The following is a 53,143-nucleotide window of genomic DNA, read 5'->3' on the forward strand; positions in this document are numbered from 1 at the left end:
CGAGCTTGTCCGCGAGCGTCCGGAGCGCGTCGCTGTCGTTCATCGTCTTCCACGCCTTCGCCAGCGGCCCCGACAGGAACTCGCCGGGCATGACCTCGAAGAAGTTGTCCTGCTCGGCGAAGCCGTCAGTCAGGTGCGTGTACGGCGTTATCCACGCGTTCGAGGAGTAACAGGCGGTGTCGTAGCCGGCCGCCGAGAGCGTCTCGGCGAGGGTCGTCGCGCCTTCGAGATAGGGGTTCTCCTGGTCGGCCCCGTGCTGGCTGGGGTACATGCCGGTGAAAAGCGAGGCGTGGACCGGCAGGGTCCACGGCGCGGGCGCGACGGCCTGCTCGAAGACGGTCGCCTCGTCGGCGAATCGGTCGAGGCCCGGCGTCGTCGGGCGGTCGTAGCCGTACGGCGTGAGGTGGTCCTTTCGGACCGTGTCCATGACGACGAAGAGGACGTTCTCGGGCGACTCGGCAGTCATACCCGAGGGTGGGGAGTAGTCGCCGATAAAACTCCTGTTCTCGGCCGCCGCCGGGACGAAAACGTCCGAACCGTCGAGTTAGAACGGGGCCTGCGGGCCCTGGTCGTCCTCGATATCGGTCGTGTCGTCGCTGGTGTCGCCGGGGAACGACGGACTGCCGCCGCGGCTGTCGCCGCCCATCCCGCCGTCGCCGCCCATGCCGGTGTCGGCGTGGACTTCGTTGATCTCGGGAATCTCCTTGACCATGCGGGTCTTGATAGCCTGGATGGTCATCGGGGAGATACCGCACCCAGAGCAAGCGCCGCCGAGGAGAACGGTGACCTCACCGGTCTCGCGGTCGAGGTCGCGGATGGCCGCGCTACCGCCGTGCATCTGGATCTGCGGGAAGTTCCGACGGAGGAAGTTCACGACACGCTCTTTGAGGTCGTCCTCGCCGTCCTGCGTCTCCGTGCTCATGCACGCGGCTTCGAGGTGAACGTGCTTAGGCCTTTGGTTCGGGGTTACGCCTCGACGCCGAAGACCCGCCGGAGCTCGCCTTCTATCTCGTCGACGTAGCGGTCGAGGACGGCTTCCAGCTCGTCGTCGTCTATTTCGACCGCCGTCAGTCGCTCGGCGGGGTTCTCGGGGAGCCGTACGGAGAAGTCGCCGTCCTCGTAGAACGGCTCCGACTCGTTGAGAATCTGCTGGTCGACCCCGTGGATGAGCGACGAGTCGAACTCGTCGTTCATCGTCTCGAAGGCGTTCTTGTACGCGCGCTGGAGCTCGGGGAAGTAGTTGGCGTACTTGTCCTCGAACTTCTCGGGGTCGAAGTCGGTCATACCCGGGGCTTTCGCGCTCCCGGCAAAAAATCGGACGGTTGGTTCGTCGGGATTGGAGATTCTGTATAGCAACGTAGCGTTTATCGACTGCTCGCCCCCGAACGGCGATTCAACTCTCAGGACGTCTCAAATACGGAAAATCGAGCGACGCGGGGCGTCACTCGATGAGCGGGCTGTCCACGCGCGCGGCGAAGAGTTCGCTCGCCGCGAAGATGGACGCGAGCTCGGTTATCAGTTCGTCGTACGACTCGTCGTCCTCGCGCAGTGCGTCGAGTCGCTCGACGGTTCGACGGTCCAGTTCGACCGTCTCTGTTTGTACCTCCGGTTCGTAGCCGACCGGGTAGTCGTATTCGGCCTCGTTCGAGTTGGCAGTCGCCATCGTTCACCCCACTCCGGCATGCGTGCCGGTGCCATGACATACACAACCATCCGATATGAGGATTTCGCGGATTTCGAGCCGCAGACGGAACGCGAGCGCAGTCGCCACTCGGTCGGACCCTCTCCCATCACCGGCCATGATAAATCACATTCCGCTATATCGAATTGTACCCGAATCCGAATCGGGGAGTCATAGCCAGAATATTGGGTTGTTTAAGGGTAAACGATTTTATGCTCGGTAGGTTGTCGAATACTGACTACATGAGCGAATATACACTCGAACACGAGTCAAATTCCTGTGGTGCTGGACATATACGCATTTCTTTGCCGTCAAACGCCCCGGTTTCCCGCGATTGCGGGCCGCACGAACCCGACCGGTCGCGCTCTCCCGAGGTGTCCGCGCCCCCGTGATGTACGACCGCCGCATCCTCATCGACGCGCTGGCGCACCGGCCGTTGCTCCGGCGGATGGTCAGACCGCTCGTCGCCGTCGCGGCGTTCGTCGTCGCCGGCGTCGGCGGATTCAGCGTCCTCGGCGGTGCGAGCCTCGTCGACGCGGCGTTCTGGCTACTCGACCCGACCAGCATCGAACTCCACTACCAGACCCACGAGGGGCCGGCGACGCTCGTCAAGGCGTACGCCATCGTGATTCTCACCGGCCTCATCGGAACCGGGCTGTGGGCCGGCGAGACGTTCGTCTCCGCGGCCTTCGGCGGGCAGATACGCGAGGAACTCGACCAGATGAAACTCCACCGAGAGATTGCGGAACTCGAATCGCACGTAGTCGTCTGCGGCTACGGGACCTTCGGCAAGACGGTCGCGGCGCGGCTCCGCGAGACGGGCCGCGACGTGGTCGTCGTCGAGAGCAAGGAGGCGGGGTACCAGCGCGCGCTCGACGCGGACCTGCTCGCGGTCGAAGGCGACGCCCGACGCGAGGACCGACTCGCCGACGCGGGCGTCGAGCGCGCCGCGACGGTCGTCGGCGCGATAGACGACTCCAAGGTGAACATCCAAATCGCCATCGCGGCGAGTCGGCTGTCCCCCGACGCCAAACTCGTCGTCCGCGCGGGCGACCAGATGGACGAGGCGCTCGCGCGCCGCGCCGGAGCCGACGAGGTCGTCGTCCCGGAAATCGTGAGCGGCGAGCAGATCTGTTCGGAGCTCTGAGCCGCCCCGCCGACCCGTCTCCCCGACTGCTATTTGTTCACAGCGAACGCAGTTCTCGTATGTCGACCGACGAGCCCCGCTACGACGACGAGGGCGTCCTCAAGAAGAAACACTACAAACGCGAGTTGAACCGTCTGCAAGAGGAGTTGGTGAAACTCCAGTACTGGATAAAGGAACACGACCTCCGGGTCTGCGTCGTCTTCGAGGGCCGCGACGCCGCGGGGAAAGGCGGCGTCATCAAGCGCATCACCCGCCGGCTCAATCCGCGGGTGGCGCGGGTCGTCGCGCTCGGCACGCCCACGGAGCGCGAACAGGGGCAGTGGTACTTCCAGCGGTACGTCGAACAGCTCCCGACCGAGGGCGAGATGGTGCTTTTCGACCGGAGTTGGTACAACCGCGCGGGCGTCGAGCGGGTGATGGGCTTCTGCACCGACGAGGAGTACGAGGAGTTCCTGCGGACCTGCCCCGAGTTCGAGCGGATGCTCGTGCGGTCCGGCATCGTCCTCGTCAAGTACTGGTTCTCCATCAGCGACGAGGAACAGGAACGGCGGTTCCAGAGGCGAAACGAGGACCCGAAGCGCCGCTGGAAGCTCAGCCCGATGGACCTCGAAGCGCGCTCTCGGTGGGCCGACTACTCGGAGGCCAAAGACCGGATGTTCGAACACACCGACGTCGAGGAAGCGCCGTGGCACGTCGTCAACGCCGACGTGAAGCGCCACGCGCGGCTCAACTGCATCTCGCACCTGTTGGACCAAATCGACTACGAGGACCTCACGCCCGACCCAATCGAACTCCCGCCGAGACAGGACGACACCGGATACGAACGGCCGCCAATCGACAGCCAAAACTGGGTGCCCGCGCGGTTCGGGTCGAACCCGGTCGACGACTAATCCGAGTCCTTCGCCAACTGCTCGCCGACGATGCGGTCCGCCTCGGCGATGAACGCCTCGACTTCGCCCTTCGGAATCGTCGCGCCCGCGGCCACGTCGTGGCCGCCGCCGTCGCCGCCGACCGACCGCGACGCCTCGCGCATGACCGCCGAGAGGTCCAAGCCGTCTCGGACCATCACGTACGAGCCGCGCGAGGAGACTTTCACCTCGCCCTCCTCGGTGTCGGCGAACGCGAGGACCGGAATCCCGCTTCGGGTCGCGTCGGTGCCGACGGCCATCCCGGCGACGATGCCGACGATGGTCTCGCGTATCTCGTCGCCCGCGTCGAACCACTGGAGGTTGTCCTCGACGCGGACGCCGTGTTCTTTCACCCACTGGAGGCCGTTCGAGAGGTTCTTGCGGTGGTTTCGCAGGAGCCGACGCGCTCTGTCGAGCGCCGCGTCGCGCTCGCCGAGACAGACCGCGAGGCCCACGTCGGCGCGGTCGTAGCGGGCGGTCGCGTTCAGGAGCGTCGAGAACTCGCTCACGTCGCGGAGTTCGGTCCCCTCTCGCTCCCGAGAGAGCACGTAGGTCGTCCCCACGAGGTCGTCGATGCGGGAGGCGGGCACGCCGCTGGCGATGGCGCGGCGAATCAGGGCGCTGGCGAGCGTCTGGCGCTCGTCGCCGGTGAGGTCGACCCAGCGCTTCCACTCGCCGTCGTCGTCGCGGCAGGGGACGTCGAGTTCGGTCAGGAACTCGATGGCTCCGGCCTCGTTGTTCGAGATGCCGGGGATGCGAACGTCGGTCGCGTACTGGAGCAGTTTCGGGAGCGCGCGGGTCTGGCGGCCGTAGATGCGGAGGTCGGTGCCCTCCTCGACGACGCCGGCTTCGACGCCCTCGTCGACGATGCCCGCGTTGGCCCCGCGGAGTTCGCCGTTCGTGTCCTGCATGTCGCCGACCGCGCCGACGACCGCGAGGGCGGCGAGGTCGCGGTTGTCGCCCCCTTCGGGCTCGAGCGCCCGCGCGAGAACGTAGCTCGCGCCCGCGCCGGAGAGTTCGCTCGCGCCGTTGAGGCCGAACCGAAGCGGGTTGAGGTGGTGGTCGGTCTCGACGCCCTCTGCGGGCTGGTGGTGGTCGGCGATGACGGGGTGGAAGTCGCCCGCCGCCTCGTGGTCGGCGATGATGTCGAGTTGGCCGCTCCCGAAGTCCGTGAACAGCACGGTGTCGTAGTCGGTCGCCGCGATGTCGGCCACGGCGGCCGCGTCGAGTTGGCGGCAGAACACCGTCTCGAAGGGGATGTCGGCGCGTTCGAGCGCGGTCGAGGCGATGCCGGCGCTCGTCAACCCGTCGGCGTCGATGTGCGAGGCGAGGAGCACCCGGTCGGCGTCGCGGAGGCGGGCCGCGCAGGCCGCCGCGTGCTCTGTGAGTTCGGGGACGGGTCCGTCCATTGGTGTGGTACTCACGCCCTCTCCGGCATAAACGCTGGCAGTTCGGGCACGGAACCCCTTCGTTTCCACTCCAGTTCGACGGCGGACATGTGTCGTCGTTGCCGCGGTTCGGTATAAGAAGACTCGCCCGCGGCCGCGGACCTGACCGAGCGCGACCGCCGGTCAGATTCGCCGCCGGACGACGAACAGGAGAACGGTCGCGAGCACCGTCGAGCCGGCGACGAGCGCCCAGCCGGCCCCGTAGCCCGTCGACTCCACGACGAAGCCGAAAAGCGGCGGGGCGACGAGGCCGCCGACGTTGAGCGCGGTCTGGCCGCCGGCGGTCGCCGCGCCGATGTCGCCGTCGTCGACGACGCCGCTCAGACAGGAGTAGAAGACGCCGGTCGAGCCGTGGATGGTGAGCCCGAGCGCGACGAAGACGGCGATGGTGAGCGCGAACGAGCCGCCGGTCCCGACGAGGAGGGAAAAGAGCGCGACCGACCCGGCCAGTTGGACGAGCGCGACGGTGGCCGCGCCGCGGGGGCCGCCGAGGCGGTCGGCGAGGCTTCCCGCGCCGATGCGGCCGACGCTTCCGGTCACCTGCGTCGCCGCGAGGACGCCGCCGGCGAGGGCGGGACCGGTCCCGACCACGTCCTGCACGTAGAGGACGGTGTAGCCGAGCATCGAGAAGATGGACGCGCCGATGAACAGCGCGGCGGCGACGAGCGCGACGTAGGCGCGGTTGCCGCCGAGGCCGGCGAGCCGGGGGCGTTCGAGCCGGCCGGTCCCCGGGTTCCCGCGGTAGCGCGTCGCGAAGAGGAGCGCGTAGCCGGCGGCGAAGACGCCGATGGCCCAGAAGCCGACCTGCCACGCCGCGACGACCGCGACGCCGGTGACGACGAGCGACGACGCCCCGCTCCCGACGGTGACGCCGACCTGCTTCAGCCCCATGGCGAGGTTCTTGCTCCCGGCGGGCGCGGCCGCGACGATGCCGCGGTTCGACGCCGGCATCGCGGTCGAGTAGGCCGCCCCGAGGAGCGCCACCGTCACCAGCAGCAGCGCGTACGACGGCGGCGCGAACGTGACGCCGACGAGCGCGACCGACAGCGCCAGCAGGCCGACGACCATCACGGGCTTTTCGCCGTAGCCGTCGACGGCCGCGCCGCTCGGGAAGAGAAACACCGTGTAGCCGAGCAGACCGGCGGTCAGGAACAGCCCGACCAGCGACTCGGAGACCGAAAACGCGTCGCGGACGAAGCCGGTCGCCGCGAAGATGGCGTAGTAACAGAGGCTCGCGGCGGTCTGCCAGCCGGCGACCGAGCCGACCGCGCGCCACGAGCCGTCCCCCGAGTCATCTCTCGTCTCGACTCTCGCCCCCTCTCCCGCTTCGTTTCCCGTCACGTCACTCGTGATACGTCGGCGCGGCGGTCTCGACCGCGGCGACCGCGAGCGCTTCGAACGTCGCCTCGTCGGGGACGACGGTCACGTCGATGCCGTGGGATTCCGCGGTGTCGCGGGTCGGCGGCCCGATTGCGCCGACGACCGCGTCGTTCAGGCCGGCGATTGCCTCCTCGCGGACGCCCCGCTCAGCGGCGGCGTCGAGGAAGTGCTCGACCGTGAGCGACGAGGTGAAGAGGGCGGCTTCGAGGTCCCCGGCGGCGGCCAGCTCGGCCGACTCTCCGGCTCCCTCGGGGCGGACGAGTCGGTAGAGCACCGTCTCGTGAACGTCCGCGCCCGCGTCGCGCAGGCCCTCGGTGAGGACGGCACTGCCGTGGTCGCTCCGGGCGACTTCGACCGTCGCGCCGTCGACGTCGGGCGCGAGGTGGTCGACCAGCCCGGCCGAGGTGTACTCGTCGGGGACGCGGTCGACCGTCCAGCCGGCCTCGCGGGCGGCGTCGGCGGTCGCGGGGCCGATACAGCACAGCACCGCGTCGCCGGGGTTCCAGCCGGCCTCGTCGAGGAGTTCGACGCCGGTCTTGCTCGTCAGGACGACGAACGCGCCGGGTTCGGGCGTCGCGCCGGTCGGCTCGATTGCGAGCATCGGGTCGGGGACCGGGGTCGCGCCGAGCGAGTCGAGGAGTTCGACGGCGCGCTCGATGCGGTCGTCGTCGGGGCGGAAGACGGCCGCGCGGACCTGCTGGCTCATTCGTCGCCTCCCGCACCTCCGGCGGTCGCGTCGGCCTCGGAGATGGCGTCCGCGCCGCCGCCCTGCAGGAACCGCTTCACGCGGTCGCGGGTCGCCGCGACCTCGCCGATGACGGTGATTGCGGGCGGCTCGATGTCGGCCTCGTCGCGCACGTCGACGATGGTGTCGAGCGTGCCGGTGGCGACGCGCATGTCGGGCCACGTCGCCCGCTCGATGAGGGCGACGGGCGTGTCGCCGTCCAGCCCCGCCTCGCGGAGTTCGGCGGTGTACAGCGGCAGTTTGCCGACGCCCATGAGGACGACGAGCGTCCCGCCGGTCGCGGCGAGCGCGTCCCAGTCGACCGCGGACTCGTCTTTCGTCGGGTCCTCGTGGCCGGTGACGAACGACACCGACGAGACGTGGTCGCGGTGGGTGACGGGGATGCCCGCCGAACCGGGGCCGGCGACCGCCGAGGTGATGCCCGGCACGACCTCGAAGGGAATCCCGTTGTCGGCGAGGTGTTCCATCTCCTCGCCGCCGCGGCCGAAGACGAACGGGTCGCCGCCCTTCAGGCGCACCACGTCGTTGCCCTCGCGGGCGAGTTCGACCAGTCGGTTGTTCGTGTACTCCTGTGGGGTCCACTCGCCGCCGGCGCGCTTGCCCACGTCCTCGCGCTTCTCGGCCGGAATCATCCCGAGAATCTCCGGGCCGGGGAGCTTGTCGTGGAGCACCACGTCCGCCTCGTCGATGAGGCGGGCGGCCTTCATCGTCAGCAGTTCCGGGTCGCCCGGGCCGCTCCCGACGAGGTGGACCGTGCCGACGCCGTTTCCGTCGGTCGCGTCGTCGGCCGTCATCTCACTCCTCGGCCTCCTCGCGGGCGGCCTCGACTAACTGACCCGCGCCGCGGTCGCGGAGCGCCGCCGCGAACTCGCGGGCGGCGTTGGCGTGGTTGCCGACGGGGAGGTCCCGCGAGGTCTTGATGGACTCCGAGCCGTCGGTCGCGAGCACCTGCACGTCGACGTGGACGTGTTCGCCCTGCAGGAGGGCGTGAACGCCGACCGGGGCGATACAGCCGCCGCCGAGTTCGGCGAGGATGGTCCGCTCGACGGTCGTCTCGACGCGGGTCCGCGGGTGGTCGAGCTTGTCGTGCAGGAGGTCGATGACCTCCGAGTCCGCGGCGGTCACGGCGATGGCTCCCTGTCCGGGCGCGGGGACGAACGTCGCCCGCGGCAGGCGCTCGTAGTTCACCTTCTCGGTGAGACCACTGCGCTTGAGGCCCGCCTCGGCGAGGACGATGGCGTCGTACTCGGTTTCGACCTTCCGGCCGAGCGCCTGCCGTTCGAGTTCCGTGAGGCCCTCGAACCACTCGTCGGCGGTCTCGTCGAACGCCTCGTCGTGGTCGGTCTTGCCCTTCTTTTCCTGCCGCTCTTTGTCGTTTTCGACGCGGGCCTCGTGTTCGCGCTGGAGGTGCGTCGCCAGCAGTTTCTCGATGCGGGTGTCGACGTTGCCGCGGAGCGGCTCGACTTGGAGGTCCTCGCGGTAGTTCAGCAGTTGGGCCTGCCGGCGGAGCGACGACGTGCCGACGACGGCTCCCTCCGGGAGGTCGTCGATGTCGTGGCCCTCGGCCGTGACGAGCACGTCGCCGGCCGGCGCGCGCTCGGGCACGCCCGCGACGACGAGGTCGGCGGGCTTCTCGGTCGGCATGTCCTTCATCGAGTGGACCGCGGCGTCGACCTCGCCGTCGAGGACGCGCTCGTCGAGCGCGCGGACGAACGCGCCGGTCTTGCCCAGTCGGTGGATGAGTTCGTCCTGAATCCGGTCGCCCGTGGTCTCGACTTCGACGAGTTCGACGTCGAGTCGGCGGCCCGCGAGCGCCCCCTGCACGCTCGCGGCCTGCGCGCGAGCGAGCGCCGACCCTCGCGTCGCCAAGCGAAGTGTTGTAGTCATACGCGTCAGTCCGGCCCCCGCGTTGAAAAGCCCACCAGTTCGCTCCCGCGCGCCGGGTCGAACCCGAACGGAAGACCGATACGGTCCCCGCGCGACGACCCGGACGATGCCCGCCTTCGATTCGGCCGTCCGGCAGGTCGGCGACCTCGTCGTCGTCGCGCTCCTCCTGTTCGGCCTGACCTCGGTCGTCGCGCCCCTCGACGTGTTCCTCTCGTCGGTCGGCGTTGACGCCCCGTGGTTCGCCGGCCTCGTCGCGGCCGCGCTCATCGCGCTCGCGCTCCTCCTCGCGCGCCCCCTCCGCCTCCGACTCGTCGCTCGCGTCTGGGGCGTCGGCCTCGTCGTGACCGCTCTCTGGATTCCGCTTTTTGGTCCTCCTCGAACTTCGGGGAAACCCGGTCGGTATTCTCGTCTCGTGGGCGGTCTGTCTCGGCGTCGGCGTCGCCCTGACCTACCCGCCGCTGTGGCGGGCGGCCGAGGCGCGACTGCGGGTCGAGTGAGCCGGGCGCGTCGGGGCCGCAGTCGCGCGAGCGAACGCCGGTCGCGCGGGCCGGCTCGCCCCGTCGCTCGGCGTGCCGAACGGTTTTCGGTCTCCGCGGCGACGATTCGAACGTGAACAGGTCCCTCCAACTCGCGCTCGTCTTCGGCGTCGCGTTCGTCGTCGCGCTCCCGCTGGGATTCATCTTCGCCCCGGACCCGACCGGCGTCGCCCCGCTTTTCCTCACCGCCGGACTGACCGTCGTCATCGGCCTCCCGGCGTACCTCGGGCTCTCCCGGGCGAGCGGGTCGGGGTCGTGAAAAAAGCGTGCGGTCGGTGAATCGCCGACTCGGGTTTACAGCGCCGCTTTGTACGCTTCCAGCGTCTCCTCGATGTCTTCGTCCGTGTGCGCGTAGGAGACGAACTGCGACTCGAACTGGTTCGCCGTGAGGAACACGCCGTGGTCTTTCATCTCCTGCCAGAAGACGCGCTCCCAGCGGTCGGTCTCGGCGTTCGACACGTCCGCGCCGGTCTTCGGACAGGCGTCGTAGTTGGGACACGACTCGACCTGCGCACAGCCGTCGGCGCAGGCGTCGGCGCGCTCGGCCGCGCCGTGGCGCGTGAACACCGTCTTGAACATCGAGTCCGTGCCGACGACGGTGTACTCGGGGGCCTGGTCTTCGAGGATGTCGGTGATGCCCGCCCGAAGCTTCTCGCCGAGGCGGTCGACGTGCCCGTACACGTCGTTTTCGGCGGCGTACTTCAGGTACTCGTGGCCCGCGGCCATCGTCACCGGGTGGCCCGAGAAGGTGCCCGACTGGAACACGTCGCCGCCGGGGGTGAACTGCTCGACGAGCTCGGCCTTCCCGCCGACCGCGCCGACGGGGAACCCGCCGCCGATAATCTTCCCGAACGTCGTGAGGTCGGGCGTGACGCCGAACTTGCCCTGCGCGCACTGGAGGCCGCCGACGCGGAAGCCGGTGATGACCTCGTCGAAGATGAGGAGCGCGCCGTGTTCCTCGGTCACGTCGCGGAGGGCTTCGAGGTAGCCGTCGACGGGGTGGACGATGCCCGTGTTCGCCAGAACCGGCTCGGTCAGCACCGCCGCGATGTCCTCGCCGTGTTCCTCGAACACCTCGCGGACCGTCTCCTCGTCGTTGAAGGGGACGGGGATGGTGTGCTCGGCGAACGACGAGGGGATGCCGGGCGTCGAGGGCTTCGCGCCGCCGGGGCCGCCCTCGACGAGGGTGGACTCCTGCGCGCCGTGGTAGCCGCCCTGCATGACGACGATTTTGTCGCGGCCGGTGACGCCGCGGGCGAGGCGGACCGCCGAGACGGTCGCCTCGGTGCCGGAGTTGACGAACCGGAGCATCTCGACCGAGGGGACGTGCCGCGCGACGAACTCGGCGTGTTCGACCTCGATTTCGGTCGGCGCGCCGTACATCGGCCCGGCGGCGGCGTGCTTCTGGACCGCCGACTGGACGGGCTCGGGCGCGTCGTGGCCGTAGAGCAGCGGCCCGTAGCCCATCACGTAGTCGACGTAGCGGTTCCCGTCGGCGTCGATGACGTGCGCGCCGTCGCCGCGCTCGACGAAGAACGGGTACGGTTGCGTCGCCCGGACCGAGGAGTTCACGCCGCCGGCGAGCACGGACAGCGCGCGGTCGTACAGCGCCCTTGACTCGTCGTGGTTCATGCGCGGCGGTTCGGCCGCTCGCGGGAAAGACCTTACTGGGCCGGCCGCACCTGCCACCGGTGAACCACCCGACGGGGCGACGCCCGCCCGACTGGAGTCTCGGACTGCGGCGACCTACCGTGCCGTTCCGTCGGCGGCGGCGTCAGCGCCGTCGGCGTCGCCGGCGTCCTCGACCGACCCGGCCAACAGCAGTCCGACCGCGTCGTTGAGCGCGTGGATGCAGACGAGCGCGACCACGTCGCGCACGAGGAGGTACATGACCGTCGTCAGGAGCGCGGGGACGGCGATTCTGGCGACCGCGCCGCGCTCCCAGCCGACGGCGTGGCTCGCGGTGAACGCGGCGAACGAGACGCCGCCCGCGAGGAGCGGACTGCCGGTGAGTTCGAGCAGTCGCTCGATAGCGTAGCCGTGGAACAGCACCTCCTCCGTAATCCCGGCGGTTCCGGCCACGAACAGCCGGTGTCTGACCGACAGCGAGGCCAGCCCCGACAGCCCATCGTCGAGGCCGCCCACGCCGAGTCGGTCGAAGACGGGCGTCGTCACCGCGTTCGCGACGAAGAGGACGAAGACGCCGCCGCCGACAACGGCGACGAACGCGAGGGGGGCAAGCGAGCGACCGGTCATCGAGGACAGCGGCCGCCCCTCGACGACGAGGACGTAGCCGCACAGGAGGGCGAAGACGGCCCACTTGTTCGCGTCGCTGACGAGGAGGTCGGCGCGGAGGTCGTCGGGTTCGGCGAGGTATCGGTCGGCGAGCAGGCCGACGGCGGCCATTCCGAACAGCGCGACGGCGAGTCCGCCGAGGACCGCGACAGTCACCACGTGGAGCCACCGCTCATCGTCACGACGCTCGGTGCGGAGGGGAAAAACGGTTTCGCGTGGGGTCGGCGCTCGGCCCGCGAGGGGCCGTGACCGACGACGGGAGAACAGCCGCGAGATTCAGACCGCGTCGCGTCCGGTCTTGCCGGTGCGGACCTGAACCGCGCTCTCGACGGGGAGGGTGAACACCTTCCCGTCGCCTTTCTCGCCCGTCTGGGCGGCGTCGGCGATGGCGTCGACCACGTCGTCGGCGGGGATGTCGGCGACGACGCACTCGATTTTGACCTTCTGGTGGAGGTCGACGGTGTACTCCTCGCCGCGCCACTGGCTCTTTTTCGCGGGCTGGGAGCCGCGACCGGAGACGTTGGTGACGGTGAGCGACGGCGCGCCGATTTCGGCGAGCGCGGTCTTCACGTCGGAGAGCTTGTCGGGGCGGATGACGGCCATCACCATCTTGATTTCGCCGTCGTTCGGAACGTCTGAATCACTCATGGGTTAGTCCTCCCGTCCCGTCGTCATGAATCCATCCCCGCTCGGGACGCCGGAGCCGTCGGTGCGGATGCCGGTGTCGGCGTCGGGCGAGCCGAACTCGGGGTAGGTGTCGACGCCGTGTTCGGCGGTGTCGAGGCCCTCGCGCTCGTGGTCGGAGGAGACGCGGACCTGTCCGACGGCGCGGAAGCCGCCGAAGACGGCCGCGGTGGCGACGAACGTCCAGATGGCGATGACGGCCACGCCGATGACCTGCGGGACGGCCAGCGAGACGAACGACGCGCCGTCGTGCCACAGCGGGACGGCGAACACCGGGTAGAGGAGCGTCCCGAGGACGCCCGCGGAGCCGTGGACGGGGAAGACCGCACACACGTCGTCGATTTGGAGGCGCTTTTCGACGAACTCGAAGACGACCGGGAGCTGTGCGCCGGCGAGGAGGCCGACGACCAGCGCGCCCGGCCAGACGATGTCGTTCGCGATGGCGGTGATGCCGACGAGGCCGGCGAGGACGCCGTTGGCGACGTAGAGCGTGTCGACCTTGCCGGTCTTGTACATGGCGACGCCGCCCGCGCCGATTGCGCCGGCGGCCATGCCGAGGGTCGTCACGAGGGCGACGCGGCCGACGTAGGCGAAGGAGCCGAGCGTGACCCCGCCGTCAGCGTACGCCAGCGGCGCGGCGGCGGTGCCGACGTTGAAGCCGTACCAGCCGAACGCGAGGATGAGCGTGCCGAGGACGGCGAACGTGATGGAGTGGCCGGGGATGACGTTCGCGGTGCCGTCGGGCTTGAAGCGGTCCATGCGCGGGCCGATAATCCACGCCGCGGTGAGGCCGGCGATGCCGCCCATGCCGTGGACGATCATGCCGCCGGCGAAGTCGTGGAAGCCGAGGGCGTCGAGGAAGCCGCCGCCCCACGTGAAGCCGACGACGACGGGGTAGATGACGCCCGCGATGAGGATGGTGTACGTGAGGTACGCGCGGAGCCGGGCGCGGCCCGCCACGGCACCGGAGACGATGGTGGCGGCGGTCATGGCGAAGACGGCGCCGAACAGCCAGTCGACCCACGCCGTCGTCGCCGACGCCTCGGGCGCGTAGAGGCTCATGAACGCCCCGGAAATCGTCGTCGCGGGGCCGCCGGTGAAGGCGGCGACGATGGACGACACCGCCGCGCCGAGCAGGAAGAACACGATGACGCCGATACTCCACGTCAGCAGGTTCTTGGTCAGTTGGTTGGCGACGTTCTTCGCGCGGACCTGCCCGGCTTCGAGCATGGCGAAGCCGGCGTGCATGAAGAAGATGAGGAACGTGACCGTGAGGACCCACACGAGGTTCACGCCCTCGACGACCGAGGCGAGGTCTGCCTGCAGGGGTGTCAACATACGATGCCTCCGGCGAGCGGTTCGAGCTGGGAAGTTGGACAGTCGTTCATATTGGTGCTCGATTCGCGACCGAATGTCTCGCGAACCATGAGAGATGCTATCTACAGACGTTCATATAACGGTTCGCGTTGACAAACGTCTACAAAAAGTCCCTCTGGGAGACGTATGTCCGATATAAGATGGAGTATGTCTTGTATAAGGACGTAAGGTTGGCACTCAGTGGACAAATGTTGCCACGCAATCCTACGAACGTAGTGTCGGAAAAGTAATCAAAACGACGCGGGGCGTTCGTCGAACCCCGGTCGGGTGCGCACTCGCGCGGACCGCGGCGAGAGCGGCGAAAGGAGACGTCGAGTCGGTTTCGGCCGCGGGTGCGCGCTCAGACCGCCGGCTTGCCCTCCTTGCCGGTGCGGACTTGGACCGCGCTCTCGACGGGGAGGACGAATATCTTCCCGTCGCCTTTCTCGCCCGTGTGGGCGGCGTCGGCGATGGCCTCGACCACGTCGTCGGCCGGGATGTCGGCGACGACGCACTCGACTTTGACCTTCTGGTGGAGGTCGACTGTGTACTCTTCGCCGCGCCACTGGCCCTTCTTGGCGGGCTGGGAGCCGCGGCCGGAGACGTTAGTGACGGTGAGCGACGGCGCGCCCGCCTCGGCGAGCGAGGTCTTCACGTCGGAGAGCTTGTCGGGGCGGATGATGGCCATCACCATCTTGATGCCCTGTTCGTCGGCTTCGTCGCTCATTGGCTGTCACCTCCGTTGGCTTCGACGGTCTCGTCTTTCACGACGCCACCGTCGGTGCGCACGTCGCTCCCGCCGTCGGTCGCCGTGGGCGAGCCGAGCGCGCCGTCGGGACCGGCGTCGCCGACGAATTCGGGGTAGACCGAGACGCCGTGTTCGCCGGCGTCGAGGCCCTCTTCTTCCTCTTCTTCCGAGACGCGGAGGCCGAAAACGGCGTCCGCGATGGCGAAGACGATGGCCGAGGCGATGATGGTCCACGCGGCGATGACGACCACGCCGACGACCTGCATCACGAGCTGGGTGCCGGAGAAGCCGCTAACCGCGAAGACCGGGATGAGCGCCGTGCCGACCGCGCCCGCGACACCGTGGACGGCGAAGACGCCACACACGTCGTCGATTTTGAGCGAGTCGACGGTCCAGCGGTACGCCGGCAGGACGATTGCGCCGCCGAGCGCGCCGAGGATGAGGCCGCCCCACCACGTGACGTGGGGGACCGCGCCGGTGACTGCGACGAGGCCGGCGAGCAGGCCGTTCGCCATCCAGAGGGGGTCGGGCTTGCCCTGGTAGCTCGTCGAGACGATCATCGCGGCGACCGCGCCGGCACCCATGCCGAGGGTCGTCACGAGGGCGACGCGACCGAGCGCGGCACCCATGAACTCCAGACCGCCGCTTTCGGTGGTCGCGAGGACGGTCGCCTGCGTGCCGACGTTGAAGCCGTACCAGCCGAACGCGAGGATGAGCGTGCCGAGGACGGCGAGCAACATCGAGTGGCCCGGGATGGGCTGGCTGTTGCCGTTCGCGTCGAAGCGGCCCTTACGCGGGCCGACCATCTTCGCGCCGACGAGGCCGGCGACGCCGCCGCACATGTGGACGACGGTCGCACCGGCGAAGTCGAGGTAGCCGACGCCGAGGGCGGCACCGATGTAGCCGCCACTCGAGAGGAGGCCACCGGACCACGTCATGCCCTGCACGACGGGGTAGATGATTCCCGTGATGGTCGCCGCGAAGACGATGTACGCGCGGAAGTCCATGCGTTCTGCGACCGCGCCGGAGACGATGGTGGCGGCGGTCATGGCGAAGACGGCCCCGAAGAGCCAGTCAATCCACGCGCCGGAGTCGCCGATGTACGAGAACGCGGCGGCGACGTCGAAGCCGCCGGACGACGTGAGGCCGCCGACGATTGTCGCGACCCCCGCGCCGACGAGGAAGTAGACGAGCACGCCGAGCGCCCAGTCGGTCATGTTCTTCATCAGCACGTTACCCACGTTCTTCGCGCGTACCTGCCCTGCCTCTAAGAGCGCGAAGCCCGGTTGCATGAAGAAGATGAGGAACGAGACGACGAGGATCCAGACGTAGTTGACCCCCTGCGCGATAACGCTCGGGTCGACCTGGAGCGGTATCACGACTGACCACCCCATGCGGTCTCCGGTGACCGTTCAGTTACTTTTGCTCCGTATCCGTGTGGATTCTGGTGCTTCATCACGCTTCGGCTTCATGGTGAGTCAGTACATAAAGTGTGGGGTTGGTTTTGTCAAATTTAGCAAGGCGTAATACCACAACTGCACAAAATAGGCTAGAATATTACGCATATAAGGTTGTATATCGTCCAAGGATTTTGAGATTCTACGGAGTTCTGTGGACGAACGTTCAGGAAAATGTTGCCTAACAAGTGTGTTTTGGCCGTGCGCGCCCCGGTATCGTTTCCCGTGGTTCGGCCCTCGAACCGCGTCGTTCCGCGGGTCGAGCGGCCGTCCGAGAGTCGGCCGGCTCACCCGCCCGCCGTCTCAGTCGAGTTGCCGCGCGACGCGCTCTGCGAAGTACGTGATGATGAGGTCCGCCCCGGCGCGCTTCATCGACAGGAGCGACTCGCGGGCGACCGCGTCGAGGTCCAGCCAGCCCTTCTCGGCGGCGGCGTGGAGCATCGCGTACTCGCCGGAGACGTTGTAGGCGGCGACCGGGTGGTCGTAGCCCTCGCGGATGGCGCGGACGATGTCGAGATACGGCAGGCCCGGCTTGACCATCAGCACGTCCGCGCCCTGTTCGACGTCCAGAGCGACTTCGCGAAGCGCCTCGCGGGCGTTCGCCGGGTCCATCTGGTAGTGACGTCGGTCGCCGAACGCCGGCGCGCCGTCGGCCGCGTCGCGGAAGGGACCGTAGAAGGCGCTCTCGTACTTCGCGGCGTAGGACATGATTGGTATCTCGTCGTGGCCGGCGTCGTCGAGCGCGGCGCGAATCGCGCCGACCATCCCGTCCATCGAGGCCGAGGGGGCGACCATGTCCGCGCCCGCCTCGGCGTGGGAGACGGCCGTCTCCGCGAGCAGGTCGAGGGTCGGCCCGTTTTCGACCGTCAGCGTCGGGTCGTCCTCGGCGTGGTCCTCCAGCACGCCGCAGTGGCCGTGGTCGGTGTACTCGCAGAGACACACGTCGGTGATGACGTAGGCGTCCGTCTCGGCGTTGATGGCGCGGACGGCCTCCTGTACGACCCCGTTTCGCGCGTACGCGCGAGACCCCTCGGGGTCCTTCGACTCGGGGATGCCGAAGACGATGACGGCCTCGACGCCGGCCTCGCGCACCTCGGCGACGCGGTCGGCCGCCTCGGCGACGGGCACGCGCTCGTGGCCCGGCATGGACTCGATGGGGACGCGCTCGTCGGTCGTCGCGTCGACGAAGACGGGCGCGACGAGGTCGGTCGCGTCGAGCGTCGTCTCCGAGACGAGCGGGCGAATCCCGTCGGTTCGAAGCCTGCGGGGGCGGTCGGTGAACTCCATACGCGGGGTTCGGTCGGCGGCGGCAAAATGCCGTCGCTCCCGTCGGTTCGCGCCGCGTTATCCAAACCATAATGAACACGATGCCGCTCGAAACACACAGGACATGAGTGCCTTCACCGCCCAACTCCCCCACTTCCTCCGGGACCTCCTCGCGTCGGACCTCGCCCTCGTCGCCCTCTTTTTCGTGTTCGTGCTGGAGGGCGCGATGCTCCTCTACGTCGCGCCGAGCGAACTCCTCGTCCCCGGGGCGCTGGCGCTGGTCGGCGACCGGCTGTTGCTCCCGATTCTCGGCGTCGCCGTGCTCGGCGCGACCGTCGGGCAGGTCGCGCTGTTCCTCGTCGCCAAGCGGGGCGGCCGCGAGTACCTCCTGTCGCGGTCGTGGTTCCGCGTCAGCGAAGACTCTCTCGACCGGTTCGACGGCTGGTTCGACCGCTGGGGCCCCGTCGTCGTTCCGCTGAGCAACGCGATGCTGTTCACGCGCGGGATGCTCACCGTGCCGGCCGGGCTGTCCGGGATGTCGGCGAAGCGGTTCGTCGCGCTCTCGGCGCTCGGGACCGTCGCGTTCGAGAGCGCGCTCGCGGCGCTGTACGTGTTCGGTGGTCAGGTACTCGCGTGAGCGGACGCGGGGCCGCGCGGGGCGACCCGGCGCGGCGACGGTAGGCAGGCGCTAGTGGAGGGACTGCCGTGGAGCGGCCGTCACTTTGTTCGGTTAATATCGAGTTTTTCCTTCAGGGCGGCGAGTTCCTCGGATTCGGCGAGTTCCTCGACCCGCTTGCGGAAGTGTCGCTCGCAGAGGCCGACCTTAATGTGGTCTTTCTCGGCGGCGTATGCGGCCTCACGGTCGCAGTAGTGACACTGCATACCGCCCCTTCAGTTCCGATAGGATTTAACTCTACGCCCCACGGCACGTTCCGAGTTATTCACGGACTAACACGGTTAGAGACCGTCTACCGCCGCGGCGAACCGGGCGAAGTCGGTCTCGGGCGGCCCGGCGCGGCCGAGCGTCTCGTCGTGGGCGTCGCTCCCGCCCGTGGCGAGCAGGTCGTAGCGCTCGATGGCCTCGTCCACGAGGTCGCAGTCGACCGCGAACCCGTAGGGGTAGTAACGTTCGACGGCGTCGAGGTCGGCGCAGAGTTCGAGCGCGCCGGCGGGGTCGCGGTAGCGAAACGGGTGTGCGAGGCCGACCACGTCGCAGGCGTCCCGCAGGGCCGCAACGCCGTCGTCGAACGTCGGGAGTTCGCGCGCGACGTAGCAGGGGCCGTCCGCGCCGATGAGTTCGTCGAACGCGCCCTGGTAGTCGTAGGGTGCCTCGCTGGCGTCGACGGCGCGGGCGACGTGGGGTCGGCCGACCCCGTCGTGGATGTCGATGTCGAGGTCGACCCCGGTTTCCGCTTCGACCGCCGCGACGATTTCCCGCGCCCGTTCGACGCGGTTGCGCTGGAGGCGTTCGACCGTCTCGACGAGGGCGGGCCGCTCCCTGAGGCCGTAGCCGAGGAGGTCGACCCGGCGGTCGCCGGCGTCGACGCGCAGTTCGATGCCGCGGACGACTGTCACGCCGTCGCGTTCGACCACCGGCGCGTCGAGGTCCGGGTGATAGCGGTCGTGGTCCGTCACGGCCACCACGTCCACCCCGCCCGCGCGGGCGGCGTCGGGGAGCGCGTCGACGGTGAGCCGGCCGTCCGAGGCGGTCGTGTGGAGATGGAGGTCCGCGACCGGCGGGCTGTCGTCCATGCATCGTGGTCGGAGCGAGGGGGAGACAAACGTTGCGCCCCGAACGTCATTAAGGTCCATTAAGGACTCCAATGCCACTAATCAAATACATGGAAAATCATTAAGGATGTGGGCGGCTCAGCTGTGGGTGTAATGCGCCTGAACGGACTCGGCGACGCCATCGATCGCCACGAATACCCGATTAGCTCGACCGACTTCGCCCAGCGGTACGGCGACAAAGTAATCGAGCTACAGAACGGCCAGGAGACCGTCGCACAGATTCTGGCCCGTCTCGGCGACGAGACGTACACGTGCCCGCAGGACGTGCGGGACGCCCTCTTCACCGGCGTCGGCCACGAGGCAATCGGTCGCCGCTACTACAGCGACCGCGACCCGTCCCCGCTCGGTGAGAACGGACCAGAGATGGTCTCGTTCTGAGAGACGGCTCGTCTCGCTCCGATTTTTCTTTCCGACCGCGACTCCCGAGCCGTCGGCTCGGCGTCTCGCTCGTTAGTTCGCTGATTCGCTGATTCGCCCGTCTCCCGCCGTTTACGGGCGGAAGCGGACGACAGCCGAATAGAGCGACCCCGTCAGTCAGAGAGCCACGGCAGGTCCACCGGGACCGACCCCTTCGAGTAGCCTTCGACCTCGCCCGACGGCCGGAGGCGGAAGACGACGGCCGGTCGGTGCCGAACGTCGGGCTGTTCGCCCATGATGGCGGCCCAGTCGTCGTCGGGGAACGACGAACAGTCGACGAACAGCGTCACGCCGCCGCCGTGTTCGGCGAGTTGGCCCTCGCCGTTGGTCTTGGTCTGTGCCGTGTCCCGAATCGCGGCGATTGGGTTGCTCACGGAGCGTCGGTTCGGCGGGAGCGGGCGCGTCACCTCGATGAGCGCGCCGCCAGCGGGGGTGTTCTCCGCGCGGAAGTCGATGGAGTGGCCGGTCGTCACGGCGATTTCGGGCGTGATGTCGTAGCCCGCCTCGTTGAGCAGGTACGCCACGTCGAACTCGCCCATCGCGGCGGCCATCCGTATCGGGTCGAAGTACTCCGAGGTGCCGAGCTTTCCGGCCATGACCTCGCGGTACTCGTCGAGGACGCCCGTGGCGAAGAACGACTCGTAGAACGCAAGCGCCTCCTCGCGGGTCGCGTCGGGGAAGCCCGCGGCGTGGTCGCGGAAGAACTCGCGGGTCGTCTCGCGGCCGTCCTTCGAGAGGAACACGGGGAGGAAGAACCACGAGAGATGCGGATAGGGCTTCAGCCATGGCGACTGGTCGAACAGCTCGGCGATGAGTTCGCGCTGGGCCCACCGGGAGACTTCGAAGGGAGCCTCGGCGAAGCCCTCCTTGTCGGTCCGCCACAGCGAACTCGGCGTCTCGGTGTTGCCTATCCAGTAGGCGTGGTCGTCGGTCCACGCGAACAGCGCGGTGTCGCCGTTGTCCATGTCGAACCGTCGGGCCTCGTAGCCGTCGGGCGGTGCGTACCACGGCGCACCCATCTCGGCACCGAGATTGGCGTCGAGCGGCTGGAAGACGTCGCGGGTGATGCGCGACTCGTCCCAACGTCCGGGGGCGTAACGAAAGCGAAGCGGGCGTGCCACACACGGTGTAGTTCGGCGATTGCTTTTACCCTTTCCCGCCGCGGCTCCAGATTTCGGTTCCATCCACCCCGTCTCCGGGTTCGGGTCGCCCGGACCGCCACGAATATCACGATTGTGAATGTCTCCGATAGCTATATGTGCCAAAGCCACACATGGTAAGTCGAACCATGTCAATGGGGGCATACGACGAAGCCGAACACGAACGCCGCGAGCGGATGACGAGTCAGGTCGAACCCGGGACCGACGACGACCGGAAGACCTACCGCGGCAGTGTCGAGTACGACTCCGGCGACTCGACCGACGCGCTACTCGAACAGTTCAAGCGGATGAAGTCCGACGACTGACCGTTCCCTCGCGTCCTGTTCCTGCGTCCCTCACGTCCTCGTCAGCGCCGCCGCCGTCACCGAGACGACGGTCACGGCGACGACGTGCCCGCCGACCGCGAGCAACAACACCGGCTGGTCCGCGACGAACGGGAGCAACAGCACCTGCGCGACCGCGAACCCGACGTTCAGCAGGTTCACTCGCCTGACCGTCTTCGCGGTCGGGCCGTCGAACCGATAGCGGACGGCTCCCCAGAGACCGACGACGGCCGCCCACCACGACGTGCCGATTCGGTAACAGAGGTCCCAGAGGACGAGCAGTGTCAGGTAGACCACCACGACCGGCGGCTCGGGGCCGAACAGCGTCGTCATGAGCGGCGTTCCCGGCTGTCGGGGGTCGAAGACGAACAGGTGCGTCACGAGCGCGACGAACGCGAGCACGCCGAGCACGACTTCGATGCTCGACCCGAAAAGCAGGCGGCGGTAGGGCGCGGGCACCCTCGCGGCGCGGGTCCACTCGCCCATGCGGAGCATCACGACGCTCCCCGCGGCCGCGACGACGATAGCCGCGGTGCCCGCGACCGCCGCGGCCCACAGGTCGTACACCCACGCGAACACGAGCACCGCGACCTCGAAGACGGCGATTTGGAGGGCGATAGCGCCCGCCTCGCCGATGTTCACGCCCGGGAGCGCGCCGACGATGCTCTCGTACACCCACGTCTCGCCGTACTCCGGGGCGTCGTTCATACCCCGCTCCTACGGCCCCGCGGTATATCAATCGCCGCCGCGCCGGGGGCGTTCGGGACGCGCGGGCGGGCGGTTCGCGTCCCGCTCACGTCGGGGTCGTCGGCTCCGGTTCCGCGGCGTTCTCCCGCGTTCCGCGCTCCTCGCGGAGCGCCCGCTCGACCGCGGCGTCGAACGTCGTCTCCTCTACCTCGACGATGTCGCGGATGCGGTCGTCGCCGACGACGACGGGGTTTTTCAGCCCCTCGATGAGCGGTCGGGCGACGCCCGTGTCCACGTCGGTCACGAGGCCGATCCAGTACGACGAGAGCCGCGGCGTCAACACGGGCACGGGGACGATTCGGGGCGCGTGACCCAACTGCGCGCCGACGCGCTGGAGCATCTCCCGGTAGGTGAACACGTCCGGGCCGCCGATTTCGTAGGTCTCGCCCGCCGTCTCGGGGTGGTCGAGGACGCCCGCGAGGTAGGCGACCACGTCCGCGATGGCGATGGGCTGACACCGCGTCTCGACCCACTGCGGCGTCACCATGACCGGGAGGCGCGTGGCGAGCTGGCGGACCATCTCGAAGCTCGCGCTCCCCGCGCCGACGATGATGGCCGCCCGGAGCGTCGTCAGTTCGGGCGCGCCCGACGCGAGGATGTGTTCGACCTCGCGGCGCGACCGCAGGTGCGCCGAGAGCCGGTCTCGGTCCTCGCCGAGGCCGCCGAGGTAGACGATTCGCCCGACGCCGGCTGACTCGGCGGCGTCGACGAAGTTGCGGGCGGCGAGGCGGTCGCGCGCCTCGAAGTCGCCGCCGGCGTGCATCGAGTGGATGAGGTAGTACGCCGCGTCGACGCCCGCCATCGCGGGGGCGAGCGTCGCCGGCTCGAAGATGTCGCCTTCGACCACGTCCGCGCCGGGCGGACCGTCGTAGCTCGCCGCGTCGCGGACGAAGACGACCACGTCGTGGCCGGCGTCGAGGAGGAGGGGCACGAGGTGCCGGCCGACGAACCCGGTCGCCCCGGTCACGAGAACTCTCATGATACACGGTAGCGTCGCTCACGATGTTAACGTGTCGCCCGTCAGACCCGCCGGCAACTTCCCGGTCCCTGCCGGTCACCCGCCGCCTCCTCTCCCCCCGCCATCCGCGGCTTAGTCGCCGCCGCGAACCGCGTCCCACCCGGGCGTCTCCGGCGCGCCGCGAGCGACTTCGACCTCGTCGGGGTCGGGCGCGTCGGCGGCCGCGCTCCCGAGGCGACCGGCGACCGCGTCCCACGCGGCGACGGTCTCGCCCGCCCACGACTCGCTTTCGAGCGTCTTCGCACGCGCCCGCGAGGCGCGCTCCTCGTCCACCTCGGTCGAACCGGGGTGCGACCCGACCGCGACGCCGACGAACTCCGCGCGGTCCTCGGGCGTCAGCTCGCGCGTTTCGAGGTGTTCGACGGTCCCCACCAACCGCTCGGGCTCGGGGTGGACGAACAGTTTCGCGCCGAGGGCGTGGGGACCGAGGAGCAGGCCGTGGAGGTCGTCCGGGGCCGCGTCGTCCAGCAGGCGCTCGCCGCCGTGGTGTCGCTCGACGCGCTCGCACTCGGTCTCCTGTTCGAGGACGAGGTTGTGACCGGGGTACTCGGCGCACTCGTCGGGGTAGAACTCGGTGTCGTGGATGCGGCACTGGAGGGTCTCGGGGTCGAGAAACGCGCAGGCGCGGAGCCACGTCCGCTCCAGTCCGAACGGCGCGACGGGTTTCGGCGGCTTCCGCATCCCGACGAAGAACGCGGGCTTCCCGTCGATGGCCGCGAGTTCGACGCCGTCGATTTCGACGCCCTCGCCCGGTGGGGCTTCCCACAGCCGCGGGGTGAGGGCGTCGCCGAGTCCCGCCGCCACGAAGTCACGAATCTCGTCGCGGGTCAGCGGGACGAGGTTGTACGTGTCGTCGAGCGGCGCGCGCGGCCCGCGGCGCTCGTGGTCGAGCGCGACCGGCGCGACCGGCCGCCAGTCGATACAACACCCCGCACAGCCTTCGCAGTCGACGCGCATGCCACGAAAGTTATACGCCAGCCGACAAGAAGCTCCCGGCGGCCCGGCGACGCCGGTCGATTCCGGCCCCGGCGACGCGGCGGGGCGCTTTTGCCGCCTCGGGCCTTCGGTTCTCTCATGACCTCCGAACCGTGCGACGCCTGCGGGAAGGGCGTCCGCATCGCCGGCGGCATCGGCGACCTCTGGAACTTCCCCACGTCCTCGTCCGGCGGGATGACGCTGGAACTCGTCGACGGCTCCGAGCACTTCCTCTGTTTCGACTGCATGGAGCGACTGCCGGGCGACCGCGAACCGACGGCCGAGGACGTGGCGGCGCTCTAACGCCCGCTTCCGTCGAGCCCGCTTCGACTGCGACACAAGACAGAGGCGTCCGAACCGAAAGCGGTCGTCGAGTTTCGTCTACCGCGATGTGATAAAGTATAACCCACAATCACGATTACTACCGTTTAAGCCGTAACCGAGAGGTTGCGGCGTCAAGACCCACCGCCGGACGAAGTTGGACGGACTCTCCCGTTAATCCTTAATCCAGTTAACGTTGGGAGCCCGCTCTGGTGGACTCTGAGCCGTGGGCAGACTACGCGAAAATGTCCACAGAAAGTGGAGGAGGTATCCTCCGTCGGCGGTGGGCTACGCTGAGCAAGAAGTTCAGTTCCCTTTCAACGTGGGAGAAACTGAGCAGGGCACGCGAGGTCCTGAAGACGGCCTACTGGCTGTTGAAAGTCCTCATCGCCCTTAGTACCCTCGTGGTACTCCTGTAGAGGCGTAGTCCACTACGAAGAATCGGCTCCAGAACATAAGGGGGACATCCCCTTTGGTCCCGATACCTCTCTGGAACCGTTACAATTATATTCGAAACTGGCGTAGCTGTACTTGGATTAAGGATTAACGGGAGAGTCTGAGTAGCCGTTTATTGGACTCTTCCACCTCAACGCTTCTGAGCCGCGGCTTCACTCGCCAACGCGTACCTGTGGTCAATCCTCGGAGGCCTTCGTCCGCTCGAACAGCTTGGGCTGTACCGTTCTTCCAGCACCCGTCATACCGCTTCTGGAGGGGAGCGGTGGATTTAGGCCCGTCCGAGGACTCCATCGACCGTGGACCCGTCGCGCATCATCGACTCGTTTCCGGCCCCCAGTTTCCGCGGCGCGCAGGAACAGGCCCTGCGCGACATCCGCGACGCCTTCGCCGACGGCAACGACGTGGTCTTGGTCCGCGCGCCGACCGGGAGCGGCAAGTCGCTTCTCGCCCGCGCCATCGCCGGGTCGGCGGCGACCGTCGACGAGACCTCGCCCGCGCAGGCGACCGACGCCTACTACACGACCCCGCAGGTGTCGCAACTGGACGACGTGGCCGAGGACGACCTGCTTTCGGACCTCAAGATAATCCGCGGCAAGTCCAACTACAACTGCATCATCCGCGGGGAGGAAGACACCCCCGTCGACCGCGCTCCCTGCGCCCGCAAGCGCGGCTTCGACTGCTCCGTTCGGCACCGCTGTCCGTACTTCTCCGACCGCGCCATCGCCTCGAACCGTCAAATCGCGGCGATGACGCTCGCGTACTTCATGCAGACCGCCGGCTCCGACGTGTTCCGAAAGCGCGACGTGGTCGTCGTCGACGAGGCCCACGGGCTGGCCGAGTGGGCCGAGATGTACGCGACTATCGACCTGAAGCCCCGGACCGTGCCGGTGTGGGACGACATCGGCGTCCCCGACGTGACGGCCGCGGGCGACCCCGTCGAGCGCGCCTCGCGCTTCGCGGAGGCGCTCGTCGGCGTCTGCAAGCGCGAGAAAGACGAGTTGCTGACGAAGTCCGAACTGACGCCCGAGGAGGCCGCCCGCCGCGACCGCCTGCAGGAACTCATCGGCGAACTGCAGTGGTTCGTCGAGGACTACCGCGACCCCCAGAGCCCGACGACGTGGGTCGTCGACCAGCACGACGGCGAGGGGTCGCCCATCGCCATCAAGCCGCTCGACCCCGCGAAGTACCTCAAACACACCGTCTGGGACCGCGGGAACAAGTTCGCGCTCCTGTCGGCGACCATCCTCAACAAGGCGGCGTTCTGCCGCTCTGTCGGCCTCGACCCCTCGAAGGTCGCGCTCGTGGACGTCGAACACACCTTCCCCGTCGAGAACCGGCCGCTGTACGACGTGACACAGGGGAAGATGACCTACGAGCACCGCGACGAGACGCTCCCCAAAATCGCCCGGCTCGCCGTTCGCCTGATGGCGAAACACCCCGACGAGAAGGGGCTGATTCACTGTCACTCCTATGCGATTCAGGCTGAGCTTCGCCGCCGGCTCGCCGAGATGGGCCTCGGCAACCGCGTCCGCGGCCACGACCGCGACGACCGAAACGTCGAACTGGAGACGTGGAAGGCGACCGACCGCCCGGAGGTGTTCCTCTCGGTGAAGATGGAGGAGGCGCTGGACCTGAAAGGCGACCTCTGTCGCTGGCAGGTGCTCTGCAAAGCGCCCTACCTCAACACGAACGACTCCAGAGTCGCCCGCCGCCTCGAAGACGGCCAGTGGGCGTGGTACCGCCGCGCCGCCCTCCGAACCGTGATTCAGGCCTGCGGCCGCGTCGTGCGCGCGCCCGACGACTACGGCGACACCTACGTCGCCGACAGCAGTCTGCTCCAACTGTTCGACAAGACGCGGACCGACATGCCCGACTGGTTCGCCGCGCAGGTCGACCGGATGACGAAACCCGACCTCCCCGAGTTCGACCCCGTCGCGGCCGGCGGCCGCGGGGGGAACGCGGGCGACGCGGTCGGCGGGACCGCGAACCTCGGCGGCTCGACGAGCCGGTCGTCCGGAGCGTCGGGTGCGGGCTCCGGCTCGCGGCGCGATTCGACTCGCGGTTCGGGTTCTTCGGGGAGTCGCGCGGGCGGCTCCGGTGGCGCGTCGGCCGGCGGTTCCGGTGGTCGCAAAAGCGGCGGCTCGTCCGGTGGCTCGGACGACGGCGGCCGGAGCAACCACCCGCTTTCCGACGTGTGGGGCGAGTGACTACAGGAAGAGGGTGGCCCCAGAGAACAGCGCCGACCCAATCATGAGCGCGACGAGCGTCAGCGCGAGGAACTGCTGTCTGTCCATGGGCGTGCGACGGTCGGTCGGTAATTAACGTTTCTGAACCGGTTTCCACGAGTGATAACCGCGTCCCGCCGAGCAAAACCCGCCCTCCCGGTGTCATGCCATCTCGTCCCGTTCGAGAGGCAAAAATCGCCACAGTGTCCAAGAGAGCCGCCGCCTCCGATACATTTTCTCAATGATTGTTAATGCTCTTAGTCGTTTGCCGAACGAGTCTCGGATATTTGGTGACGTATGTAAAGCTATAGTTCACCTAACTTTGTCTTTGACACGCTTTCTCACGAAATAGTTAACACCAATGCCCCTGAATGATGGAGTATCGGCCATGCACACCAACGCACTCGCCACGGCGATGACACTGTATCGTAGTGGGGCACTCACACTCTCGCAGGCGGCCGCTCGCTCCGGCTACTCCGAAGACGACCTGCTTCTCGCCCTCCAGCGCCACGGCGTGCCCGTCCACGAAGACGACGCTCCGGCCGCGTCCCTCTCGGCGGACCGCCCGGCCAGCGCCGACTGATTCTGCTCCGTCGTTCGATTGTCGCCCGTTTCCCAGCGACTTCGCTCTCGGTTCTGTCGCCGATTCGGACCGCGAGCCGTAAAAAGCGCAACCGCCGTCGTCACCGCGTTCCGTCTCTTTCCTCGCTGTTTCCCGCTTACTCCTCGTCTTCGTCGTCGACGACTTCCTCGGGGAGGATGTGCAGTCCCGACTGGCTCTTGAGAACCGGCACCATCGCGGCGTCGGGGTCGAAGTAGTCCGGCCGCGGGATGGTCTTCGCCTCGTACGTCTCGGGGTCGAGCACCTGCACGGCGTGTTCGTCCTCGACGGTGACGACGGTGGTCTCTTCCGCGTCCTCGACGGAGCCGAGGTCCTCGGCCTCGGGTCGTTCGCCCTCCTCGAACTCCGATTCGTAAGGGTCGCCGGAGGTGAGGCGCGTCCCCTTGAGTCGGCCGCGGTTGCTCCGCACGAGGACCGGCCCGTCGCCGTCCTCGGGGTCGATGACGTCGCCGGCGGTGTACCGCGGCAGGCGGGCGACGAACGTGACTCGGTAGACCTCGTTGCCGTCGCCGTCCTCCGTGACGAGCGTCGGGTGCTCCTCGATGGTGCCGCCGAAGCGCTCGCGAATCTGCTTTGCGACGCCGCTTCCCATCTTGTTGGTCGAAATCTTGATGTTCGGGCCGTTGGGCGTCCGCTTGATACTCGAGATGAACGCGTCTCGGTCGCCTTTCTCCTCGCGTTCCGCGATGTAGGACTCGGCGATCTCGATTGCCGTCTCGGCCTCCTCCGTCGTCGGCGTCCGGTCGTCGGCGCGGACCTGCACGAGGCTGGCGAAGTAGCCGCCGGCGATGCGACCACAGCGCTGGCACGTCTCGCGGGCGATGCTCACCGGGACGACGATAGACTCCTCCAGCGGCGTGCCGCGGACGACGCCCGAGAAGTGACAGTGCATCCGGATGTTGTTCTCGTCGACCTGCTCGGGCTCGACGCCCCAGCGGACCTCCTCGGCGTTGAGGTGGACGCCGAGGGAGTTCGATACTTCCTCGATGGCGATGTCGGTGTAGTCGCGCGCGCCGACGTCGACCCACCGGTTGCCCCGGTGAATCGCGCCGCACTGCGCGCAGACGCGGACCTGCACCTCGTCGGGCGCGTCCACGAGGTCGAAGTCCTCGAAGTAACACGAGTCACAGAGCACGTCGTCTCGCTCGCGCGGCATCCCGGGGAGCGGTTCCGGCCGCTCCGGAACCGGGTCGCCGCACCGAGGGCAGAAGTCGCGGGATTCGCTCATTGACGGCTCTAGTCCGTTCGACCGCTTAAGTTCGGCGTCACGGCGCGACGGTGAGCGTCGGCCGTCGTCGCCCGAGCGCGACCCCCGGCCGCCGCCGACGCGTCTCAGCGCTCGCCCGCCCCGTCGCGCAGGTACGACGCGGCCTCCTCGTCGGACACCTGCGCGAAGTCGTGGTAGAACGCGCCGACGGCCCCGAACGCCTCCGGCGACTCGACCGCGACGACCGCGTCGCACTCGGCTTCGAGCTCCGAGAGGGTGTGCGGGGGGCCGACCGGGACCGCGAGGACGACCCGCTCCGCGCCCCCGGCGACAACCTGCCGAAGGCACGCCCGAGCGGTCGCACCCGTGGCGACGCCGTCGTCGACGACGACCACGCGCTTTTCGGCCACGTCGGGAAGCGGGTCGCCGCCGCGGTACAGCGACACCTTCTCTCTGGCCGCCTCGGCCTCGCGGTCGCGCTCGCGGTCGAGGTAGTCGTCGCCAACGTCGAGGTACGAAAGCAGGTCGTCGTTCCACCACGCGCTCCCGTCGCCGGCGACCGCCCCCACGGCGAGTTCGGGGTTGTCGGGTGCGCCGACCTTGGACGCGACCACCACGTCGAGCGGCGCTCTGAGGCGGTCCGCGACCTCTCTGCCGACGGGGAGGCCGCCGCGCGGGATGGCCAACACGAGGTCCGCCGTCTCTTCTCGCTCGTCGAGCAGGTCCGCCAGCCGGCGGCCCGCGTCTTCCCTATCGGCGAACATGTCACCCGGAACTACGCGCTCCCGCGGCAAAACGGTATATCCCGATTCTTCACGATTCGGGTGGTCGCGTGCGAGGGCTTCGCACTCCAACAGCGTTTATTAGCCGGATTACTAATCACGGGGTATGAACTGGAAACCGGACTGGGGTCTTCGCGGGCGGATGGCGCTCACGATGTTCCTCCTGTTCGCCCTCTACATCGTCTTCGCGGGGGTGTTGTTCGCCTACTTCCAGAGCCTCGCCGTCATGGCCGGGTTCATGGGCGTCTTCCTCTTCGCGCAGTTCTTCTTCAGCGACAAAATCGCGCTGTACAGCATGGGCGCGTCCGTCGTCGACGAGGACGACGGCCCGCAGGCGCGGAAGCTCCACGCGATGGTCGGTCGGCTCTCTCAGCAGGCGGACCTCCCGAAGCCGAAGGTCGCCATCGCCGACACGCGCGTCCCGAACGCCTTCGCCACGGGTCGCTCCCAGAAGAGCTCGGCCGTCTGCGTCACGACCGGCCTGATGGACACCCTCGACGACGACGAGTTAGAGGGCGTCATCGCCCACGAGCTCGCGCACGTGAAGAACCGCGACGTGATGGTCATGACCATCGCGTCGTTCCTCTCCAGCATCGCCTTCCTCATCGTCCGCTGGGGCTGGTTCTTCGGCGGCGACCGCGACAGACAGAACATGCCGGTCATCGTGGCCATCATCGCGTCGCTCGTCGTCTGGATTATCTCGTATCTCCTGATTCGGGCGCTCTCGCGGTACCGCGAGTACGCCGCCGACCGCGGGGCCGCCGTCATCACCGGCCGCCCCTCGGCGCTGGCGTCCGCGCTCCTCAAGATTTCGGGTCGGATGGACAACGTCCCGAAGCGCGACATGCGCGATACCTCGGAGATGAACGCGTTCTTCATCATCCCCATCAAGTCGGACTTCATCGGCCGCCTGTTCAGCACCCACCCCTCGACCGAGAACCGCGTCGAGCGCCTCCGCGACATGGAGCGCGAGATGGAGACCGTCTAAGCGCCGATGGGGCTGTTCGATTCATTCCGCGCCATGCTCGGCATCAGCGCCGAGTCCGACGCGACCACCAAGGCGGACCCCGAGGACCTCTTCGGGATGAGCACGGCGTACCTCACGATGGAGGCCGACCTCCGGTTCGACTCGGCCGACGAGGCGGCGCTGTGTTTCTCCTCCGTCGACAGCACCGACTTCGCCGACACCGTCGACGCCGTCGAGGACATCCTCACCGCCGGGAGCGAGGAGACCGGCACCGAGTTCCGCCGCCACACCGACGGCCACGGCTACAACTGGGTCGTCCTCGCCGACGACGACCCCGAGGACCTCGTGACGAGCGTCCACTTCGCGGCCGACGAGTTCATCGAGCGCGGCTACGGGTCGCGCCTGCTCGCCGCCCTGTTCGGCTTCGAGCGCGACGGCGACCGCGCCTACTGGATTTACTCGTTCCGCCGCGGGGCGTACTACCCCTTCGCTCCGCAGGGCACCTCGTCGCGGAACCAGAGTCTGGAGTTCAAGCTCGAATCCGTCCTCGACGGCGAACTCGAAATCGAAGACGACGAGAGCTACTGGTACCCGCTGTGGCCGTCGACGCGGAACGGCCACCCGTGGGAGTGACCGCGCGCTCTCGACACTCCTGACTCCTCGCGACCGACTCCTTCGATTCGGTTCTACTTCCGCGCCAGCCCGTGCTCTTTGTCGGCTTCAGAAGCCTCTCAGTTTCTTCCGGTTCGTCTCCATCTCCGCGATATCACCCTTGAACCTCCGTAACGACCCGAATTGCGACCCCTCCCCGTCCCCCGTTTTCACTTTCACCTTGCTGTTAACGAGGGTTTATGAGGGTATAGGCGGAACGACTGGGTATGGCAGAAGACGACCTCGAAAGTCTCCCCGGCGTCGGCCCGGCGACGGCCGACAAACTCACCGACACCGGCTACGACAGCTATCAGTCCATCGCGGTCGCCAGCCCCGGCGAGCTGTCGAACAAGGCCGACATCGGCTCCAGCACGGCCTCGGACATCATCAACGCGGCCCGCGACGCGGCCGACGTGGGCGGCTTCGAGACCGGTTCGATGGTCCTCGAACGACGCCAGCAAATCGGCAAGCTGAGCTGGCAGATCGACGAAGTCGACGAACTCCTCGGCGGCGGCCTCGAAACGCAGTCCATCACCGAGGTGTACGGCGAGTTCGGTGCCGGTAAGTCCCAGATTACGCACCAGCTCGCGGTCAACGTCCAGCTTCCGCCCGAGCAGGGCGGCCTCGGCGGCGGGTGTATCTTCATCGACTCTGAGGACACGTTCCGCCCGGAGCGTATCGACGACATGGTCCGCGGCCTCGAAGACGACGTGCTCGAAGCCACGCTCGAAGACCGCGGAATCGAAGGCTCGGTCGACGACGAAGAGACGATGCAGGCGCTCGTCGACGACGTCCTCGACAAGATTCACGTCGCCAAGGCGTTCAACTCCAACCACCAGATTCTCCTCGCCGAGAAGGCCAAGGAACTCGCCGGCGAACACGAGGACACCGAGTGGCCGGTCCGCCTCCTCTGTGTGGACTCGCTCACCGCCCACTTCCGCGCCGAGTACGTCGGCCGCGGTGAACTCGCAGAGCGCCAGCAGAAGCTCAACAAGCACCTCCACGACCTGATGCGCATCGGCGACCTGTTCAACACGGGCATCCTCGTGACGAATCAGGTCGCGTCGAACCCCGACTCCTACTTCGGCGACCCGACCCAGCCCATCGGTGGCAACATCCTCGGCCACACCTCGACGTTCCGCATCTACCTCCGCAAGTCCAAGGGCGACAAGCGTATCGTCCGCCTCGTGGACGCGCCGAACCTCGCCGACGGCGAGGCCATCATGCGCGTGCAGGACGCCGGTCTCAAGCCCGAGTAAGCCGTCGCTCGGCCGGCCGACTTCACACGACTCCGCGGCCCCCGTTCCCCCACACGCCCTCCGTCTCACCCCACCCCACCCAACCCCACCCCACCGCATTCTCCCCTTCGTCTCGTCTCCCGAGCGGCCGCCCCGTCTCGCGGTTCTCACAATGTTGGAAACAGATTGCAATACTATCCCGTCGGCGGCCCATCGTTTAGGTAGGTGAACTCCATGACGCATCGAATCGTAGTCGTTGGCGGTGGCACGGGTGGGACGGTCGTTTCGAACCGTCTCGCCGAGGAACTCGAATCGGAAATAGACGACGGCGACGTGACGGTGTCGCTGGTTTCCGACGACACGAAACACGTCTACAAGCCGGTGTTCTTGTACGTCCCGTTCGGAGTCGCGGAGCCGGAAGACGGCGTCCGCGACCTGCGGGACCTCGTCGACGAGCGGGTGAATATCGTCACTAACCGCGTCCGCCGGGTCGACACCGACGAAAAGCGCCTCTACTGTCAGGACGGCGACGAGGTGCTCGACTACGACACGCTCGTCCTCGCGACCGGCGCGAAGCTCGACCCCGACGCGGTCCCCGGCTTCCGGGAGGGCGCGCACCACTTCTACAGCGCCGATGGGGCCGAACGGCTCCGCGACGCGCTCGCGGAGTTCGACGGCGGTCGCCTCGTGTTGAGCGTCGTCGGGACGCCCCACATGTGCCCGGCCGCGCCGCTCGAATTCACGTTCATCGTGGACGACTGGCTCCGGGAACAGGGTCTGCGCGAGGACACCGACCTCGTCTACACGTACCCGATGGAGCGGAGCCACGGGAAACCCGAGGTCGCCGAGTGGGCCGACCCGATTCTGGCCGAGCGCGGCGTCCGCGTCGAGACCGACTTCGTCGTCGACGCCATCGACCCGGACGAACGGGTCGTCTCGGCGAAAAGCGGCGCGGAAGTGGACTACGACCTGCTGGTCGGCATCCCGCCGCACCGCGGCGACGACCTCATCGTCGACTCCGGGCTCGGCGACGCCGGCTGGGTCGACGTCGACCAGCGGACCCTCCGCGCGACCGCCGCCGAGGACGTGTACGCCATCGGCGACACGGCGGCGCTCCCAATCCCGAAAGCCGGGAGCGCGGCGCACTTCCAGGCCTTTGCGGTCGCAGAGCGCATCGCCGCGGAAGTCCGGGGTCGCACGCCGACGAAGCGGTACGACGGCAAGACCGTCTGCTTCGTCGAGACCGGCCTCGACGAGGCGTCGTTCGTCTCGTTCGACTACGAGACGCCCGCGACGATGCGCCAGCCGTCGAAGCCCATCCACTGGGCGAAACACGCGTACAACGAATCGTACTGGCTGACCGCCAGGGGGATGCTCTGAGGTGAGACCAATGCAGGACCACGAATCTACCACGACGACCGAACAGCAGGTGCCCGACGAACTCGTCCGGGCCATCGAGAACAACCCGGAAGAGGTCGCGCTCCTCGTCGAGCGACTCGGCCTCGTCAACGACCTCATCGACGTGCTCGAACTCGGCGTCGGCGCGCTGGACGACGAGATGGTCCGGTCGCTCGCGCGGACCGGCACCTCGCTCGCGGAGGTCGCAGACGACGCTTCCGACCCCGACACCGTCGCCGGGATGAAGCGCCTGCTCCGCGCCGTCGGCGACGCGGAGGAGGCGGAGGCGACGCCCGTGGGCGCGGTCGGCCTGCTTCGGGCCACCCGCGACCCCGAGGTCAAGGCGGGACTCGGCTACCTCGTCGCGCTGGCGGCGGCGCTCGGCGCGGGAACGGACGCAGAATAGCCTGACTCGCGTTCGGTTCGCCGTGTCGCCGGCGGCTCACCGCCGGCCGAAGTCGGCTCAGTCGTCGCCGTCTTCGGTCTTCGTCTGCTCGATTTCTATCTCGCCGTCGTGAATCTTCGCGCCGTCCTGTGCGACCTGTCGCGCGAGCACGGCGCACTTGATACGCATCGGCGAGATGTCGACGCCGAGCATCTCGGTGATGTCGTCGGTGTCCATCGCCTCCAGTTCCGAGAGCGTCGTGCCCGGCAGTCGCTGGGTGAGCATGCTCGCGGACGCCTGACTGATGGCACAGCCATCGCCGGAGAACGCGACGCGCTCTATGGTCTCGCCGTCGTCGGCGAGCTGCACGTCCATCGTAATCGTATCGCCGCAGGAGGGGTTCTCCCCGGTGTGGGTGAACGTCGGCGACTCCAGCCGACCGTGGTTCCGGGGGTTCTTGTAGTGGTCCATTATCTGCTGACGATACATGTCTGAGCCAATGCCCATTGGTGTTCGTCGGGGCTACGCCCGAGCGCCGTAAAAGGATTCCGGGGCCGGCGATTCGGCCGAATTCGTCGCTTACGTCGCGTCCGACGCCGACGCGTCTTCCGCCGCCGGCGCGTCGTACTTGGTCCACTTCTTTTCGACGTCGCGGTTGGCCACGACGACGGTGTCGCCCTCGTCGTTCTCGAAGCGCGTCTTTCGGAGTTCGATGGAGCTGACCGTCCCCGTCACCGGGTCGGACTTCACCCGGTCGCCGGGGTTGAAGTCGGGGTCCCGAAGCAGGTAGACGCCAGCCACCGTGTCGGCTATCATGTTCGACAGCGCGTAGGAGACGCCCAGCGCGATGAAGCCGGTCGCGGTGCCGAGGCTCGCCGCGATTTCCGTCATGCCGACGATGTTCAACAGCGCGAGCGCCGCGCCGAACCAGAGGAACACGCCCGCGACGGCGACGCCGAGTTCGACCACGAGGTCCTGTTCTTCGGGGTACAGCCCGTCGAGCACGCCGCGGACGATGAACAGTATCGCCCTGATGCCGACGTAGGCGAGCGCGAGGAAGACGACCGCGGTGAGCACCTTCGGCGCGGCGTCCTGCACCGCGGTCCCGAACTCCGCGACGGTCTCCCGGAGCGTCTCGACGAGAAAACTGGTCAGCGACTGAAGCATACGCTCCGACGACGTGTCAGCGGGACAAAGGCATTGGGGCGACCTCGCCCCAGACGCCGCGAAAACCGGACGATTCAGGCGAACAGCTCGCGGAATGGCTCGCTTTCAGGCGAACAGTTCGCGGGCGGTGTCGACCACCTTTTGCACTGCGCTCGTTACACTCGCTCGGCAAAAGCTGGACCAAAAGCACTCCTCGCTCGGTTCGGCACTTCGTGCCTCCCCTCGCTCGTCGGCCCGCTCACTCCGTTCGCGGAATGGCTCGCTTTCAGGCGAACAGTTCGCGGGCGGTGTCGATGGCGTCGACCAGCGCGTCGATTTCTTCCCGCGTGTTGTAGATGTAGAACGACGCCCGCGTCGAGGCCGCGACCCCGAGTTTGTCGTGGAGCGGCTGGGTACAGTGGTCGCCGGCGCGGATGGCGACGCCCTGTTCGTTGAGGATGCTGGAGAGGTCGTGGGCGTGGACGCTGTCGAGGTTGAACGCGACGAGGCCGCCGCGGTCGTCGCCCGGCGGGCCGTAAATCTCGATGTCGTCGAACTCGGTGAGGCGGTCGTAGGCGTACTCCGCGAGCAGTTCCTCGTGGGCCTGGACGTTCTCCATGCCGATGTCGTCGAGGTAGTCCACGGCCGCGGCGAAGCCGACGCCCTGCGCGATGGGCGGCGTGCCGGCCTCGAACTTCCACGGGAGGTCCTCCCACGTGGAGTCCTCGTAGGTGACGCTCCGAATCATCTCGCCGCCGTAGAGGTACGGTTGCATCTCGTCGAGGATGTCGCGTTTGCCGTAGAGCGCGCCGATACCCGTCGGGCCGCACATCTTGTGGCCCGAGAAGGCGAAGAAGTCGGCGTCGATGGCCTCCACGTCGACCGGGCGAGTCGGGACCGACTGCGCGCCGTCGACGAAGGCGTAGGCTCCGACCTCGTGGGCCATGTCGGCGAGTTCGGCGACCGGGTTGACGGTCCCGAGGGTGTTCGAGACGTGGACGACCGAGACCATCTTCGTGGAGTCGTCGATGAGCTCCTTCGCGTGCTCCATGTCGAGGCGGCCGTCGTCGTCGACGCGGATGTAGCGCACTTCAGCGCCGGTCTTCTTGGCAATCTGTTGCCACGTGACCAGCGAGGCGTGGTGTTCCATCTCGGTCATGACGACAGAGTCGCCCGGCCCGAGTTCGTCGAGGCCCCACGCGTAGGCGACGAGGTTCATCGACTCGGTGGTGTTCTTCGTGAAGACGACCTCCTCGCGGCCGCCGGACGCGCCGATGAACTCCGCGACGCGGTCGTGGGCGTTCTCGTAGGCGACGGAGGCCTCCTGGCTCAGATGGTGGATACCGCGGTGGACGTTCGAGTTGTAGCCGTGGTAGTAGTCGACGATGGCGTCGACGACCTGCTCCGGCGTGTGGCTCGTCGCGGCGTTGTCGAGGTAGACGAGCGGCGTGTCGTCGTCGTCGTGTTCACCCGGCGTCGAGATGTCGCCGCCGACCTTCCGCTGGAGGATGGGGAAATCCGCGCGGATGGCGTCGACGTCGACGGGGTACGACTCCTGCACTCTCATTGGGTGTGAGTTACCCCCGTAGGCACAACACGTCTTCGGTCCACACGCGGCTTCGAAACCGAGTTCGGTTTCGCCAGCCGGCAACTGTGGCCGGTGACGGTGACGCGGCGGCGACCGCGACCGCGACGCGGCGGCGACGTGTCGGCCACCCACCCAAACGAATCAAGTAGCCCACGCTCGTTTACCAGTTAATGTCGAACGCCACCTCGTCCTCGCTCGCGTTTTCGAGCCTCGACGCGCTCCCGACGCAACTCGCGATTCTGGACGAGGAGGGCGTCATCGTCTACACCAACCGCGCGTGGCGGGAGTTCGGCAACGAACACGACTATCAGGGCGACAGCAGTTCCGTCGGCATGAACTACCTCGGCGTCTGCGACCTCAGCGGCGCCACTGACGCGACGACGGCCAGCGAGGGTATCCGCGCCGTCATCGACGGCGACAGGGAAGCGTTCTCGTTCGAATACCCCTGCGAAACCCCCGACGAGCGACTCTGGTTCACCATGCGCGCGACTCGTTTCGCCGACGACGGCGAGACGTACGTCCAGGTCGCACACCTCGACATCACCGACCGGAAGCGCGCGGAACTGGAGGCCGAAGAGAAGGCCGAGCGCCTCCGGAACCTCGCGCGGATGCTCTCCCACGACCTCCGAAACCCGCTTTCGGTCGCCGTGGGCTACGTCGACTCGCTCCTCGACGAGGCCGTCGACGCCGACGGGCTCGAACAGGTCGCCGGCGCGCTCGACCGGATGGACGACATCATCACCGACGGGCTCGTGTTGGCCCGCCACGACGCGGTCGGGGAGCTCTCGACGGTCGACCTCGAAACGCGAGCGGCGGCCGCGTGGGAGCACGTCGACACCGGCTCGGCCGAACTCGTCGTCGCCGATTCGTTCGAGTTCCGCGCGGACCCGGGTCTGCTTGGGCACGTCTTCGAGAACCTGTTTCGGAATTCGATGGAGCACGGCGCGCGCGACGACCTGACCGTGAGGGTCGGCGTCCTCGACGGCGAACAGGGTTTCTACGTCGAGGACGACGGCGTCGGCATCCCCGCGGAGGCGCGCGACGAGGTGTTCGAGGCCGGCTACACCACGGGCGAGGAGGGGACCGGCCTCGGCCTGTCAATCGTCGCGCAGGCCGTCCGCGCCCACGACTGGGATATCGCCGTCACCGAGGCCGAAAACGGCGGCGCTCGCTTCGAGATAACGGGCGTCGAGCGGCCGGCGTAACGGCGCGGACGCGCGGAGAATCCGAGTTTCGACGGCGGCTCAGCGGAGCCAGAGCAGTTGCGCGTGGAGCGTGCCGCCGACTTCGAGGACGGTCTCCTCGTCCACGAGGCCGGCGTCGATGGCGACCGAGACGGACTCCTCGCCGACGATGTTGGCGACGGTCGCGCGGGTGAGGCTGTCCACGACGGCGTCTTCGTCGGCGGTCTCGGCCTCGTCGCCGCCGTAGAAGTCTTCGGTCACGTCGAGCGAGACGCCGTCGTCGGTGTAGGTCTCGCCGATGCAGTCGGGGTCGCAGACCGAGACGAGAAGCCCCTCGGGGGTCTCCCGCTCGCGGAGGAGCATCTAGTACTCCTCGACGAGCTCGGCTTCGGCCTGCTCGCGGAGGTCGTCGGCCTGCTGTTGGGCCTGCTCTGCTTCCTCGTCGCGCCCGAGTTCTTCGAGCGCGCGCGCCTTCTCCTCGTGGACGCCGGGGGTGCGCATCCCGAGGCGGATGGCGTTGTCGAAGGCGTTGACGGCGTCCTCGTTGAGGCCGCGCTCGTGGAGGAAGAAGCCGCGGTTGTACCACGCCTGCGGGAACCGCGGGTCGAGTTCGACGGCGCGCTCCGCGTGGTCGAGCGCGTCGGCCGTCTGGCCGGCCTCCCACAGCGCGTACGCGAGGTTGGTGTGAGCCGTCGCGGCGTGCTCGCTGTCGTCGTCGAGTTTGAGCGCCTCTCGGTAGGAGCCGATGGCCTCGTCCCACTCTTCGAGTTGGCCGTGCGCCGCGCCCTTGTTGACCCACGCTTCTTGGGCGATGTCGTCGTCGTCGCCGGCGAACCGGGCGACGCGCTCGAACGCTTCTGTGGCCTCCTCGAAGCGGTTTATCTGCATGTACGAGAGCGCCACGTCGAGCAGTTTCTCGATGTCGACGTCCTCGGGGTCGATGTTCCGCTGGTCGAGGATGTCGGTCAGGACGCGCGAGTCGACCGGGTCGACCTTCGTCGGGTCCACCGAGAGTTCGGGCGGGTCGAGCGAGAAGTCGGAGTAGTCCTCGTCGAACCCCTGCCCCTCTGAGAAGCGGTGGGGTCGCTTGCCGTCGTCGGTCATATAGCCGCGCTTGGGCGTCACGGCGGTTAAACGCTACGTCAGCGGGACGACACCGACCGCTTTTTAGCCTCCCGCGGGCGAGCGTCTCCGAATGTCCGCGCCCCCGACGACGGTCGTGTCGTTCGTCCGGCACGCCCACGTCCCGTCCGTTTCCGACGCCGAGCGCGCCCGCGGCCTCTCGCGTCGCGGCCGCCGCGACGCCGCCCGCGTCACCGCCCGCCTCGCCGACCTCGCGGACGTGGTCGCCACCAGCCCCGCCGAGCGCGCCCGTGCGACCGTCGAGGGCGTCGCCGACGCGGCGGACGCCCCGCTCATCGTCGACGGCGACCTCAGAGAACGCGAACTCGCGGACTCGCCGGTCGATGACTTCGAACAGGCCGTCGAACATCTCTGGGCGAACCCGAACGCGTCGCACCCCGGCGGCGAGTCTCACGCCGAGGCGCAGGCTCGGGGCGTCGCCGCCGTGGACCGCCTCGTCGAGGCGTACCCCGACCGCCACGTCGTCGTCGGCACCCACGCCACGCTCATGGCGCTCGTGTTCAACGCCTACGACCCGCGCTACGGCCGCGAGTTCTGGACGGGGCTGACGACGCCCGACGTGTACGAGGTGACGTTCGTGGACGGCGAGGCGTTCAGCATCGCCCGGACGTGGACGCCCGAGGCGGACGACCGCGCGGGCGACGCCGACCGCGACCCGGCGGAACGTTAACGTCCGGTTCGAGTCAACTGTCTGCCATGCGTTGCTTTCTCGCCGTCGACCTCCCCGACTCGCTCGCGGCGGGCGTCGCCGCGGTACAGGACCGGCTTTCGGACGCGGACGGGCTTCGATTCACGGACCCCGAGCGGGCGCACGTCACCCTGAAGTTCCTTGGCGAGGTGTCGCCGGACCGTATCGCCGAGGTGGAGGACGCGGTCGAATCGGCCGTCGAAGACGCGGAAGTCGACCCTTTCGACGCCTCGGTCGGCGGACTTGGCGTCTTTCCCTCGTTGGACTACATCCGAGTCGTCTGGCTCGGCGTCGACGACGGCGCGGCCGAACTGACGCGACTACACGAAGCTATCGAGCGCGAGACGACGGCAATCGGCTTCGACCCCGAGACCCACGACTTCACGCCGCACGTCACGCTCGCCCGCATGGATGACGCCCGCGGGAAGGAGCTCGTCCGGCGCGTCGTCGAGGGCGAGTCGCCGGCGGTCGGGTCGTTTCGCGTGCGCGAGGTGCGCCTGAAGAAGAGCGAGCTCGGTTCCGACGGCCCCGAGTACGAGACGGTGACGCGGTTCTCGCTGTGAGGCGCGTCAGTCGTCGGTCGGTCGCCGCCCGCGACGCCGGTCCACGACACGCCGGAGTTCGGCCCGAATCACGTCGCGCTTGAACAGCAGGAAGCCCGCGAAGATGAGCGCGAAGCCGGCGACGGTGGCGCGCGTCGGCACGCGCCCGAGGACGGTCCAGTCGGCGAGCGCGGCGAAAACCGGGATGACGTATTCGAGCAGGCTCACCTCGATTGGGCCGACCCGGTCGAGGAGCCAGAAGTACAGCAGGAAGCCGCCCGCGCCGGCGACGACCGCGAGGTAGCCGGCGGCGACGAGCGTCGTCTGGGTCCACGCCGCGTCGGCGGCGGACTCCCACGGCAGGGCGGCGCTCGTGACGTGGAGCGTGACCGCGCCGACGAGCATCATCCACGCCTGCACGGCGAGTAGCGACATCCCCGTCTCGCTGTCGTGGGTCAGCACCGCGCCGAGGGCGAAGGCGACGGCCGAGCCGAACACGAGCGCCGCGCCGACGAGGTTCGACGACAGCAGGTTCCCCGGGTCCGGATTGGCGATGACGACGAGGCCGAGAAAGCCGAGGACGAGTCCGACGACTCGGTGCGGCGAGAGTCGCTCGCGGGTGGCCGTCAGGCGGGTGAGCGTCGGGGTCGCAAGCGGGATGATGCCGAGGAGGACCGACGCCACGGAACCGGGGACGTACACCTGCCCCGAAAACAGGAGCGCGTGGTGCGCGCCGATGCTGAACGCGCCGCCGGCGAGAATCGGCCGCCACTCGTCGCGGACGGCGGGGAGCACTCGGTCGCCGCGGGCGACGGCGACGGCGAACAACAGGAGCGCCGCCACGTCGAAGCGGACCGCCCCGAGGAACGCCGGCGGGACGGTCCGGAGGGCGATGTCGGTGGCGAGGAAGGCACTCCCCCAGACGGCGGAGAGCGCGAGGAAGGCGACGGCGGTCTTGGCCCGGCTCATTCGCGTCGGCTTTCGCGCCGACGGTACTGAATGAGTCGGTTCGGCCGCCCGCCCGCGCCGCCGGCCCGGGAGAACACCGCGTTTCAGCCGATTCGGGCGTGCGGACGCCCCTCACACGCCCGAAACGCGAAGGAACAAGATTTTATGCGGAGGATGGAAAGTACAGCCCACTATGGGTAAGAAGTCGAAGTCTAAGAAGAAGCGTCTGGCGAAGCTCGAACGCCAGAACAGTCGTGTCCCCGCGTGGGTCATGCTCAAGACGGACATGGAAGTCACGCGAAACCCCAAGCGTCGCAACTGGCGGCGGAGCAACACGGACGAGTAAGCAATGAGCGCAAACGACTTCGAGGAGCGCGTCGTCACCGTCCCGCTCCGAGACGTGCAGGCCGTTCCGGCACACGAACGCGCGGGCCGCTCGATGACGCTCATCCGCGAGCACCTCGCCAAGCACTTCAAGGTCGACGCCGAGAACGTGCGTCTCGACACGCAGATCAACGAGGACATCTGGGCGCACGGTCGGCAGAGCCCGCCGAGCAAGTTCCGCGTCCGCGCCGCGCGTTTCGACGAGGACGGCGAGTCAGTCGTCGAAGCGGAACCGGCCGAGTAAACGGTGCTTCGCGCCTCCTTCGCCGGTTCGTCCTACATCGGCGTCTTCGCTCGCGCGACCGACGACGCGCTGTTGGTCCGCCCGGACGCCGACGACTCGCTCGCCGAGCAGATGGCCGAGGAACTCGACGTGCCGCTGGTCAAGACGACCGTCGGCGGGTCGGGAACGGTCGGTGCGTTAGCGACGGGTAACGAGAACGGACTTCTCGTGTCGAGCCGCGCGACGTCTCGCGAGAAGGAGGCCCTCACCGACGCCGTGGACCTCCCGGTCTACGAGCTACCCGGTCGCATCAACGCCGCCGGCAACGTCGTTCTCGCGAACGACTACGGCGCGTACGTCCACGCGGACCTCTCCGACGAGGCCGTCGCGGCCGTCGAGGAGGCCCTCGACGTCCCCGTCGAACGCGGCGACCTCGCCGACGTTCGAACCGTCGGGATGGCGGCCGTCGCCAACAACCGCGGCGTCCTCTGTCACCCGAAGTCGCGCGAACCCGAACTCGAAGCGCTCGAAGCGCTCCTCGACGTTCGCGCCGACATCGGCACCATCAACTACGGCGGCCCGCTCGTCGGCTCCGGCCTCGTCGCCAACGACGAGGGCTACATCGTCGGCGAGGACACGACCGGCCCGGAACTGGGTCGCATCGAAGACGCCCTCGATTACATCGACTGAGGGCTCTTCGTCCCCCCGTTTTTCGCTTCACTTTCGCTCCGAGTAGGAAGACCTTTCCCGCTCGCCACCCGACCGACGTGCATGAGCCAGTTCATTATCACGGGCAGCTTCACGAGCCGTGGCGTCGTCCACGAGTTCACGAAGACCGTGGAAGCACCGAACGAGAACGTCGCACAGGAACGCGCCTTTTCGCTCATCGGGAGCGAGCACGGAATCAAGCGCACGAAGGTCGAGCTCAACGAGGTGACCGCGGCATGATGGGTGGCGGTCAGCAGCAACTCCAACAGCTCTCCCAGGAACTGCAGGCGCTTGACGAGGAAATCGAATCCCTCGAAAGCGAGGTCTCCGACCTGAACGACGAGAAAGCCGAAATCGACGAGGCCGTCGAGGCCATCGAGACGCTCGAAACGGGCTCGACGGTGCAGGTCCCCCTCGGCGGCGACGCGTATCTCCGCGCCGAAGTCCAGGACATCGACGAAATCGTCGTCTCCCTCGGCGCGAACTACGCCGCCGAACAGGAACAGAGCACGGCCATCGAGACCCTGCGACGCAAGCAGGACGCGCTCGACGAGGAGATCGCGAGCGTCCGCGGCCAGATCGAGGAGCTCGAAGAGGAGAGCGACGAGATCGAAGAGCAGGCGATGCAGGCCCAACAGCAGATGCAGCAACAGCAGATGCAGCAGATGCAACAGATGCAGGGCGAGGGCGGCGACGGCGACGACGAGTAAGGTAACCCCAACCTCCTACTATTCAGATGTTCGACGGACTGAAGAAGAAACTCAACCGCTTCCGTAACGACGTTGAAGAGACCGCCGAAGAGAAGGCCGAGGCGGCCGCCGACGAGGCCGAAGCCGACGCCGACGCGGAAGCGGAATCAGCACCAGCAGACGCAGAACACGCGGCGGTCGAACCCGAGGCGTCCGGAGCAGGCGACGCCGATTCGGAGTCGGACGCCGTCGGCGACGCGGACGCTGATTCCGAAGCCGACGCTGTCGGTGACGCTCCCGCGGACGCCGCGTCGGCGTCTGCGGCGGTCGAATCCGAATCCGAATCCGCGGCGACCCCGGAGCCGGATTCCGAGGTCGACGCCGATACCGATACCGACACCGACGAGCCGACCGACGAGCCGGCGGCCGACGCGGCCGAGCCGCGCGAGTCGCTCGCCTCCGACGCCGCGAAGGCGGCGCTGACCGAGGAGGACGACGACGATTCGTCCGGTCCGGGTCGGCTCCGCCGCGCCGCCGCGTTCGCCACGGGGAAGGTCGTCATCGAGGAAGAAGACCTCGAAGACCCCCTCTGGGAGCTCGAGATGGCGCTCCTCCAGAGCGACGTCGAGATGCAGGTCGCAGAGGAGATTCTCGAAACCATCCGCGAGAAGCTCATCGGCGAGACGCGAAAGCAGGTCCAAAGCACCGGCCAGCTCGTCTCCGAGGCGCTCCACGACGCGCTGTACGAGGTCATCAGCGTCGGGCAGTTCGACTTCGACCAGCGCATCGCCGAGGCCGACAAGCCGGTCACGCTCATCTTCACCGGCATCAACGGCGTCGGGAAGACGACGACCATCGCCAAGCTCGCCCGCTACTTCGAAAAGCAGGGCTACTCGACGGTGCTCGCCAACGGCGACACCTACCGCGCCGGCGCGAACGAGCAGATTCGCGAGCACGCGGAGGCGCTCGGCAAGAAGCTCATCGCCCACGAACAGGGCGGCGACCCGGCGGCGGTCATCTACGACGGCGTCGAGTACGCCGAGGCTCACGACATCGACATCGTCCTCGGCGACACGGCCGGTCGGCTCCACACCTCGAACGACCTGATGGCGCAGTTGGAGAAGATAGACCGCGTCGTCGGCCCCGACCTCACGCTCTTCGTCGACGAGGCGGTCGCCGGGCAGGACGCGGTCGAACGCGCCCGGCAGTTCAACGACGCGGCCGCCATCGACGGCGCGATTCTGACGAAGGCCGACGCCGACTCCAACGGCGGCGCGGCCATCTCCATCGCGTACGTGACGGGCAAGCCCATCTTGTTCCTCGGCGTGGGGCAGGGCTACGACCACATCGAGAAGTTCGACCCCGAGCAGATGGTCAACCGCCTGCTCGGCGAAGACGAGTAATCGGACTCGGTCCGTCGTTCTTTCTTTCGGCCGCCTCACTCCAGTACGAGCACGACCCCGAGCAGTAGCATCGTCCCCGCGCCGACGTAGTTCAGCGCGCTCGCGACCCGCGTCTCCGCGAGCCGCGAGCCGAGTCGGTCCGCGCCGAGCGCGACGCCCGACAGATATAGCGCCGTGAGGGCGGCGTAGGTCGCGCCCAGACTCGCCATCCGTATCCCGGCTCCCGCACCCTGTCCGGCGAACCCGGGGAGGAACGCGAGGAAGAACAGCGCGACCTTCGGGTTGAGCGCGTTGACGAGGACGCCACGGCGAAAGCTCGCCCCGCGTTCGGTCTCGACCGAGGGGTCGAACTCGTCGTTTCGGAGGGCGGCGACGCCGAGGTAGCCCAGATACGCCGCGCCGACGTACTTGAGCGCCGCGGCGGCCTCGGGGACGGTTCGAAAGAGCGCCGCCGCGCCGACCGTGGCGAGGAGCGTGTGAAAGAGGACGCCCGTGGCGATGCCGAACGCCGACCGGACTCCCGGCCCGCGACCGTCGAGGCCGCGGGCGAGGACGTACATCGTGTCGGGACCGGGCGCGAGGATGAGCGCGACCGCCGCCCCGCAGAACGCGAGGTAGGTCGCGGCGTCGAGTCCGAACGCGAGCGTCGTCATCGCGCGAGCCTACGATTCGTCGCGGGAAGTAGCTCAGGGGTTCGGGTCCGACTCCGAGTCGGCGTCCGCGTCGGCGTCTGCGTCCCATTCGGGCTTCGGAACCACCTGATTGCGGAGCGTGGGCACGCCGCCTTCGGACGCCGACGCCAGTCGCTCGACGTTCTCCGCGAGGATGTCGGCGACGCGCGTCCAGTAGTGCGGCGTGTGGCCGGCGACGTGCGGGGTGATGTAGACGTTCTCGAAGCCCCAAAGCGGGTGGTCCTCGGGCAGGGGTTCGGGGTCCGTCACGTCGAGCGCGGCGGCGCGGAGGCGGTTGTCCCGGAGGTTCGAAACGAGCGCGTCGGTGTCGACGACCCCGCCGCGCGCGACGTTGACGAGGACGGCGTGTGTGGGGAGCGCCTCCAGCGCCCGGCTGTCGATGAGTCCGCGCGTCTCGTCGGTCAGCGGGCACGCGACCACGAGGAAGTCGGTGCGGACGAGCGCCGATTCGAGGTCGTCGAAGCCGACCACCTCGTCGGTCGGGCCACCCTTTTCGGGCGTGTAGCGGACGCCGACGGTCTCGACGCCGAACGCGTCGAGTCGCTCGACGACCGCCTGCCCGATAGCGCCGAGACCGACCACGGTGGCCGTCGACCCCTGCAACTCGCCGTACGACTGGAAGCGCCGCCACTCGCGGCGTCGCTGGCGGCGGAGTCCCTCGTCGAGCCGACGGGTAATCATGAGGAGCCAGCCGAGGACGTGTTCGGCGATGTTGGGGCCGTGGACGCCGGAGGCGTTGGTGACGACGACGCCGCGCTCCCGGAGCGCTTCCAGCGGGAGATGGTCGTAGCCGGCGGTCGCGCCGGCGAACAGTCTGAGTTCGTCGGCCGCGTCGAGCACGTCCTCGGGGAGCGACGTGCCGGTGATAACGGTCGCGTCGCGCGCGGCGTCGAGCGTCTCGGCGCTCGTCTTCGGGTGGCGCACGGTCGCGTCGGGCAGGCGCTCGCGGAGGGCCGCGGCGTACTCCGACGCCGGGATTCCGTGCGTGGGGCGGTCGAGGACGAGAATCGTGGTCATCGAGTGCGCTGTCGGCCCCCGAGCCGATAGGTGTTGGCCCCGAACGCGACGGATAAAGCCTTTACCGACGCGACGGCGTAGGAAGGCACAATGGTACTCGACAATCTCGGGAGTTCCCTCCGCGGCAGTCTCGATAAACTGCGGGGGAAGTCCCGCCTCGACGAGGACGACGTCCAGGAGATCGTCAAGGAGATTCAGCGCTCCTTGCTCTCCGCCGACGTCGACGTCAGCCTCGTCATGGACCTCTCGGACTCCATCAAGACCCGCGCGCTGGAAGAAGAGCCGCCGGGCGGCACGAACGCCCGCGACCACGTCCTGAAAATCGTCTACGAGGAACTCGTCGACCTCATCGGCGAGTCGACGGAGATTCCGCTCGAATCGCAGACCATCATGCTCGCCGGCCTCCAGGGGTCGGGCAAGACCACCACCTCCGCCAAGATGGCGTGGTGGTTCTCGAAGAAGGGGCTTCGCCCCGCGGTCATCCAGACCGACACCTTCCGCCCCGGCGCGTACGACCAGGCCAAGCAGATGTGCGAGCGCGCCGAGGTCGACTTCTACGGCGACCCCGACTGCGACGACCCGGTCCAAATCGCCCGCGAGGGCCTCGAAGCGACCGAAGACGCCGACGTGCACATCGTCGACACGGCCGGTCGCCACGCGCTCGAAGACGACCTCATCGCCGAAATCGAGGAGATAGAGGGCGTAGTCCAGCCCGACCTGAACCTGCTCGTCCTCGACGCGGCAATCGGGCAGGGCGCGAAGGACCAGGCCCAGCAGTTCGACGAGTCCATCGGCATCGGCGGCGTCGTCATCACCAAGCTCGACGGGACGGCGAAGGGCGGCGGCGCGCTGACCGCCGTCAACGAGACCGACTCGTCTATCGCCTTCCTCGGCATGGGCGAGACGGTCCAGGACATCGAGCGCTTCGAGCCGAACGGCTTCATCTCCCGCCTGCTCGGGATGGGCGACCTGAAACAGCTCTCCGAGCGCGTCGAACGCGCCATGTCCGAGACCCAGGCCGAAGACGAGGACTGGGACCCCGAGGAGATGATGAAGGGGAACTTCACCCTCAAGGACATGCAAAAACAGATGGAGGCGATGGACAAGATGGGGCCGCTCGACCAGGTGCTCGACATGATTCCGGGCTTCGGCGGCGGCATCAAAGACCAGCTTCCTGACGACGCGATGGACGTGACGAAAGACCGGATGCGCGCGTTCGAGGTCATCATGGACTCGATGACCGAAGAGGAACTGGAGAACCCGCGGAAGGTCGGCGCGTCCCGCGTCAAGCGTATCGCGCAGGGGTCGGGACAGGACGAAGAGACGATACAGGAACTGCTCGAACAGCACCGCATGATGGAACAGACCATCAAGCAGTTCCAGAACATGGGCGACGGCGACATGCAACGGATGATGAAGAAGCTCCAGAACCAGGGCGGCGGCGGTGGCGGTATGGGCGGTCTCGGCGGCATGGGACCGTTCTGAACCACCGCGCGATTTCCTCGCCGCGTTTTCTGCGCTCGCCCGTGCGAGTGCCTCACCTCGCCGCGATACCGCCGACTTTTAACGCTCGGGTCCGTCGCACCCCACAATGACCGTGCGAGACGTGGCGGTCGAGGCCTACAAGGAAGCCTTGCCCGCGCTCGCGGCCAGCCTCGTCGGCGGCCTCATCGCGGGCGTCGTCCTCGGGGGCATGCGGGCCGAACTCCGGGCGGTGCCGGGGCTTCTCGTGCTCGTTCCCGCCCTCCTGGCGACCCGCGGGAACGTCTACGGCTCGCTCGGCGCTCGCATCGCCACCGCGCTCCATCAGGGGCTCATCGAACCCCGCGTCACCGGCGGCGACGAGCGCCTCCGGGCGGCCGCGACGGCCGCGCTCGCAAACGGCGTGCTCACGAGCACGTTCGCCGCCGTCGTCGCGTTCTTCCTCCTCACGTTCCTCGGCAGTCGGGTCGCTCCGCTCCCGATTCTCGTCGGCGTCGCCATCGTCGCCGGCCTGCTGTCCGGCATCGTCCTGACCGTCGTCGTCGTCAGCGTCGTCTTCGCGGGCTACCGCCGCGGGCGCAATCCCGACACCATCGTCGGCCCGGTCGTGACGACCACCGGCGACGTGTTCGGGATCCTCTTTCTGCTCATCGCCGTCAGAACCGTCCTCGCCGTCGCGGGGGTGTTCTGAGTGCCGACCGAGTGGACCGTCCGCGCCATCACGCGGGCGATGCTCCCGGTGTTGCTCGTGCTCACGCTCGTCGAACTCGGGAGCGGTCTCGTCCTCGGGAGTTTCGAGGCGCAACTGCTCCGCTACCCGTCGCTTCTCGTGCTCGTCCCCGTCACCATCGGGACCGCGGGGAACCTCGGGAGCGTCCTCGCGGCGCGCCTTTCCACGTCGTTCCACCTCGGGACGCTCTCGTTTTCGCCCCGCGACGACGAACTCGCGGGCAACGCCGTCGCGACGGTCGCCCTCGCGGTGACGGTGTTTCCCGTCATCGGCGCGGGCGCGTGGGTCGCCACGCTCCTCGTCTCCGGCGACACGTCGCTTGCCCTGCAGAAGGTCGTCCTCATCGCGCTGTCGAGCGGGATTTCGCTGGCCGTCCTCGCGGTCGCCGTGACGTTTTCTGCGACCTACGTCGCCTACCGGTTCGGCCTCGACCCCGACGACGTGGTCATCCCCGTCGTCACCAACGTCTGCGACGTGCTGGGCGTCGTCGTCCTATTCGGGGTCGCGCAGGTGCTCGTCTGACCCCGCTTCGAACCATCTCCCGCCGCCCGCCCCGCCGACCGACGCCGATTAGTTCGCTCGGCACCGACTCTGGGTCGTGCAGTCGTCGGCCGTCCTCCCGGTGCTGTTCGAGGTGCTCCCGCGAGTCGCGCACATCGCCGCCTACATCGCCGTGGGCGTCTTCGCCGCGAACCTCGTCGTCGCCTTCGGCCTCGTCGAGCGCATCGCCGGCCTCTCGCGGTATCTGACGAGCCCCGCGAACCTCCCCGACGAGGTGGGTACGGCCATCGTCACCACCGCCGCCTCGACGACGGCGGGCTACGGGATGCTCGCGGAGTTCCGCGAGTCGGGCGTCCTCGACGACCGAGCGACCCTCGTCGCCGTCACCATCAACACGTTCTTCGGCTTCGTCCAGCACATCTTCACGTTCTACTGGCCGGTGCTCATCCCCATCCTCGGCCGCGAGGTCGGGTTCATGTACGTCGGCGCGCGGGCGGCCATCGCGCTCGCCATCACCGCGACCGGCGTCGTCGCCGGCGCGGTCCTCCTCTCGGACCGAAACACGACCCCCGTCGCGGTCGCCGAGACCGACGGCTCGGGCGGCGCGGTCGATGCGGCCGCCGCGGACGGTGCGGGCGATGGCGACGCGGCCGACTCCGCCGACGCGGCCGACACCGACGATTCGCTCCGCGAGGCGGTCGAAGACGCCGCCCGGAGCACGTGGGACAAGCTTCGGCGCATCGTCCCAAGACTGGCCGTCGTCTACGTGGCCGTCACGCTCCTCTTGCGGACGACCGACCTCGAATCGTTCGCGGCGCTCGCCAGTCCGCTGACGAACCTCGTCGGCCTGCCGGGCGCGGCCGTCCCCGTCGTCGTCGCCTTCGCGTTCGACACGACGACCGGCGCGGCGACCATCGCGCCGGCCGTCGGCGAGACGTTCACGCCGAAGCAGGCCGTGGCGACGATGCTCATCGGCGGCATCATCTCCTTCGCCGTCTCGACGTTCAAGCGGTCGATTCCCTTCCAGTACGGCATCTGGGGCCCCGAGTTCGGGTCGAAGGTCATCGCCGTCAACACGGGGCTGAAAATCGTCTTCATCGGCGTCGCGGTGGCGTTGCTCGTCGCCTGAGTAGCGAGAAACGCCCCAGCTGCCGCAGTCCAGTCGACCGATTCAGCGGTCGTTCGGGTCCACCGGCCGCCCGTCTTCGGTCGGCGGCGCGATGTAGTCGATGACCTCGTCGACCGAGGGGTCGCGGACGGTCACGTGCACGTCGATGTCGCCGAGTTCGTCGGGGTTGCCGACCGAGAAGTTGACGACGCCCTTGAACGCGGCCTGCTTTTTCAGCGCGAACGAAAAGCCGTCGTCGTCGCGGCGCTTGGCGAACTCCCGGCGGGCGGTGTCGAGGATGGCCTGCTCGTGGAGGCGCTCGGAGAAGCGCTCCAGTTCGTGGGTCTCGCCGACGAGTTTGCCCGGTTCGTGGTCGAGTTCGACGCCGGGGAAGATGTTCTCGACGGCGTCGCCGACGCGGTCGGTGACCTCGGTGTCGCGGACGGGCACCTCGATGCGGACGTCGACGCTGTAAATCATGCTCACGCGTCGGCCTCCGCGAGCGCTTCCGGCCCCTCTTCGAACAGTCGGGTGATGGTCTCGCGGTAGTCCGCCAGCGTGCCGGTGTTCTGGATGACCACGTCGGCGCGGTCCATCGCGTCGCCCATCCCGAAGTCGAGTTCGCGGCGCTCGCGCTTTTTGAGCGCCTCCACGTCGGTGTCGCTGTCGTCGCGGTCGCGGTCGAGCAGGCGCTCGGCGCGCGTCTCGAACGGCGCTTCGACGCTCACGAGGACGAAGTCGTCGCCGAACGCCTCGCGGAAGCGGTCGAGTTCGACGCCCGACCGAAGCCCGTCGACGACCACCACGTCGTTCGATTCGAGGTGGTCTTCGACCATCGGCAGGGACCGCGCGGCGATGGCGTCGTCGCCCTCCTCCTCGCGGAGCGCGGTCGCTATCTTCCCGTGGTCCGTCGCGGGGTCGAGGCCGCGCTTGCGACACTCCTCGCGGATGACGTCGCCCATCGTCACGACGGGCACGCCCGCGTTGCGGGCCACCTCGGCGAGTTCGCCCTTGCCGCTTCCCGGCAGGCCGACCGTCCCGATGACTCTCATAGCCGGTGTTACCGCGTTGGCGCTGTTAAAGCCTCCCTTCACGTCGCTCCGGGTGGCGGGTTTCACCTCCCTTCACGTCGCCGCCGTCTCGGTCGCTTCCGTGTCACCCCGTCGCTTTTCGCCCCGGACCGCGTACTACGCGTATGTCTCAGCGCTCGTTCGTCGTCCGCGCCATCTGGTTCGTGTTCGTCGGCTGGTGGGCGACCCCCGCCGTCGTCAACGTCGCGTGGTTCCTGAACGCGACCGTCATCGGCATCCCGCTCGGCGTCGCGCTCATCAACCTCGTTCCGACGGTGCTCTCGCTGAAGGAGCCGAAAACCCGGCTCGACCCCGACTCGGGTCGCGGCCAGCGGTCACTCGTCGTTCGCGCCGTCTACTTCGTGTTCGTCGGCTGGTGGCTGAGTTGGATCTGGGCGAACGTGGCGGTGCTGTTCACGCTCACTATTATCGGCCTCCCGGTCGGCATCTGGATGCTCAACCGGCTCCCGGCGGTCACGTCGCTGTACCGATTCGACGGGTAGAACCCGATTCGTTTTTCTTGCAGGGACGGTTTGTGGGCATCGAGGGCGCGTAGCTCAGTCGGACAGAGCGTCGGACTTCTAATCCGATGGTCGCGGGTTCGAATCCCGTCGCGCTCTTTTCGTTGCGGTAGACCGGCGAGCGACAGCGTCCGTCGGTTCCGTTTTCTCCGGACCTGAGGGGTCTCTATCCCTGACGAGCATCGGAACGTGCCCTCGGATACGCGTATCTAGTCAGGTTAGGAAAACAACATTTTCTTAGTCGAGCGGCGCGAGACGCCTCGCATGGACGTTCTCGGTATCGTCGCCGCCACGGTCGTCTTCGGCGTCGCCGCCTACAATTTCGCGACGAGCCTCGGCGGCCGATTCGCGAGACTCCTGTTCGGTAGTCTGGGACTCGTCGCCGGAGCGCTCTACGTCGTCGAACAGTTCGGCATCGCGGCGTCGCTCGGATTGGACGTGGCCCGCGGCCTCCAACTCGTCGCGGCCCTGCTCGTTGTCTCGGTAGTGGTCGATTTCCTCGCTCGACGTGCCGGTGCGGGCGGTTCTGGGTCGTCGTGAACACCGCGACCCCCCACTATTCTCATTACGTGTCGCCCGGTTGCCTCGTGTATGGTCTTCGCATCTGACTCCCCGTTCGGCGGACGGTTCGAACAGACGATAGACGATGCGGTCGTCTACGGCGACGCCGAGATGGAGTCCGTGCTCCACGAGGGGCCGGTCCGCGTGCTCGTCAACGGCTGGGTCGAGGTACCGGGCGGCCGGTATCTCTCCCCGCACGCGGTCCACCACATCGGCACGCGGGTGTCCGAGTGACGCCGGTTCTCAGACGACCGCTAACTCTCGCCCGCAGTCGGGGCACTCGTCGTCGACGATGGTCACCGGCGCGTCGCAGTCCGGACAGAACTCGCGGTAACACGCTTTCTCGCCCATGCCGCTAGCTCGTTCGGCGAGGGAGATGAACGTTGGGTGGCACTCTCGGCGCGCCCGTCACTCGTCGGCGACGTCTTTTCCCGGGTCGGCGAAGTTCGCGCCGAGTTCGGCACCGTAGCGACGGGCGTAGACGCCGGGGACCGCGAGCAGGTCGCTCGGCGCGCCGGATTCGACGACGACGCCGCCGTCGGCGACGTGGACGCGGTCGGCGTCGCGGACGGCGGCCGCGCTGTCGGTCGCCAC

General features: G+C 68.1%; 66 protein-coding genes, 1 tRNA gene and 1 pseudogene (2 of these 68 only partly in view). 33 read left to right on the top strand and 35 right to left on the bottom strand.

Annotated features, from left to right (window positions below):
- The 4 genes from C438_RS07870 to C438_RS20320 all read right to left on the bottom strand — a co-directional run.
- Positions 1-466, bottom strand: the beginning of a protein-coding gene (locus C438_RS07870; protein ID WP_004968823.1) for a sulfatase. The gene continues 1,076 nt to the left of window position 1, outside the view; 466 of the gene's 1,542 nt are visible here — the first part of the coding sequence; the start codon lies at positions 464-466; its stop codon lies beyond the left edge, outside the window.
- A gap of 78 nt (positions 467-544) precedes the next feature.
- Entirely contained in the window at positions 545-922 is a 378-nt protein-coding gene (locus tag C438_RS07875; RefSeq protein ID WP_004045112.1) for a NifU family protein, read from the bottom strand.
- 44 nt (positions 923-966) lie between these two features.
- Positions 967-1,284 carry a DUF5783 family protein gene (locus C438_RS07880; RefSeq protein ID WP_004968824.1) on the bottom strand — a complete coding sequence of 106 codons (318 nt, stop codon included), beginning with the start codon at positions 1,282-1,284 and terminating at the stop codon, positions 967-969.
- Positions 1,285-1,441: 157 nt separating this feature from the next.
- Positions 1,442-1,582 carry a DUF7557 family protein gene (locus tag C438_RS20320; protein ID WP_449271565.1) on the bottom strand — a complete coding sequence of 47 codons (141 nt, stop codon included), beginning with the start codon at positions 1,580-1,582 and terminating at the stop codon, positions 1,442-1,444.
- Positions 1,583-2,072: 490 nt separating this feature from the next.
- Between C438_RS20320 and C438_RS07890 the strand changes: the two genes are divergently transcribed.
- On the top strand, positions 2,073-2,828 hold the full coding sequence (locus tag C438_RS07890; RefSeq protein WP_004968826.1) for a potassium channel family protein: 756 nt from the start codon (positions 2,073-2,075) through the stop codon (positions 2,826-2,828).
- A 59-nt stretch (positions 2,829-2,887) separates the two neighbouring features.
- Positions 2,888-3,718 carry a polyphosphate kinase 2 gene (gene ppk2, locus C438_RS07895; protein WP_004968827.1) on the top strand — a complete coding sequence of 277 codons (831 nt, stop codon included), beginning with the start codon at positions 2,888-2,890 and terminating at the stop codon, positions 3,716-3,718.
- Here the strand turns inward: ppk2 and C438_RS07900 are convergent.
- From C438_RS07900 to hemC, 5 genes are all read right to left on the bottom strand, one after another.
- Positions 3,715-5,145: a DHH family phosphoesterase gene (locus tag C438_RS07900; RefSeq protein ID WP_004968828.1), complete on the bottom strand. Its 1,431-nt coding sequence runs from the start codon at positions 5,143-5,145 to the stop codon at positions 3,715-3,717. The genes ppk2 and C438_RS07900 overlap by 4 nt on opposite strands.
- Positions 5,146-5,307: 162 nt before the next feature.
- Positions 5,308-6,525, bottom strand: a complete 1,218-nt coding sequence (locus C438_RS07905; protein WP_004968829.1) for an MFS transporter — start codon at positions 6,523-6,525, stop codon at positions 5,308-5,310.
- Position 6,526: 1 nt separating this feature from the next.
- Entirely contained in the window at positions 6,527-7,270 is a 744-nt protein-coding gene (locus C438_RS07910; RefSeq protein WP_004968830.1) for a uroporphyrinogen-III synthase, read from the bottom strand.
- Complete coding sequence (gene cobA, locus C438_RS07915; protein WP_004968831.1) at positions 7,267-8,103, bottom strand: uroporphyrinogen-III C-methyltransferase; 837 nt, start codon at positions 8,101-8,103, stop codon at positions 7,267-7,269. The genes C438_RS07910 and cobA overlap by 4 nt, the downstream gene beginning before the upstream one ends.
- A 1-nt stretch (position 8,104) precedes the next feature.
- Positions 8,105-9,178 (bottom strand): hydroxymethylbilane synthase, encoded by a 1,074-nt coding sequence (gene hemC / locus C438_RS07920; protein ID WP_004968832.1) that lies wholly within the window; start codon positions 9,176-9,178, stop codon positions 8,105-8,107.
- A 124-nt stretch (positions 9,179-9,302) separates the two neighbouring features.
- On the opposite strand from hemC, the pseudogene C438_RS07925 reads away from it, so the two are divergent.
- Positions 9,303-9,693: pseudogene (locus tag C438_RS07925) on the top strand (hypothetical protein).
- A gap of 112 nt (positions 9,694-9,805) precedes the next feature.
- A complete protein-coding gene (locus C438_RS07930; RefSeq protein WP_004968834.1) occupies positions 9,806-9,991 on the top strand; it encodes a hypothetical protein in 186 nt (61 codons plus the stop codon).
- A 35-nt stretch (positions 9,992-10,026) separates the two neighbouring features.
- On the opposite strand, the gene hemL is transcribed toward C438_RS07930, so the two are convergent.
- The 7 genes from hemL to hemB all read right to left on the bottom strand — a co-directional run bounded on the left by hemL (position 10,027) and on the right by hemB (position 17,559).
- On the bottom strand, positions 10,027-11,364 hold the full coding sequence (gene hemL / locus C438_RS07935) for a glutamate-1-semialdehyde 2,1-aminomutase (protein WP_004968835.1): 1,338 nt from the start codon (positions 11,362-11,364) through the stop codon (positions 10,027-10,029).
- A 114-nt stretch (positions 11,365-11,478) separates the two neighbouring features.
- A complete protein-coding gene (locus C438_RS07940) occupies positions 11,479-12,186 on the bottom strand; it encodes a CPBP family intramembrane glutamic endopeptidase (protein ID WP_004968836.1) in 708 nt (235 codons plus the stop codon).
- A gap of 117 nt (positions 12,187-12,303) precedes the next feature.
- Positions 12,304-12,675, bottom strand: a complete 372-nt coding sequence (locus C438_RS20010) for a P-II family nitrogen regulator (protein WP_004968837.1) — start codon at positions 12,673-12,675, stop codon at positions 12,304-12,306.
- Positions 12,676-12,678: 3 nt separating this feature from the next.
- Positions 12,679-14,049 (bottom strand): ammonium transporter, encoded by a 1,371-nt coding sequence (locus C438_RS07950; RefSeq protein ID WP_004968838.1) that lies wholly within the window; start codon positions 14,047-14,049, stop codon positions 12,679-12,681.
- A gap of 379 nt (positions 14,050-14,428) precedes the next feature.
- A complete protein-coding gene (locus tag C438_RS07955) occupies positions 14,429-14,794 on the bottom strand; it encodes a P-II family nitrogen regulator (RefSeq protein WP_004968839.1) in 366 nt (121 codons plus the stop codon).
- On the bottom strand, positions 14,791-16,209 hold the full coding sequence (locus C438_RS07960) for an ammonium transporter (RefSeq protein WP_004968840.1): 1,419 nt from the start codon (positions 16,207-16,209) through the stop codon (positions 14,791-14,793). The genes C438_RS07955 and C438_RS07960 overlap by 4 nt, the downstream gene beginning before the upstream one ends.
- A 366-nt stretch (positions 16,210-16,575) precedes the next feature.
- Positions 16,576-17,559, bottom strand: a complete 984-nt coding sequence (gene hemB / locus C438_RS07965) for a porphobilinogen synthase (RefSeq protein ID WP_004968841.1) — start codon at positions 17,557-17,559, stop codon at positions 16,576-16,578.
- 103 nt (positions 17,560-17,662) lie between these two features.
- On the opposite strand from hemB, the gene C438_RS07970 reads away from it, so the two are divergent.
- Positions 17,663-18,175 carry a DedA family protein gene (locus C438_RS07970; RefSeq protein WP_004968842.1) on the top strand — a complete coding sequence of 171 codons (513 nt, stop codon included), beginning with the start codon at positions 17,663-17,665 and terminating at the stop codon, positions 18,173-18,175.
- An 80-nt stretch (positions 18,176-18,255) separates the two neighbouring features.
- On the opposite strand, the gene C438_RS19665 is transcribed toward C438_RS07970, so the two are convergent.
- Together C438_RS19665 and C438_RS07975 are read right to left on the bottom strand one after the other, a co-directional pair.
- On the bottom strand, positions 18,256-18,420 hold the full coding sequence (locus C438_RS19665) for a DUF6757 family protein (protein ID WP_004045157.1): 165 nt from the start codon (positions 18,418-18,420) through the stop codon (positions 18,256-18,258).
- 75 nt (positions 18,421-18,495) lie between these two features.
- Positions 18,496-19,290, bottom strand: coding sequence for a PHP domain-containing protein (locus C438_RS07975; RefSeq protein ID WP_004968844.1), 795 nt, complete (start codon positions 19,288-19,290; stop codon positions 18,496-18,498).
- 132 nt (positions 19,291-19,422) lie between these two features.
- On the opposite strand from C438_RS07975, the gene C438_RS07980 reads away from it, so the two are divergent.
- Positions 19,423-19,707 (top strand): DUF5789 family protein, encoded by a 285-nt coding sequence (locus tag C438_RS07980; protein WP_004968845.1) that lies wholly within the window; start codon positions 19,423-19,425, stop codon positions 19,705-19,707.
- 152 nt (positions 19,708-19,859) lie between these two features.
- Here the strand turns inward: C438_RS07980 and C438_RS07985 are convergent, their stop codons facing one another.
- Positions 19,860-20,867: a DUF5784 family protein gene (locus C438_RS07985; RefSeq protein WP_004968846.1), complete on the bottom strand. Its 1,008-nt coding sequence runs from the start codon at positions 20,865-20,867 to the stop codon at positions 19,860-19,862.
- A 167-nt stretch (positions 20,868-21,034) separates the two neighbouring features.
- Between C438_RS07985 and C438_RS19670 the strand changes: the two genes are divergently transcribed.
- Complete coding sequence (locus tag C438_RS19670; RefSeq protein ID WP_004968847.1) at positions 21,035-21,211, top strand: DUF5786 family protein; 177 nt, start codon at positions 21,035-21,037, stop codon at positions 21,209-21,211.
- A gap of 30 nt (positions 21,212-21,241) precedes the next feature.
- On the opposite strand, the gene C438_RS07990 is transcribed toward C438_RS19670, so the two are convergent.
- From C438_RS07990 to C438_RS08000, 3 genes are all read right to left on the bottom strand, one after another.
- On the bottom strand, positions 21,242-21,937 hold the full coding sequence (locus C438_RS07990; protein WP_004968848.1) for a DUF7530 family protein: 696 nt from the start codon (positions 21,935-21,937) through the stop codon (positions 21,242-21,244).
- A gap of 85 nt (positions 21,938-22,022) precedes the next feature.
- Complete coding sequence (locus tag C438_RS07995; protein ID WP_004968849.1) at positions 22,023-22,955, bottom strand: NAD(P)H-binding protein; 933 nt, start codon at positions 22,953-22,955, stop codon at positions 22,023-22,025.
- A 111-nt stretch (positions 22,956-23,066) separates the two neighbouring features.
- Positions 23,067-23,951, bottom strand: a complete 885-nt coding sequence (locus C438_RS08000) for a YkgJ family cysteine cluster protein (protein WP_004968850.1) — start codon at positions 23,949-23,951, stop codon at positions 23,067-23,069.
- Positions 23,952-24,068: 117 nt separating this feature from the next.
- Between C438_RS08000 and C438_RS08005 the strand changes: the two genes are divergently transcribed.
- From C438_RS08005 to C438_RS08020, 4 genes are all read left to right on the top strand, one after another.
- Positions 24,069-24,272 carry a DUF7561 family protein gene (locus C438_RS08005; protein WP_004045177.1) on the top strand — a complete coding sequence of 68 codons (204 nt, stop codon included), beginning with the start codon at positions 24,069-24,071 and terminating at the stop codon, positions 24,270-24,272.
- A gap of 230 nt (positions 24,273-24,502) precedes the next feature.
- Positions 24,503-24,709: a hypothetical protein gene (locus C438_RS08010; RefSeq protein WP_007275879.1), complete on the top strand. Its 207-nt coding sequence runs from the start codon at positions 24,503-24,505 to the stop codon at positions 24,707-24,709.
- A gap of 333 nt (positions 24,710-25,042) precedes the next feature.
- Positions 25,043-26,953 (top strand): helicase C-terminal domain-containing protein, encoded by a 1,911-nt coding sequence (locus C438_RS08015; protein ID WP_004968851.1) that lies wholly within the window; start codon positions 25,043-25,045, stop codon positions 26,951-26,953.
- A gap of 406 nt (positions 26,954-27,359) precedes the next feature.
- Positions 27,360-27,554 carry a DUF7317 family protein gene (locus C438_RS08020; RefSeq protein WP_004045182.1) on the top strand — a complete coding sequence of 65 codons (195 nt, stop codon included), beginning with the start codon at positions 27,360-27,362 and terminating at the stop codon, positions 27,552-27,554.
- A 136-nt stretch (positions 27,555-27,690) separates the two neighbouring features.
- Here C438_RS08020 and C438_RS08025 read toward each other — a convergent pair whose 3' ends face one another.
- Both C438_RS08025 and C438_RS08030 read right to left on the bottom strand, forming a co-directional pair.
- Positions 27,691-28,821, bottom strand: a complete 1,131-nt coding sequence (locus tag C438_RS08025; RefSeq protein WP_004968853.1) for a 60S ribosomal export protein NMD3 — start codon at positions 28,819-28,821, stop codon at positions 27,691-27,693.
- Between the two features lie 104 nt (positions 28,822-28,925).
- Positions 28,926-29,564: a phosphoribosyltransferase gene (locus C438_RS08030; protein WP_004968854.1), complete on the bottom strand. Its 639-nt coding sequence runs from the start codon at positions 29,562-29,564 to the stop codon at positions 28,926-28,928.
- A 124-nt stretch (positions 29,565-29,688) separates the two neighbouring features.
- Here C438_RS08030 and htpX point away from each other — a divergent pair, with 124 nt between their 5' ends.
- The 5 genes from htpX to C438_RS08055 all read left to right on the top strand — a co-directional run bounded on the left by htpX (position 29,689) and on the right by C438_RS08055 (position 34,242).
- Positions 29,689-30,570: a zinc metalloprotease HtpX gene (gene htpX, locus C438_RS08035; protein WP_004968856.1), complete on the top strand. Its 882-nt coding sequence runs from the start codon at positions 29,689-29,691 to the stop codon at positions 30,568-30,570.
- 6 nt (positions 30,571-30,576) lie between these two features.
- Complete coding sequence (gene pspAB / locus C438_RS08040) at positions 30,577-31,182, top strand: PspA-associated protein PspAB (RefSeq protein WP_004968857.1); 606 nt, start codon at positions 30,577-30,579, stop codon at positions 31,180-31,182.
- Positions 31,183-31,427: 245 nt separating this feature from the next.
- A complete protein-coding gene (gene radA / locus C438_RS08045) occupies positions 31,428-32,459 on the top strand; it encodes a DNA repair and recombination protein RadA (protein ID WP_004968859.1) in 1,032 nt (343 codons plus the stop codon).
- Positions 32,460-32,672: 213 nt separating this feature from the next.
- Positions 32,673-33,818, top strand: a complete 1,146-nt coding sequence (locus C438_RS08050; RefSeq protein WP_004968860.1) for an NAD(P)/FAD-dependent oxidoreductase — start codon at positions 32,673-32,675, stop codon at positions 33,816-33,818.
- 10 nt (positions 33,819-33,828) lie between these two features.
- Complete coding sequence (locus C438_RS08055) at positions 33,829-34,242, top strand: DUF1641 domain-containing protein (protein WP_004968862.1); 414 nt, start codon at positions 33,829-33,831, stop codon at positions 34,240-34,242.
- 57 nt (positions 34,243-34,299) lie between these two features.
- Here the strand turns inward: C438_RS08055 and sufU are convergent, their stop codons facing one another.
- The 3 genes from sufU to sufS form a co-directional block, all read right to left on the bottom strand.
- Positions 34,300-34,728, bottom strand: a complete 429-nt coding sequence (sufU, locus tag C438_RS08060; protein ID WP_004968864.1) for a Fe-S cluster assembly sulfur transfer protein SufU — start codon at positions 34,726-34,728, stop codon at positions 34,300-34,302.
- Positions 34,729-34,800: 72 nt separating this feature from the next.
- Entirely contained in the window at positions 34,801-35,388 is a 588-nt protein-coding gene (locus tag C438_RS08065; protein ID WP_004968865.1) for a mechanosensitive ion channel domain-containing protein, read from the bottom strand.
- Between the two features lie 265 nt (positions 35,389-35,653).
- Positions 35,654-36,928: a bifunctional cysteine desulfurase/selenocysteine lyase SufS gene (sufS, locus tag C438_RS08070; protein WP_004968866.1), complete on the bottom strand. Its 1,275-nt coding sequence runs from the start codon at positions 36,926-36,928 to the stop codon at positions 35,654-35,656.
- A 197-nt stretch (positions 36,929-37,125) separates the two neighbouring features.
- On the opposite strand from sufS, the gene C438_RS08075 reads away from it, so the two are divergent.
- Complete coding sequence (locus C438_RS08075) at positions 37,126-38,160, top strand: PAS domain-containing sensor histidine kinase (protein ID WP_004968867.1); 1,035 nt, start codon at positions 37,126-37,128, stop codon at positions 38,158-38,160.
- Between the two features lie 39 nt (positions 38,161-38,199).
- On the opposite strand, the gene C438_RS08080 is transcribed toward C438_RS08075, so the two are convergent.
- Together C438_RS08080 and C438_RS08085 are read right to left on the bottom strand one after the other, a co-directional pair.
- Positions 38,200-38,502 carry a DUF424 domain-containing protein gene (locus tag C438_RS08080; protein WP_004968868.1) on the bottom strand — a complete coding sequence of 101 codons (303 nt, stop codon included), beginning with the start codon at positions 38,500-38,502 and terminating at the stop codon, positions 38,200-38,202.
- Positions 38,503-39,243 carry a tetratricopeptide repeat protein gene (locus C438_RS08085; RefSeq protein WP_004968869.1) on the bottom strand — a complete coding sequence of 247 codons (741 nt, stop codon included), beginning with the start codon at positions 39,241-39,243 and terminating at the stop codon, positions 38,503-38,505.
- A gap of 91 nt (positions 39,244-39,334) precedes the next feature.
- Here C438_RS08085 and C438_RS08090 point away from each other — a divergent pair, with 91 nt between their 5' ends.
- Both C438_RS08090 and thpR read left to right on the top strand, forming a co-directional pair.
- Positions 39,335-39,952 (top strand): histidine phosphatase family protein, encoded by a 618-nt coding sequence (locus tag C438_RS08090; protein WP_004968870.1) that lies wholly within the window; start codon positions 39,335-39,337, stop codon positions 39,950-39,952.
- Positions 39,953-39,978: 26 nt separating this feature from the next.
- The gene (gene thpR, locus C438_RS08095; RefSeq protein WP_004968871.1) at positions 39,979-40,533 is read left to right on the top strand and encodes an RNA 2',3'-cyclic phosphodiesterase; all 555 of its coding nucleotides are present in this window, start codon (positions 39,979-39,981) and stop codon (positions 40,531-40,533) included.
- A 6-nt stretch (positions 40,534-40,539) separates the two neighbouring features.
- Here thpR and C438_RS08100 read toward each other — a convergent pair whose 3' ends face one another.
- The gene (locus C438_RS08100) at positions 40,540-41,481 is read right to left on the bottom strand and encodes a DMT family transporter (protein ID WP_004968872.1); all 942 of its coding nucleotides are present in this window, start codon (positions 41,479-41,481) and stop codon (positions 40,540-40,542) included.
- Positions 41,482-41,653: 172 nt separating this feature from the next.
- Between C438_RS08100 and C438_RS08105 the strand changes: the two genes are divergently transcribed.
- From C438_RS08105 to ftsY, 6 genes are all read left to right on the top strand, one after another.
- Positions 41,654-41,806, top strand: coding sequence for a 50S ribosomal protein L39e (locus tag C438_RS08105; RefSeq protein WP_004045214.1), 153 nt, complete (start codon positions 41,654-41,656; stop codon positions 41,804-41,806).
- A gap of 3 nt (positions 41,807-41,809) precedes the next feature.
- A complete protein-coding gene (locus C438_RS08110) occupies positions 41,810-42,088 on the top strand; it encodes a 50S ribosomal protein L31e (RefSeq protein ID WP_004045216.1) in 279 nt (92 codons plus the stop codon).
- A 3-nt stretch (positions 42,089-42,091) separates the two neighbouring features.
- Positions 42,092-42,757: a translation initiation factor IF-6 gene (locus C438_RS08115; RefSeq protein ID WP_004968875.1), complete on the top strand. Its 666-nt coding sequence runs from the start codon at positions 42,092-42,094 to the stop codon at positions 42,755-42,757.
- Between the two features lie 81 nt (positions 42,758-42,838).
- Positions 42,839-43,015 carry a 50S ribosomal protein L18Ae gene (gene rpl18a, locus C438_RS08120; protein WP_004045220.1) on the top strand — a complete coding sequence of 59 codons (177 nt, stop codon included), beginning with the start codon at positions 42,839-42,841 and terminating at the stop codon, positions 43,013-43,015.
- Entirely contained in the window at positions 43,015-43,485 is a 471-nt protein-coding gene (gene pfdA, locus C438_RS08125; protein ID WP_004968877.1) for a prefoldin subunit alpha, read from the top strand. Before rpl18a ends, pfdA begins: the two co-directional genes overlap by 1 nt.
- Before the next feature lie 26 nt (positions 43,486-43,511).
- Positions 43,512-44,867, top strand: coding sequence for a signal recognition particle-docking protein FtsY (ftsY, locus tag C438_RS08130; RefSeq protein WP_004968878.1), 1,356 nt, complete (start codon positions 43,512-43,514; stop codon positions 44,865-44,867).
- Between the two features lie 35 nt (positions 44,868-44,902).
- Here the strand turns inward: ftsY and C438_RS08135 are convergent, their stop codons facing one another.
- Positions 44,903-45,520, bottom strand: a complete 618-nt coding sequence (locus C438_RS08135; protein ID WP_004968879.1) for a LysE family translocator — start codon at positions 45,518-45,520, stop codon at positions 44,903-44,905.
- Positions 45,521-45,553: 33 nt separating this feature from the next.
- Positions 45,554-46,576, bottom strand: coding sequence for a D-2-hydroxyacid dehydrogenase (locus tag C438_RS08140; RefSeq protein WP_004968880.1), 1,023 nt, complete (start codon positions 46,574-46,576; stop codon positions 45,554-45,556).
- Positions 46,577-46,666: 90 nt separating this feature from the next.
- Here C438_RS08140 and C438_RS08145 point away from each other — a divergent pair, with 90 nt between their 5' ends.
- The 4 genes from C438_RS08145 (at position 46,667) to C438_RS08160 (ending at position 50,418) form a co-directional block, all read left to right on the top strand.
- A complete protein-coding gene (locus C438_RS08145) occupies positions 46,667-48,061 on the top strand; it encodes a signal recognition particle protein Srp54 (RefSeq protein WP_004968881.1) in 1,395 nt (464 codons plus the stop codon).
- Positions 48,062-48,167: 106 nt separating this feature from the next.
- Complete coding sequence (locus tag C438_RS08150) at positions 48,168-48,749, top strand: magnesium transporter (protein WP_004968882.1); 582 nt, start codon at positions 48,168-48,170, stop codon at positions 48,747-48,749.
- Positions 48,750-49,310, top strand: coding sequence for a magnesium transporter (locus C438_RS08155; RefSeq protein WP_004968883.1), 561 nt, complete (start codon positions 48,750-48,752; stop codon positions 49,308-49,310). It abuts the gene before it with no gap.
- Positions 49,311-49,386: 76 nt separating this feature from the next.
- Positions 49,387-50,418, top strand: a complete 1,032-nt coding sequence (locus C438_RS08160; protein WP_004968884.1) for a hypothetical protein — start codon at positions 49,387-49,389, stop codon at positions 50,416-50,418.
- 42 nt (positions 50,419-50,460) lie between these two features.
- Here C438_RS08160 and C438_RS08165 read toward each other — a convergent pair whose 3' ends face one another.
- Together C438_RS08165 and C438_RS08170 are read right to left on the bottom strand one after the other, a co-directional pair.
- Positions 50,461-50,877: an RNA-binding domain-containing protein gene (locus C438_RS08165; RefSeq protein WP_004968885.1), complete on the bottom strand. Its 417-nt coding sequence runs from the start codon at positions 50,875-50,877 to the stop codon at positions 50,461-50,463.
- A gap of 2 nt (positions 50,878-50,879) precedes the next feature.
- Positions 50,880-51,449 carry an AAA family ATPase gene (locus C438_RS08170; RefSeq protein WP_004968886.1) on the bottom strand — a complete coding sequence of 190 codons (570 nt, stop codon included), beginning with the start codon at positions 51,447-51,449 and terminating at the stop codon, positions 50,880-50,882.
- 143 nt (positions 51,450-51,592) lie between these two features.
- On the opposite strand from C438_RS08170, the gene C438_RS08175 reads away from it, so the two are divergent.
- The 4 genes from C438_RS08175 (at position 51,593) to C438_RS08190 (ending at position 52,783) form a co-directional block, all read left to right on the top strand.
- Entirely contained in the window at positions 51,593-51,970 is a 378-nt protein-coding gene (locus C438_RS08175) for a YccF domain-containing protein (RefSeq protein ID WP_004968887.1), read from the top strand.
- 43 nt (positions 51,971-52,013) lie between these two features.
- Positions 52,014-52,087: transfer RNA gene (locus C438_RS08180), tRNA-Arg, on the top strand.
- A gap of 165 nt (positions 52,088-52,252) precedes the next feature.
- Positions 52,253-52,528 (top strand): hypothetical protein, encoded by a 276-nt coding sequence (locus C438_RS08185; protein ID WP_004968888.1) that lies wholly within the window; start codon positions 52,253-52,255, stop codon positions 52,526-52,528.
- A 51-nt stretch (positions 52,529-52,579) separates the two neighbouring features.
- Positions 52,580-52,783 carry a hypothetical protein gene (locus C438_RS08190; protein ID WP_004968889.1) on the top strand — a complete coding sequence of 68 codons (204 nt, stop codon included), beginning with the start codon at positions 52,580-52,582 and terminating at the stop codon, positions 52,781-52,783.
- A gap of 174 nt (positions 52,784-52,957) precedes the next feature.
- On the opposite strand, the gene C438_RS08195 is transcribed toward C438_RS08190, so the two are convergent.
- Positions 52,958-53,143, bottom strand: partial view of an ABC transporter ATP-binding protein/permease gene (locus C438_RS08195; protein ID WP_004968890.1) — the 3' end only. It continues 228 nt past the right edge of the window; only the last 186 of its 414 coding nucleotides appear in the window; its start codon lies off the right edge, out of view; its stop codon occupies positions 52,958-52,960.

Origin of the sequence: Haloferax denitrificans ATCC 35960, from assembly GCF_000337795.1 — an archaeon.
Classification (GTDB): Archaea; Halobacteriota; Halobacteria; order Halobacteriales; family Haloferacaceae; genus Haloferax; species Haloferax denitrificans.

Excerpts from the sequence above, each read along its gene's own strand:
- C438_RS07875 (WP_004045112.1), bottom strand. The coding sequence starts at position 922 with ATGAGCACGGAGACGCAGGACGGCGAGGACGACCTCAAAGAGCGTGTC.
- C438_RS07880 (WP_004968824.1), bottom strand. The coding sequence starts at position 1,284 with ATGACCGACTTCGACCCCGAGAAGTTCGAGGACAAGTACGCCAACTAC.
- C438_RS07890 (WP_004968826.1), top strand. The coding sequence starts at position 2,073 with ATGTACGACCGCCGCATCCTCATCGACGCGCTGGCGCACCGGCCGTTG.
- ppk2 (WP_004968827.1), top strand. The coding sequence starts at position 2,888 with ATGTCGACCGACGAGCCCCGCTACGACGACGAGGGCGTCCTCAAGAAG.
- C438_RS07900 (WP_004968828.1), bottom strand. The coding sequence starts at position 5,145 with ATGGACGGACCCGTCCCCGAACTCACAGAGCACGCGGCGGCCTGCGCG.
- C438_RS07910 (WP_004968830.1), bottom strand. The coding sequence starts at position 7,270 with ATGAGCCAGCAGGTCCGCGCGGCCGTCTTCCGCCCCGACGACGACCGC.
- cobA (WP_004968831.1), bottom strand. The coding sequence starts at position 8,103 with ATGACGGCCGACGACGCGACCGACGGAAACGGCGTCGGCACGGTCCAC.
- hemL (WP_004968835.1), bottom strand. The coding sequence starts at position 11,364 with ATGAACCACGACGAGTCAAGGGCGCTGTACGACCGCGCGCTGTCCGTG.
- C438_RS20010 (WP_004968837.1), bottom strand. The coding sequence starts at position 12,675 with ATGAGTGATTCAGACGTTCCGAACGACGGCGAAATCAAGATGGTGATG.
- C438_RS07950 (WP_004968838.1), bottom strand. The coding sequence starts at position 14,049 with ATGTTGACACCCCTGCAGGCAGACCTCGCCTCGGTCGTCGAGGGCGTG.
- C438_RS07955 (WP_004968839.1), bottom strand. The coding sequence starts at position 14,794 with ATGAGCGACGAAGCCGACGAACAGGGCATCAAGATGGTGATGGCCATC.
- C438_RS07960 (WP_004968840.1), bottom strand. The coding sequence starts at position 16,209 with ATGGGGTGGTCAGTCGTGATACCGCTCCAGGTCGACCCGAGCGTTATC.
- hemB (WP_004968841.1), bottom strand. The coding sequence starts at position 17,559 with ATGGAGTTCACCGACCGCCCCCGCAGGCTTCGAACCGACGGGATTCGC.
- C438_RS07970 (WP_004968842.1), top strand. The coding sequence starts at position 17,663 with ATGAGTGCCTTCACCGCCCAACTCCCCCACTTCCTCCGGGACCTCCTC.
- C438_RS19665 (WP_004045157.1), bottom strand. The coding sequence starts at position 18,420 with ATGCAGTGTCACTACTGCGACCGTGAGGCCGCATACGCCGCCGAGAAA.
- C438_RS07975 (WP_004968844.1), bottom strand. The coding sequence starts at position 19,290 with ATGGACGACAGCCCGCCGGTCGCGGACCTCCATCTCCACACGACCGCC.
- C438_RS07980 (WP_004968845.1), top strand. The coding sequence starts at position 19,423 with ATGCGCCTGAACGGACTCGGCGACGCCATCGATCGCCACGAATACCCG.
- C438_RS19670 (WP_004968847.1), top strand. The coding sequence starts at position 21,035 with ATGTCAATGGGGGCATACGACGAAGCCGAACACGAACGCCGCGAGCGG.
- C438_RS07990 (WP_004968848.1), bottom strand. The coding sequence starts at position 21,937 with ATGAACGACGCCCCGGAGTACGGCGAGACGTGGGTGTACGAGAGCATC.
- C438_RS07995 (WP_004968849.1), bottom strand. The coding sequence starts at position 22,955 with ATGAGAGTTCTCGTGACCGGGGCGACCGGGTTCGTCGGCCGGCACCTC.
- C438_RS08000 (WP_004968850.1), bottom strand. The coding sequence starts at position 23,951 with ATGCGCGTCGACTGCGAAGGCTGTGCGGGGTGTTGTATCGACTGGCGG.
- C438_RS08005 (WP_004045177.1), top strand. The coding sequence starts at position 24,069 with ATGACCTCCGAACCGTGCGACGCCTGCGGGAAGGGCGTCCGCATCGCC.
- C438_RS08020 (WP_004045182.1), top strand. The coding sequence starts at position 27,360 with ATGCACACCAACGCACTCGCCACGGCGATGACACTGTATCGTAGTGGG.
- C438_RS08025 (WP_004968853.1), bottom strand. The coding sequence starts at position 28,821 with ATGAGCGAATCCCGCGACTTCTGCCCTCGGTGCGGCGACCCGGTTCCG.
- C438_RS08030 (WP_004968854.1), bottom strand. The coding sequence starts at position 29,564 with ATGTTCGCCGATAGGGAAGACGCGGGCCGCCGGCTGGCGGACCTGCTC.
- htpX (WP_004968856.1), top strand. The coding sequence starts at position 29,689 with ATGAACTGGAAACCGGACTGGGGTCTTCGCGGGCGGATGGCGCTCACG.
- pspAB (WP_004968857.1), top strand. The coding sequence starts at position 30,577 with ATGGGGCTGTTCGATTCATTCCGCGCCATGCTCGGCATCAGCGCCGAG.
- radA (WP_004968859.1), top strand. The coding sequence starts at position 31,428 with ATGGCAGAAGACGACCTCGAAAGTCTCCCCGGCGTCGGCCCGGCGACG.
- C438_RS08050 (WP_004968860.1), top strand. The coding sequence starts at position 32,673 with ATGACGCATCGAATCGTAGTCGTTGGCGGTGGCACGGGTGGGACGGTC.
- C438_RS08055 (WP_004968862.1), top strand. The coding sequence starts at position 33,829 with ATGCAGGACCACGAATCTACCACGACGACCGAACAGCAGGTGCCCGAC.
- sufU (WP_004968864.1), bottom strand. The coding sequence starts at position 34,728 with ATGGGCATTGGCTCAGACATGTATCGTCAGCAGATAATGGACCACTAC.
- C438_RS08065 (WP_004968865.1), bottom strand. The coding sequence starts at position 35,388 with ATGCTTCAGTCGCTGACCAGTTTTCTCGTCGAGACGCTCCGGGAGACC.
- C438_RS08075 (WP_004968867.1), top strand. The coding sequence starts at position 37,126 with ATGTCGAACGCCACCTCGTCCTCGCTCGCGTTTTCGAGCCTCGACGCG.
- C438_RS08080 (WP_004968868.1), bottom strand. The coding sequence starts at position 38,502 with ATGCTCCTCCGCGAGCGGGAGACCCCCGAGGGGCTTCTCGTCTCGGTC.
- C438_RS08085 (WP_004968869.1), bottom strand. The coding sequence starts at position 39,243 with ATGACCGACGACGGCAAGCGACCCCACCGCTTCTCAGAGGGGCAGGGG.
- C438_RS08090 (WP_004968870.1), top strand. The coding sequence starts at position 39,335 with ATGTCCGCGCCCCCGACGACGGTCGTGTCGTTCGTCCGGCACGCCCAC.
- thpR (WP_004968871.1), top strand. The coding sequence starts at position 39,979 with ATGCGTTGCTTTCTCGCCGTCGACCTCCCCGACTCGCTCGCGGCGGGC.
- C438_RS08100 (WP_004968872.1), bottom strand. The coding sequence starts at position 41,481 with ATGAGCCGGGCCAAGACCGCCGTCGCCTTCCTCGCGCTCTCCGCCGTC.
- C438_RS08105 (WP_004045214.1), top strand. The coding sequence starts at position 41,654 with ATGGGTAAGAAGTCGAAGTCTAAGAAGAAGCGTCTGGCGAAGCTCGAA.
- C438_RS08110 (WP_004045216.1), top strand. The coding sequence starts at position 41,810 with ATGAGCGCAAACGACTTCGAGGAGCGCGTCGTCACCGTCCCGCTCCGA.
- rpl18a (WP_004045220.1), top strand. The coding sequence starts at position 42,839 with ATGAGCCAGTTCATTATCACGGGCAGCTTCACGAGCCGTGGCGTCGTC.
- pfdA (WP_004968877.1), top strand. The coding sequence starts at position 43,015 with ATGGGTGGCGGTCAGCAGCAACTCCAACAGCTCTCCCAGGAACTGCAG.
- ftsY (WP_004968878.1), top strand. The coding sequence starts at position 43,512 with ATGTTCGACGGACTGAAGAAGAAACTCAACCGCTTCCGTAACGACGTT.
- C438_RS08135 (WP_004968879.1), bottom strand. The coding sequence starts at position 45,520 with ATGACGACGCTCGCGTTCGGACTCGACGCCGCGACCTACCTCGCGTTC.
- C438_RS08140 (WP_004968880.1), bottom strand. The coding sequence starts at position 46,576 with ATGACCACGATTCTCGTCCTCGACCGCCCCACGCACGGAATCCCGGCG.
- C438_RS08145 (WP_004968881.1), top strand. The coding sequence starts at position 46,667 with ATGGTACTCGACAATCTCGGGAGTTCCCTCCGCGGCAGTCTCGATAAA.
- C438_RS08150 (WP_004968882.1), top strand. The coding sequence starts at position 48,168 with ATGACCGTGCGAGACGTGGCGGTCGAGGCCTACAAGGAAGCCTTGCCC.
- C438_RS08165 (WP_004968885.1), bottom strand. The coding sequence starts at position 50,877 with ATGATTTACAGCGTCGACGTCCGCATCGAGGTGCCCGTCCGCGACACC.
- C438_RS08170 (WP_004968886.1), bottom strand. The coding sequence starts at position 51,449 with ATGAGAGTCATCGGGACGGTCGGCCTGCCGGGAAGCGGCAAGGGCGAA.
- C438_RS08175 (WP_004968887.1), top strand. The coding sequence starts at position 51,593 with ATGTCTCAGCGCTCGTTCGTCGTCCGCGCCATCTGGTTCGTGTTCGTC.
- C438_RS08185 (WP_004968888.1), top strand. The coding sequence starts at position 52,253 with ATGGACGTTCTCGGTATCGTCGCCGCCACGGTCGTCTTCGGCGTCGCC.
- C438_RS08190 (WP_004968889.1), top strand. The coding sequence starts at position 52,580 with ATGGTCTTCGCATCTGACTCCCCGTTCGGCGGACGGTTCGAACAGACG.